Origin of the sequence: Micromonospora acroterricola (assembly GCF_003172955.1) — a bacterium.
GTDB lineage: Bacteria > Actinomycetota > Actinomycetes > Mycobacteriales > Micromonosporaceae > Micromonospora > Micromonospora acroterricola.
In genome coordinates this window covers 1-43,570 of the sequence record NZ_QGKR01000209.1, presented here as the reverse complement: position 1 = coordinate 43,570, position 43,570 = coordinate 1, and the positions used below count along the sequence as shown (strand labels likewise).

Sequence of the window (43,570 nt, the reverse complement as noted above, 5' to 3'; positions counted from 1 at the left end):
CTGCCGGCGTGGGCCTGGCCGCGAGACCGACCGCGGCGGCCGGTGCGACCCGGCCGCTGGGGATGGGACGCTCGGGCCGCTCGACGGCGTCCAGCCGCCGGTCGGCCCAGTCGTTGGCGGCCATGCCGGCCCAGTAGAGCAGCACCGAGGCGCCGGCCAGGCCGGGGGTACGCGGGCCCAGCGCGCCGGCCGCCGCGGCGCCGGCGACCACGTCACCGGGCACCGAGAGCGCCGCCGGAGCCCGGACCAGCTCAGCGAGGTCAGCCAACGTTGTCATCGGAACCGTCCACGCCCTCGTGCAGCCCACGGGTGAAGTCGGCCAGCCGGGCCCACTGCTCGGCCAGCGAGTGTGTCGGCGTGCCGAGCGGGTCCTTGAAGAAGAAGCCCAGCTCGGCCAGCGGCCCGACGTGACCGGCGGCGTGCGCGGCGGCGGTGAGCCGGGCCAGGTCGAGCACCAGCGGCGCGGCCAGCGCGGAGTCGCAGCCGTGCCAGGTGAACTCCATCCGCATCCCGGTGCCGAGGAAGCCGGCGAAGGTGATCAGATCCCAGGCGGTCTTGAAGTCGCCCAGCTCCTCGACGTACTCGATGCGGGTGCCGCCCTGGGGCACGTAGCCGAGCGTCTCGCCGAGCACGCGCTGCTTGCTCTGCACCTTGGCGGCGTTGGCGGCCGGGTCGGCGAGAGTGGCGCCGTCGCCGCCGCCGAGCAGGTTGACCCCGGACCAGGAGCGCACGGCCAGGTTCCGCATCGCGAACATCGGCGCGAGCACCGACTTGACCAGGGTCTCCCCGGTCTTGCCGTCGTGCCCGGCGTACGGCAGGCGGAGCTGCTCGGCCAGCGCGGCCAGCGCCGGCAGCCGCAGCCCGGTGGACGGGGTGAAGTCGACGTACGGGCAGCCGGCCAGCAGCGCCGCGTATCCGTACAGGGAGCTGGGCGGCAGCACCTCGTCCGGGCCGGTGAGGGCGGCGCGCAGCGCGTCCGGGTCGGCGTGCCCGGGGTGCGGCGCGGGGGCCGGTTCGGTGGCGGAGACGTTGACCACCACCACCCGGTCCAGCCCGTGCCGATCCCGGAAGGCGGTGAGGTCGCGGACCACCGCGGCGGCCCGGTCGGCCTGGGTGGACCCGACCGGCGCGGGGCGCAGCTCCTGCTCGACGGCGGCCAGCTCGTCGGGGAGCGCGGTGACCAGCCGACCGGGGATGACACCGCTGTCGGCCAGCGCCTCGGCCCGCTTGCACAGCGGGGTGGTGGCCACGTCGTGCCCACCGAAGACCAGGTCGGCGAAGGACGGCAGAGCGGGACCGCGCAGCTCCGGCAGCTCGGTGACGCAGCCGGTGGGCCCGGCCAGGCCGGCCCGCAGCGCGAGCCCTCCGACGATGCTGGTGGTCGCGACGGAACCCCGCGCTCCCACCAACCAGACACCCGTTCGCATGGTGCTCCTTCCCGTTCAGGAGGAACCCTCGGTACCACCAAATATAGGAATATCAGAATATTCTTCGAAAAGATACGGCCTAGGTGGATGGGCCCCGTCCGCCCGCTCCGCACCGGGATGGCACCGGGTTCCGACGTCGGCGTCGGCGGCGACGACGCCGGACCGGCTTCCGGTACGGGTACGGACAGACGGGGCTGGTAGGCAGGGTCGGTCGGCGTCTCGACCCTGCCTCCCCCGCATCCGGCCAGCCGGGGCGTTGGCGTGCCCCGACCGGGCGTCTCAGGCCGCCGCCGTGCCCACCGGATCGTCGACCGGTGTGCAACCCGCCGGACGTCGGCGAGTGGAAGCGGTACGGGTGGGGGCAGCGGCAGGCGGTGCCATCAGGTCCTCCGGATCGCCGGTGGTGGTGGCGGTCCTCCGGTGCGGCCGGGGAATCCCGGTCCGGTCGCACCGGACGACCGTCCTGCTCGTGCCGCACCGGGCCGTACGGCCCGGCGGCACGCCCTCCGGTGCCGACCTCGTCCCGGCCGCGGGGCGCAAACCGCGGTCGGTCCCTCGCCGGTCGGCTCCGGAAAGCCGGTCGGGCGATGGCGGCGCGAACACCGCCATCGCGGATGGTCAGGGGTCAGACGGCCACCGCGGCCAGCGCCGGCTCCACCTCGGTCCAGGAGGAGCCGATCTCCGCCGAGCGGGTCACCGCGTCCAGCACGAGCTGGACCTGCAACGCGTCGGCGAAGGAGGGAGCCGGGTCGGAGCCGGTGGCGACCGCCTCGATGAAGTCGCGCATCTGGTGGGTGAAGGAGTGCTCGTAGCCGATGATGTGGCCGGGCGGCCACCACGCCGACATGTACGGGTGCTCGCCCTCGGTCACCAGGATGCGGCTGAAACCCTGTTCCGCGCTGGGCCGGGTGGCGTCGTAGAACTCCAGCTCGTTGAGGCGTTCCAGGTCGAAGACCACGCTGCCCAGCGAACCGTTGATCTCGACTCGCAGGGCGTTCTTGCGGCCGGTGGCGAACCTGCTCGCCTCGTACGTGGCCAGCGCGCCACCGTCCAGCCGGGCCACGAAGACCGCGGCGTCGTCGACGGTGACCGGGCCGGTGGCCGGACCGTTGCCGTCGAGCGAGCCGCTGCCGTCCAGCGAGCCGCTGCCGTCGACCGTGGCCGCCAGCCCGCTCGACCCGGCCGGCAGCGGCCGCTCCTTGACGAACGTCTCGGTGACCGCGCTGACGCCGGTGATCCGCTGGCCGGTGACGAACTGGGTCAGATCGATGATGTGCGCGCCGATGTCGCCGAGCGCGCCGGAGCCCGCCCTGTCCTTCTGCAACCGCCACACCAGCGGGAACTGCGGGTCCACGATCCAGTCCTGCAGGTACGCCGCTCGGACGTGTCGGATCACCCCGAGTCGTCCGTCGGCGACCAGCTGGCGCATCATCGTGACCGCGGGGACCCGGCGGTAGTTGAACCCGCACATCGACCGCACCCCGGCCGCCTGGGCGGCCGCCGCGGCGGCGGTCATCGCCCGCGCCTCGGCCACCGTGTTGGCCAACGGCTTCTCGCACAGCACGTGCTTGCCGGCGGCCAACGCGGCGAGGGCGATCTCGGCGTGGCTGTCGCCCGGGGTGCAGACGTCGACCACGTCGATGTCGTCCCGGCTGATCAGGTCACGCCAGTCCGTGGTGTACGCGTCCCAGCCGAGCCGGTCGGCGGCGTCCGCCACCTTCCCGGTGTCCCGGCCGCAGATCAGCGCCATCCGGGCCCGTGCCGGCAGGTCGTACACGCGGTTCACGGTGCGCCACGCCTGTGAGTGCGCGGCGCCCATGAACGCGTAGCCGACCATGCCGACCCGCAGTTCTTTGTCTGTCGTGGACAAGGTGGGTCTCCCCCCGTGTGTCAGAACCCGAGCTTCTCGTAGCTGCTCGCGTTCTCCTTGGTGATCGTCTCGGAGGCGAGGGTCACTTCCTTGGGCACCTGCAGCTCCGTGAGGTCGCCCAGACCCCGGCCCTGCGCGATGAGCCGGGCGAGCGAGATCGCCGACGAGGCCATCGACGGGTTGTAGGTGACCGTCGCCTTGAGCACCGTGTTGTCGGCCTTGATCGCGTCGATCGCGACCTTCGCGCCCGCGCCGCCGACCATGAAGAACTCCTTGCGGCCAGCCTGGTTGATGGCCGCGAGCACCCCGATGCCCTGGTCGTCGTCGTGGTTCCAGATAGCGTCGATCTTCGGCAGCGCCTGGAGCAGCTGGGCCGCCTCGCGCTGGCCGCTGTCCGAGGTGAACTCGGCCGAGCGGCGGTTGCTCACCTTGAACCCGTAGGTCGCGAGAGCCGCCGCGAAGCCGGCGCTGCGCTCGACGGTCAGCGGGATCTCCAGACCGGCGATCTCACCGATGACCGGGTTGGCGACACCCTTGTCCTTGAGCTGCTTGCCGATGAAGTGCCCGGCCGAGACGCCCATGCCGTAGTTGTCACCCTTGATGACCAGCCGGGAGGCCAGCGCGTCGGGGAACGCCCGGTCGAGGTTCACGATCGGGATGCCCGCCTGCATCGCCTGGAGGGCAACGGCGTTGACCTCCTTGCCGTCGTGCGGCAGCACGACGATGATGTCCGGCTTCTGGGCGATCAGCGTGCCGAGGGTCGAGCGCTGGGCCTCGGAGTTCGACCCACCGTCGACCTCCTTCAGCTCCACGTCGGAGTAGGCGGCCGCCTGCGCCTTGGCGTTGGCGTGGATCGCGCCCATCCAGCCGTGGTCCGCGGCGGGAGCGGAGAAACCGATGACGACCTTCTTGCCGGGAGCGTTGTTGCCGGCGCCGTCTCCGGCAGCCTTGGTCTGGGTGCTGGCCGCCGGGGTCTCGTTGCTGGTGCAGGCGGTGAGCAGGGTGGCGGCGCCGACGGCGGCCCCACCGAAAAGCAACCGACGACGCGACAGGTCGCGACTGTGCTGGGTCATGACGACCTCCTGGGAACGGAATGGAGTTGTTGAGGGTGTGCGAGGTCCGGCCACTGTCGAATGTCTCGACGTCGCCAGGAACAACGTGCGGTGCGTCAGGTGTTGGTGGTGAGCCTGTTCCGCGCGAGGAGCCGAGTGAAGGACTTGAACTGGAACTGCTGGACCAGGACGGCGGCGACGATGATGCCGCCCTTGACCATGTTCTGCGCCTCGATGGAGAGGCCGTTGATGGCGAAGAGGTTGGTGATCGTGGCGAAGATGATCACGCCGAGCAGGGAGCCGATGATCGTGCCCCGGCCACCGCTGAGCAGCGTGCCGCCGATGATCGCGGCGGCGATCGCGTCCAGCTCGTAGAGGTTGGCCATGGCCGCCTGGGCCGAGGTGGCCTGGGAGGTCAGCATGATCGCGGCGATGCCGCAGCAGAGGCCGGACAGCGCGTAGAGCAGCATCGTGTGCCGGCGGACGTTGATGCCGGCGAGCCGCGCGGCCTCCGGGTTACCGCCGACGGCGATGGTCCGCCGACCGAAGGTCGTCCGGTTGAGCAGGACCCAGCCGGCCAGGACCACCGCGCCGAGGATGTAGACGAGGATCGGGATCCCGAGCACCTTGCGCGCCGCGATGTCGTTGATGAACGTGCTGGTCGAGACCTGGGTCTGCTTGTTGGAGATCGACGCCGCGAGCCCGCGGGCGGCCACCAGCATCGCGAGCGTCGCGATGAACGGCACCAGTCGCCCGTACGAGATGAGCACGCCGTTGACCAGGCCGACGCAGATGCCAACCGCGATCGCCGCGAAGATCATGCCGCCGGCGCCGTAACTCTGGGTGGCCACCGTGGTGCACCAGACCCCCGCCAGCGCGACGATCGCTCCGACCGACAGGTCGATCCCACCGCCGATGATCACGAAGGTCATGCCCACGGTGACCACGCCGACGACGGAGGCGAGCTGGAGGATGGCCAGGATGTTGTTCCAGACCCAGGTGGGGTCGCCGTAGAGGTCGGGCTTGGTGATCGCACCCACCGCGATGAGCGCGGCCAGCACCCCGATCAGACCGAGGTTGCGCTTGGCGCCCTCGCCGCCGTTACCCCGCCACCAGGAGAGCCGGTTGCCCGTCGAGGCCGCCTTGTCGCCGGCCACCGCCGTCTCGGCCGGATCCACCGGCGGCGACTGCGCCGGAAGCTGCGGGCGCTCCGGTGTCGCGGTGGGAGTGGGAGTCGCGTCGCTCATGCCGGTGCGCCTTCCATCAGGGACCCCGCCATGACGAGGTCGAGCACAGTGTTCTCGTCGAGTTCGCCGGCCGGGGCCTCACGGATGACGCGCCCCTCCCGCATGACCAGCACCCGGTCGGCCAGGCCGAGCACCTCGGGCACCTCGCTGGAGACCAGCAGCACACCGACGCCCTGGGCGGCCAACGCCCGGATGACCTGGTAGAGCTCAGCCCGGGCACCCACGTCCACGCCCCGGGTCGGCTCGTCGAGCAGCAGCAGCTTGGTGCCGCCGAGCAGCCAGCGCCCGACCACCACCTTCTGCTGGTTGCCGCCGGAGAGCGTCCGCACCGGACGGCTGACGTCCCGGGGCCGCAGCTCCAGACTCTCCGCGATCCGGTCCGCCTCGGCCCGCTCCCTGCCCGCGTCGGTGAAGCCGAGCCGCGCGTACCGGCCGAAGGTGGCGAGCGTGACGTTGCGGTAGATCGGTTCGCCGAGCAGCAGGGCCTGGCTCTTGCGTTCCTCGGGAGCCATTCCCATGCCGGCCCGTACCGCCGCGCCGACGCTGCCCGGACGCAGCACCCGCCCGGCCATCCGGACCGTGCCGGCCTCCGCCGCGCGGGCGCCGTAGATGGTCTCCAGCAACTCGGAACGACCGGAGCCGACCAGGCCGGCGATGCCGACGATCTCCCCGGCACGCACGTTCAACGAGACGTCGGCGAACTCGCCGGTGCGGGTCAAACCCTCCACCTGGAGCAGCTCGGCGCCGACCGTGTCGTCCGTCGGCCGGTCCGGGAAGACGTACTCGATGGTGCGGCCGGTCATCCGGCTGACCAGGTCGCGGGTCGGGGTGTCGCGGGCCGGCAGGTTGGCCGCCGTGGTCCGGCCGTCCTTGAGGACGGTGACGCGGTCGCCGATCTCGCGGATCTCCTCCAGCCGGTGGGAGATGTAGATGACGGCGATGCCCTGCGCGGTCAGCTCACGGATGATCCGGAACAGGTTCTCGACCTCGTCGTGGGCCAGCACCGCGCTCGGCTCGTCCATGATGATCAGCCGGGCCTCGTGCGAGAGCGCCCGCGCCATGCTGACGATCTGCTTGCCGGCGGCCGGCAGCGCCCGGACCATCCGCCCGGGCGGGATCTCGCCGTGCCCGAGCCGACCGAGGATCTGCCGGGTGTGCCGGGCCATCTTGCCGCGCCGGACGAATCCGAGGCTGCGGTGCTCGTGGCCGAGGAAGGCGTTCTCCGCCACCGAGAGGTCCTCGACCAGGTCGAGTTCCTGGTAGATGGTGGCGATGCCGGCGCGCATGGCGGCCTGCGGGTTGGCGAAGGTGACCGGCTCGCCGCGCCACTCCACCTCGCCGGAGTCCGGACGGTGCACACCGGCCAGCACCTTGATCAGGGTGGACTTGCCGGCGCCGTTCTGCCCGAGCAGGCAGTGCACCTCACCGGCCCGCACCTCCAGCTGCACGCCGTCCAGCGCGCGTACGCCCGGGAAGGTCTTGACCACGTCGGTGAGGCGCAGGACCACCTCACCGGCGACGGTGTCGGCGGGGGCTTCGATCAGCGGAACGTCGGCGCCGGTGTCCGCCGGCGCGGTGGCGGCGTTCTCCTCGGGCTGGGTCACGGTCTCCTCCTCACTCACGACGGTCTCCGGTTCGCGACTGCGGTCTCACGACGACTCCTCGGCTCGCGACTGCGGGCTCATGAGGCCTCCGCGAAGGCGACGTCGCTGGCGAGCACGGCCGCGCCGGCGACGCCGGCACGACCGCCGAGCTCGGACAGCACGACGGGCAGGTTGCCGGTGGCCAGCGGGAGCGACCGGCGGTAGACGACGCTGCGGATCTCGGCGAGCAGGATGTGCCCGAGCTGGGCCAGCCCGCCGCCGATGACGATCATCGACGGGTTGGTGAAGCTGACCAGGCCGGCGAGCACACCGCCGACCCGCCGTCCACCGTCGCGGATCAGCTGGATGCAGGTCACGTCCCCCTCGACGGCGCCCTCGGCGACGTCCAGGGCGGTCACCACACCACGCATGCCCACCCGCTCGGCGAGCGCCGGCGACACCCCGCTGCGGGCAGCGGCGGTGGCGTCCTTGGCCAGCGCGGCGCCGCTGAACAGCGCCTCCAGGCACCCGACGTTGCCGCAGGAGCACATCGGACCGTGCGAGTCGACCTGGATGTGGCCGATGTCGCCGGCACAGCCGTCGGTGCCCCGGTAGACCTCACCGCTGAGGTAGATCCCGCACCCTATTCCGGTGCCGATCTTCACGAAGAGGAAGTCGTCCACCGAGTGGGCGACCCCGGCGTGCCGCTCGCCGATCGCCATGATGTTGACGTCGTTGTCGACCACCGCGGGGCAGCCGTGCTCGCGGCTGAGCAGCTCGCGCACCGGGAAGCGGTCCCAGCCGGGCATGATGGGCGGCGAGACCGGGACGCCGTCGCGGAAGCTGACCGGGCCGGGCACCCCGATGCCCACCGCGTCCAGGCGCTCGTACGCGCCGTCGACCTTGGCCTTGTGCAGCAGCTCGTTGACCCGTTGCAGGGTCACCTTCGGTCCGTTGCGGATGTCCGCCGACTCGGCGTAGTGGGCGACCGGTTCGAGTCGGCCGTTGATGACCTCGACGTCCATCGAGCTGGCGCCCAGGTCGACGGCCGCGAACCGCAGCTTCGGGTTCAGCTCGACCAGCGTCGAGCGGCGCCCGCCCCGGGAGGCGGCGAGCCCGGCTTCGGCGACGTAGCCCAGCGCGACCAGTCGGTCCAGCTCGGCCAACAGTCGCGGGCGGGGCATCTGGAGCCGGTCGGCCAGCTCGGCCCGCGACACGGCCCCCTCGTCGCGGAGTAACCGCAACAGCCGGACGTGCAGGGGGTCGACGGTCCGCACCCGGACTCACCTCTTCATCGGACTCATTCACATCGACGCAATGTCGATGTGTTGTGTCCGACACAGTAGGAGCGTTCCGCATCGCCTGTCCAGAGCTTCAGCCGTTCTGATCCCAACTTTTGTCCGAAAGAACAAAAGCTACTAGTCGATCAAGAAAAGGATCACGGTCCGCCCGGGTGCCCTCGCGGGTTGTGCCGCCGTCGGACACGACACCGCCCCACCACCCGTTTCGCGGGTGGCGGGGCGGTTGGCGCGGTCGACGACGGGCGGTTGCCGCGTACGGTCAGCGCCGGCCGGCGGAGTTCCGCTTCTTCTTCAGCTTGCGGTCGTCGCGCAACTCGACGTACGGCTCCTCGTCCGGCGAGTGGCCGGCCGAGATCGCCCGGCTGCGCTCCAGCTCCGCGTCGAACTCGGCGCCCAGAAGGATCGCGATGTTGCTCAGCCAGAGCCACACCAAGAAGATGATCACACCGGCCAGCGCGCCGTAGGTCTTGTTGTACGAGCCGAAGTTGCTCACGTAGAACGCGAACAGGCCGGAGACCACCAGCCAGATCACCACGGCCAGCACACCGCCCGGGCTGACCCAGCGGAACCCGCCGTGCCGCGCGTTCGGCGAGGCCCAGTAGAGGATCGCGAACATCAGGCTGACCAGGATCAACAACACCGGCCACTTGGCGACGTTCCACACCGTGACCGCCGTCGAACCCACCCCGATCGCGTTTCCGACCAACTCGGCGAAACGGCCGGTGAAGACCACGATCACCGCGCAGGCCAGCAGCAGCACGCCGATCACCGCGGTCACGCCGACCCGGATCGGCAGCGTCTTCCAGATCGGCCGCCCCTCCGGCACGTCGTAGATGGTGTTCGAGGCGCGCATGAACGCGGCAATGTACCCGGACGCGGACCAGAACGCGGCCAGCAGACCGACGATCGCCGCGATGCTGGCCAGCCCACCGTTGTCGCTCGCCTGGTTGATCGCGTCGGTGATGATCTGCTGGATGTTGCCCTCCGGCACCGCCTGCTTGACGGTGTCCTCGACGCCCCTGGTGGCGCTCTCGCCGAGCAGGCCGAGGATGGAGATCAGCACCAGCAGCCCGGGGAAGATGGACAGCACCCCGTAGTAGGTGAGCGCCGCCGCCCAGTCGGTCAAGCTGTCGTCCTGGAACTCGGTGACCGTCCGGCGCAGCGCCGCCTTCCAGCCGCTGCCGGGTAGGTCGGTGGGGCTGTCCGGCCCCTCGTCGGGACCGACCGGCCCACGGGCCGAGTCACGGTCACGCCGGCTGGCGGCGGAAGACTGGTCGGAGGCCATCGCCCCTCCTCATCGTCGCGGTTCGTCGCTTCCGACATGCCCCGAGGAGGGCGGCGCATAACCCCTACCGGTAGAGCAACCTGCCCATCCGACGTGCGGCGACCAGCAGGCCCAGCGCCATCATCGCCAGCAGGTAGAGCACGTCGAGCAGCCAGGACCAGTCGCCCGCGCCGAGCGCGAGACCGCGGATCAGATGCACCGACCGGTAGAGCGGCGTGACCTCGATCAGCCAGTGCAGCAGCGTCGGGTAGGCCTGCGCGGGCACGAACGTGCCGGAGAAGAGGAAGAGGGTGGACTGGGCGGAGCCCATCAGGTCAAAATCCTGCCAGCTGCGCATGAAGGTGGACAGCGCCATGCCGAGCGCGCCGAACGCGAACCCGACGAGCACGGCGGCCGGAAGCGCGGTCAGCGCCCGGACGACGGTGGTCAGGTCCAGCGCGACCATGACCCCGAGGAACGCCGCCGAGTAGGCGCTGCCCCGCAGCATCGCCCAACCCAGCTCGCCGAGGGCGATCTCGAACGGCCGTACCGGGGTGGCGATCACCCCGTCGTACAGCTTCATGTACTTCATCTTGCCGAAGAAATTGAAAGTGGTCTCCGCGAGCGCCCCGGTCATCGCCGAGGAGGCGAGCATCGCCGGGGCCACGAACTCGGCGTACGACACCAGCCGGCCGTCGGGCAGCGGCAGGTCGCCGACCAACGTGCCGACGCCCACCCCGATCGAGAGCAGGTAGAGCAGCGGCTCCACGAAGCCGGAGAGCAGCAGCAGCCAGTAGACGGACTTCAGCGCCGCGACGTTGCGTTCCACCACCGACGCCGACCGCCGGGACGCGGCGGAGACGTCGACCAGCCGAGGCAGGATCAGCGTGACCACGAGAACTCCCTAGACGACGAGCTTGCGACGGAACGCGCGCAGCGCCAGCAGCCAGCCGGCGAGCGACCAGGCCACCAGGTAGAGCAGGTGCCCGGCGATCGACCACTGTGGGGCGACGCCGAGCGTGGCCGCGCGGCAGAGGTCGACGGCGTGCCACAGCGGCGTCGCGTACGCCAGCCAGCGCAGCGCCTCGGGCAGCGACTCGACCGGGAAGAACACCCCGGCGAACAGCGTCATCGGGATGACCGCGAACCGGAACAGCATCGCCAGCCAACTGTCGCTGGACACCGACGCCGCGTACGCGAAGGTCGGCGCCGCCACGGCCACCCCGAGCAGCGCCACCACCGGCAGGGTGGCCACCGCCCACGGTGAGCGCAACGCGCCGAACAGCCCGGTGACCAGCAGGAACGCCGCGATCGTGGTGAGCACCCGGAACACCACGAACGCCAGGTGCCCGGCCAGGATGTCGGCCACCCGCAGCGGGGCCGCGCTCTGCGCGAAGTAGGTCTTGATCCACTGGAAGTTGCTGAACACCGGCCACGTCGAGTCGCCGACGGTCACCTGGAGGGCGGTCGAGGCGATCAGCCCGGGGACCAGCCAGTCGAGGTAGCGCACCCCGCCGACGCCCTGGTCGATGTAGGCGCCGACGCCCAGCCCGAAGCCGAGCACGGTCAGCACCGGCAGCAGGAACGAGGAGAAGACCCCGGCCCGCCAGGTGCGACGGTAACCCACCAGGAAGTAGTCGAAGACGGCGAGCGCCGGCACCCGCGGCAACGCCGGTCGAGCCCGCTCCCGCGCCGAACCCGCCACGCTCACCACGACCACCCCCGCCACACCGCGCCCGCCAACCCGACCTTCCTACCCCCGGGGTACGACAGGTCGCCGGTCACCCTACGGCGACAGCCGCCGGCCTGTCCCCCCGTTTCCGTCGGCCCCGCCCCCCTTGACCAGGCTGGTTTCGCGCCTCGTCGGGCAGGTGCGGTCCAAGGCGCGGGCGGACGCGGATGCGGGTCCAGGCCGGTACGGCGCTGGCCGTGACACCTCCTGGACATATTCATGACTCAGCGGTATCAGGCTCACCCTCGCCGCGGACGTCCCGTTCCCCGGGCGCCGTCGGTCACCGGGGCGTGCGGCGACGGGATCAGCCGGGCCCGTGGGCGCGGACCAGCGCCTGCACGGCGTAGCCGAGCAGCAGCAGCCCGGCGCCGGTGCCGACCACCAGACCGGCGGACACCGCCGAGGCGAGCGCGACGACGAGCCCCGCCGCCGCCACCACGCACAGCGCGACGCCGAGCGGCCGGAGCAGGGGGTCCCGCAGCAGCGGGGCGAGGGGGAAGAAGTGCAGCCCGACCAGCGCGCAGACCAGCACCGGGATGTACTCCGACCAGCCGGCGGCGGCCAGCACGGCGGCGCCCAGCCCGGCGGCGGCGAATTCGGCGACGACGATGAGCAGGTACCGACGGTCCGTCGCCCGGTCGCGAGGGCCGCCCGCGTCTCGGGTGCGGGCCGACAGCACGCCGCCCACCAGGGCGGTGAGCAGTGCGGCGATGCTGCCCACCACCAGCAGGGCGCGCAACGGCTGCTCCGCCGCTGGCACGCTGAACCAGACCATCGCGAAGATGCCCAGGTAGAGGGCGGTCAGCCCGGCCTGATGCCGGCTGTTGGTCTGCGCGTCGGACATGAAACCCCCGTGGTCGCTCCCGATCGGGCGGACGTGCCGACCGGGCCGCCGATGCTACGGAAGATCACCCCGGCGGGCACCCCCGCCCACACGACGCGGGTCAGTCGACCAGGGTGCGGCCGGTCAGGTGCAGGAAGACGTCCTCCAGGCCGCTGCGCCGCACGAGCACGTTGGCCGGGGTGAGCCCGAGCGCGGAGACCTCGGCGACCGCCGCGTCACCGTCGGGCACATACAGCAGGACCCGGTCGGGGAGGACCTCGACCCGCTCCCCCAGCCCGTCGAGCTTGCCGGCGAACGGCTCCTGCGACTCGGCGGCGAAGCGGAGCTCGACCACCTCGCGGGTGGAGTGCTGCTCGATGAGCGCCCGGGGCGAGCCCTCGGCGACGATGCGGCCGCCGTCCATCACCACCAGCCGGTCGCAGAGCTGCTCGGCCTCGTCCATGTAGTGCGTGGTGAGCACCAGCGTCACGCCCTGCTGCTTGAGCCGGAACAGCCGCTCCCAGACCAGGTGCCGAGCCTGCGGGTCGAGCCCCGTGGTCGGCTCGTCGAGCAGCACGATCTCCGGTTCGTTGACCAGCGCGCGGGCGATGGTCAGCCGACGCTTCATCCCGCCGGAGAGCGGCTCGACCTTGCTGTCGGCCCGCTCGGTGAGCTGGACGAAGTCGAGCAGCTCGGCAGCCCGCTCCCGGGCCGCCCGACGGGAGATGCCGAAGTAGCGGGCGTAGACGGTGAGGTTTTCCCGGACTGTCAGCTCGGGGTCGAGATTGTCCAGCTGCGGGCAGACGCCGAGCCGGGCGCGGATCGCCGGCCCGTCGCGGACCGGGTCCATGTCGAGGATGCGCAGCTCGCCCCCGCTCGGCGGGGAGATGCAGCCGACCATCCGCATGGTGGAGGACTTGCCGGCGCCGTTGGGCCCGAGGAAGCCGAACGCCTCGCCCGAGCGCACCTCGACGTCGATGCCGTCCACGGCGGTGAAGTCACCGAACCGCTTCACCAGCCCCCGAGCCTGAATCAGTGGTCGCCCCGAAGTCACCGCCCGACCCTAGCGGCCGGGTCCGACAGCTCTCCAGGCAAATTCCACCAGGAGCGACGGGACGGCGCCGACCGTCGACCGTGGAGCGGCGACACACTCGTCGATGCCCCACCTGTCGCTTGATCGACGTGTATCGTCCCCTCGTGTCGCCCACCCGTTCGCCCGACGGTTCGCCGCCACCCGCACAACTAGCCAACTCCCCCGCCGACGAGCCCGCACCGGGCGACGGCGGCGCACCGCCCCGACCGAGAGCGGCCGAGGTCGGCACGCCCGGTTCGCCCGGAGGCACCGACCCGGTCGGGCGGGTCGACGACGACGCCCGTGCCGACGCCGGTCGGGCGACACGGGACCTGGCCGCCCAGTTCGAGGACGAGAAGCCGGGGCGGGTGTTGTCCGGGCCGGCCGGCCTGCTCCTCACCGCGGCGGCGCTGGCGGTCGGCGCGCTCGCCCTCTGGCAGGTGTTCCGCCCGCTGGCGCAGGGCAGCAAGTACTACTTGATCATCTTCCTGGCGGGCGTACTGCCGCTGGTCTTCCTGGTCTACCCGGCCGACCTGCGGCTGCGAGCCCGGCTGGGTGCCCGGCTGCGGGCCAGGCGACGCCCGGACGACGGCGACCTGCCGGTCGGGCCGGGCCTGCCACCTCCGGCGCCGGCGCGACCCACGGCGATGGACTGGGTCCTGGTCGCTCTGGCGGTGGCCGGTTGCCTCTATCCCGTCCTGCCGCTCTCGATCGGCACGGGCGGCGGCGGCTACAACGCCTTCCTCGACCGGCAGGGCCTGCTCGTGCCGTTGGACCTGGCGATGGGCACCCTGCTGCTGCTCCTGCTGCTCGAGGCGTGCCGGCGGACCACCGGGTGGATCCTGCCCACGGTCTGCCTGCTGTTCCTGGGCTACGGCTACTACGGCGGGCTGCTGCCGCAGTCCTGGCCGGTCGCCCACTCGGGGCTGGACTTCAGCCAGCTGATCGACGCGTTCTACAACTCGGACAGCGGCTTCTACGGCACCCCGCTGGACGTGGCGGCCTCGTACATCGTGCTGTTCACCATCTACGGCGCGGCGCTGGAGCTGTCCGGTGCCGGGCGGTTCTTCGTCGAGCTGTCGGCGGCGGCGTTCCGTCGTTCGCGTACCGCCGCCGGACGGACGGCGGTGGCCTCCGGTTTCCTGCTCGGCACCGTCTCCGGGTCCGGCGCCGCGACGACGGTGAGCATCGGGGCAGTCACCTGGCCGCTGCTGCGCCGCGCCGGTTACCCGCCGGAGCGGGCGGGCGGCATGCTGGCCGCGGCCGGTGTGGGCGCGATCCTGTCCCCACCCACCCTGGGCGCGGCGGCGTTCATCATCGCCGAGTACCTCGGGGTGTCGTACCTGCAGGTGCTGGGCTGGGCCACCGTGCCGACGGTGCTCTACTACCTCGGCATCCTGCTCGCCGTGGAGATCGACGCCCGGCGCTCCGGCGTACGCCCCGTGGTGATCGACGTCGGTTCACCGTGGCGCCTGCTCGCCCGGTTCGGCTACCACTTCGCCTCGCTGGTCGTCATCATCGTGCTTCTCGCCGCCGGCGTGTCCGCGACGAGGGCGGTCGTCTTCGCCACCGTCCTGGCGGTCGCGCTCTCCTTCCTGGACCGGGCGCACCGGCTCACCCCGGCCCGGCTGGTGACCGCGCTCGTCACCGGCGTACGCGGCGTGCTGGCGGTGACGGCCGTCTGCGCCGCCGCCGGCATCATCACGGCGACCACCACGAAGACCGGTCTCGGGCCGCAGGCGGCGGCACTGCTGATCGGCGGGGCCGAGGCGGTCACCTCCGACCCGACCCTCGTGCTGGTGCTCACCGCGCTGCTGGCGGCCGTCGCCCTCACCCTGCTGGGCCTGGCCGTGCCGGTCACCGCCTCCTTCGTGATCGGTTGGGTGATCGTCGGCCCGGCGCTGCTCGACCTGGGCGTGACGGCGCCGGCCGCCGCCATGTTCGTCTTCTACTTCGCGGTCCTGTCCGAGGTGTCCCCGCCGACCGCGCTCGCCGCGGTGGCGGCCGCCGCGGTCACCGGCGGCCGGCTGGTGCCGACGATGTGGCAGACCCTGCGGTACGCGCTGCCGGCGTACCTGACTCCGATCGCCTTCGTGATCACGCCGGCCGGGCTCGGTCTGCTCGGCATCGGCGGCGTGCCGCGGATCGCCTTCGCCGGCGTGGTCACCGCGCTCAGCGTGGCGGTGCTCGCCGTCGCCGCCGGTGGTTGGCTGCCCGGCGTGGGCCCTGTCGGCGCCCCGGAGCGCGTGCTCGGCGCGTTCGCCGGGGTCACCCTGCTCTGGCTGGAACCCGTGCCGGTCACGGTCGGCGTCGCACTGGCCGCCGTCGCCGTCGCGGGGGTGTTCGTACGACGCGGAGCCGCCGGCCGGACCGGCGGGCCGCGAGCCGGATCACCAGCGAACCTCCGGGAGGAGAAACTGTGAGACGAATCGACGTACGGCTCGTGGCGGGCCTGAGTGTGGTCGCCCTCGTGTCGGTCGGCGCCGCGGGTTGCGGAGGCCAGCAGGGCGGAGCGGCGAAGGACGACGCGGCCAGCGAGGTCACCTGTTCGGTGAGCCGGGAGACCCGCGTGGGCATCGCCACCGGAAACGCGACCGGCGTCTACTACGTGGTCGGCAACGCCCTGGCCGGGCAGTTGTCCGGGGCGACCGGTGGCAAGCTCACCGGCACCGCCGCGGAGACGGGCGCCTCGGTACAGAACGTGGAGCAGCTGGTGAGTGGCCAGTACGACGTGGCGTTCTCCCTCTTCGACACGGCGGTCAACGCGGTGCAGGGCAAGGGCAGCTTCACCGCACCGCAGCCGGTCGAGGCGCTCGCGCGCATCTACGACAACTACACCCAGGTCGTGGTCCGCAACGACTCCGGGATCAGTTCGGTGGCCGACATGCGGGGCAAGCGGATCTCCACCGGTTCGCCGAAGTCCGGCACCGAGGTGATCGCCAACCGGCTGCTGGAGGCCGCGGGCCTCGATCCGGCCAAGGACATCCGGGCGCAGCGCCTCGACCTGACCAAGACGGTCGAGGGGGTCAAGGACGGCAGCGTCGACGGCTTCTTCTGGTCCGGTGGCCTGCCCACGGGCGGCCTGACCGACCTGTTCACCACCGCCGGCAACACGGTGAAGTTCATCGACATCGCGCCCCTGCTGCCGAAGATGAACGAGTTGAGCCCCGCCTACCAGGCCGGCACGATCGGCCGGGACGCGTACCGGACGGCGGCGGACACCCCGACGATCGTCGTGCCGAACGTGCTGCTGGTCCGCAGGGACCTGGACGCCAACGTGGCCTGCGCGATCACCCGGACGGTGTTCGACAAGCGGGACGCCCTGGCCCAGGCCAACCCGGCGGCCAGGGGCATCTCCCTGGAGACCGCCCGCAAGACCGACCCGGTCGCGCTGCACCGGGGCGCCGCCAAGGCGTTGGAGGATCTCGGCGCCAAGTGACCTGCCGGCGGCCGGGCGGTCGAGGGGCCGCCCGGCCGGCTACCCGTCGACCGGCGCGGTGGCGGCGCGGGCCGCGGTGACCAGGCGGTCGGTCTCGGCGAGCAGGGCCTCCTCGTCCGGCGGGGTGCCGGGGTCGAGGCGGACGGTCCAGGTCAGCCCGTCCACGCCGGCCGCGCGCCGGGCCGCGACCCGCGCCGCGCCGCCGGGCACCGGGTGGTGTGCGGTGTACGCGACCGAGCGGGTCACCCGCGCCCGCACCTGGTGCGGCAGGTCACCCGGGTCGAGCAGCAGGTACGTCTCGGCCGGGCCGTCGGCGACCATCGTGTAGCCGTCGCGTTCGGCGAGGGTCTCGGCGGGCGTGACGGTCAGCTCCCGGCCGGACCAGACCGCCTTGAGGATGGCGTGCCAGCCGAGCCGGTGCCCCCGGCCGGGCAGCCACAAGCCGAGGTTGCTGGCCACCACCACCCCGTCGCCCTCGCCGTTGCCCACGGCCGCCCAGGCGAGCACCCGCTCGTCGGCGGCCAGCGGTGGCCGGTTGGCCGGTGGAAGCTTGGGCTTTCGGCTGAACAGTCCCATCACAGCCCTCCCGCCGCCTGTTCCCCCAGTGCGCGCCCATGCTGCTCAAGGGATAGCAACTCCCCGAACAAGGCGAAGTAAGTGTCCTTGTCACTAACCGGATTCACGCGTTGAAGCTTAGACTTGGCTTCCCGGATGCGGGCAGCAACAGAGCCGCGTTGCAGGCCTGCCAGCTGAATTGCGACATATCTGGGATCAGGCGGGCCGTCCAAGCGAAGTGGTTCGACCGATAGTTCGCCCACGAGGGCCTGTGCTGCCAGATCCTCGCAGGAATCGCGAACCTTCTGTATCCAAACTGCACCACCAGTCGCCGCTGATGCGCCTCCGGCTGCAGCAATGGCTGCACGCAAGGATGCATGGACAGGGTTGCGATATTCAACGGCTTCTACTGCGTCAAACATCGGCCCGGCTAGGGCGGGCTCCTGAAGAGCAAGCTTCAGCGCTTCGCGCTCCACCCTCGCCTGTGGGCTGTCAACGACAGGCAAGCCGGAATTATCTCGCGCAACCGGTGCTGCGTCTCTAGCCCGCGAGGTCGTGCTAGCGGCACGCACCGCGCGCTGCACCACGTCGATTTCCATGCCGAGAAGGTCCTCGGCGAGTCTGCGGCCGTACCCTTCACGCTTTTCCCGATCCTTCACCATAGCTACGAGCGGGGCAGCCCGATGCATGGCTTCGATGCGCCCATCTACGGTATCTAGGTCATATCGACTGACTACGTGGCGCAGGGCAAAGTCAACGAGCGGCTCGCGGCTCGCGACCAGGTCGCGGACCGCCAGGTCGCCCTTAGCTAGGCGCAACTCGCACGGATCCATGTTGTCAGGGCTAACCGCAATGAATGTGCGCCCAACGAAGCGCTGATCGTCTTCAAAGGCGCGCAGTGCGGCCTTTTGCCCGGCAGCATCACCGTCAAAGGTAAAGATGATCTCGCCTGTCACCTCGTCACTATCAAGCAGAAGCCGGCGCAAAACAGATATGTGGTCTGCGGCGAACGCGGTGCCGCAGGTCGCCACCGCCGTGGTCACGCCGGCCAGGTGACAGGCCATCACGTCGGTGTACCCCTCGACGATCACCGCCCGGCCCTGCTTGGCGATCTCCCGCTTGGCCTGGTCGATGCCGTAGAGCACGTGCGACTTCTTGTAGATCGGCGTCTCGGGGGTGTTCAGGTACTTCGGGCCGTCATCGTCGTCGAAGAGCTTGCGGGCGCCGAAGCCGATCACGTCGCCGGCGAGGTCGCGGATCGGCCAGAGCAGGCGGCGGCGGAACCGGTCGATGAGCGTGCCGGAGCGGGACTCCCGGGACAGCCCCGCGGTGACCAGCTCCTGGTGGCTGAAGCCCTGCTGGCGCAGGTGCTTGGTGAGCAGGTCCCAGCCCTCCGGCGCGAAGCCGCAGCCGTAGCGCTCGGCGGCGGCCCGGTCGAAGCCACGTTGGGCCAGGAACTCCCGCGCCGGCCGGGCCCCGGCGGTGCTGAGCTGCGCCCGGTAGAACTGCACGGCGGCGGCGTGCGCGGCCACCAGTCGCTGGCGCTGGCCCTGCTGGGGGCGGGGGCGCGGGGTGGCGCCCCGGTCGTCCTCGACGTAGCGCAGTTGGATGCCGGCGCGACCGGCCAGCCGCTCGACGGACTCGACGAAGCTGAGGTGCTCGGCGTCCATCAGGAACTTGATCGCGTCACCGCCGGCCCCGCAGCCGAAGCAGTACCAGACGTTGCGGGCCGGTGAGACGTTGAAGGACGGGCTCTTCTCGTCGTGGAACGGGCACAGGCCCTTGAGGTTGCCGCCGCCGGCGGACTTCAGGGTGACCGTCTCGGAGATCACGTCCCCGATCGAGGTGCGTTCCCGGACCAGTGCGATGTCCTCGTCCCGGATCCGCCCAGCCATGCGCCACCCCCTCGCCGTACATCCTGCCCTGCCGGACCGGCGGCACGCCGGCCGGGGCACGCCCGGTGTGGCGGCCGCCGCTGCCGGCTCGCCGGTTCCCACCCCGAGCCGGGGCCGCGCGGGGATCATGACCAGATGCGGAGGGGACGGACCGTCGGCGCCCGCTTCCCGGGATGGCTGGCCGGGCGGCTGGGTGTGCGCGGTCCCGCCCCGCTGACCGACGAGGCCGGGCATCGGCACGCCACCTGGCTGGAACTCTTCCTGGACGTCATCTTCGTGTACGCGCTGGCGGCGGTGGTGGCCCGGCTGGGCACCGACCCGACCCCGTCGCTCAACGCCATGCTGGCCGTGAGCGGGCTCTTCCTGGTGGTCCAGTGGGCCTGGATGGGGCAGGTCTACTACGACACCCGGTTCCACCCGGACGACCTGCCGCACCGGCTGCTGGTGCTGGTCGCGCTGGTCGGCGCGGGCGCGATGACGCTCGGCGTGGACGAGGTGCCGGAGAGCGCGCTGCTGCCGGTCGGGTACCTGATCGTCCGGGGCGTACTGCTCCTGCTGTACGTGCGGGCCCGGCCGACCAGCCCGACGGCCCGCACGGTGACGTCGGTCTACCTGATCGGCTTCGGGCTGGGCTGGCTGATCTGGCTGGTCTCGCTGGCCGTGCCGACCACGCTGCGCCCGGTGCTGTGGATCGTCGCGATGGTCGTCGAGCTGGCCACGCCGTGGGTCGGCCGACGCCGGCTCGAGCAGTGGCCGGTGGACAGCCGGCACCTGCCGGAACGAGTCGGGCAGTTCACCATCATCGTGCTGGGCAGCGCGCTGGCCAGCCTGCTCTTCGCGGTGCCGGACCACCCCCGACCCCACATGATCATCAACGCCGGGTTGGCCTTCGTGGTACCGGCCGCCGTCTGGTGGGTCTACACCACCTTCGTCACCACCGGCCTGGCGGTGACCCGGCTGCGCGCCGGACAGGCGTACACCTATCTGCACATCCCGTTGGGCGGTGGGCTGTTGCTGCTCGGTTGGTCGCTCGGGGAGACGGTCCGGCTGGTCGACGCCGGCGCGACCCGTCTGCCGCTGGAGCTGCGGCTGGTGCTGGCCGCCTCGGTGATGGTCTGGACGCTGTGCGGGCTCGGCCTGTTCGCGCTGTCGACCCGACCGACCAGGGCACGGCTGGCGGTCACCGGCTTCGGGGTCGCCTCGGTCGGCCTGGTCGCCGCGACGGTACGCGGGCCGCGGCTGCTGCTGGTCCTGCTCGCCGCGTCGGTCGTCGCGTACGCGGTGCTGCTCAACCGGCGACTCGCCGCGGTCCGCGAGGAGTGGGATCAGCAGTCCGACGGCTGACCGCTGCTCAGGCTGCCGTGGTCTCCTCGGCCGCCACCTGCCGGTTCCAGTCGGCCTTGGTCGAGCGCCAGCCCTCGTCGTCCATGCCGCGCCGCCAGTAGCCGGAGATGGAGAGCTGGCCGGCGGGCACGCCGCGCTCGACGCGCAGCAGCCGGCGCAGCTCCCGGACGAAGGTCGCCTCACCGTGGACGAAGGCGTGCACCTGGCCCGGCGGGAACTCCAGCTCCCGAACGGCCGCCACCAGGGCGGCGCCCACGGGACGCTCCCCCCGGTGCAGCCAGGTGAACTCGACCGCACCCGGGCTGAGCAGCTTCTGCTCCTCCGCCCGGTCGGCGATCTCCACGAAGACCCGGGCCGGGGCGCCCAGCGGCAGCCGTTCCAGGGCCGCGGCGATCGCCGGCAACGCGCTCTCGTCGCCGACCAGCAGGTGCCAGTCGGCGTCCGGGCTCGGGGCGTACGCCCCGCCGGGACCCACGAAGTGCACCGGGTCGCCGGGGCGCAGCGCGGCCGCCCAGGGCCCGGCCAGCCCCTCGTCGCCGTGGTGCACCACGTCGACGGTCAGCTCCTCGGCCAGCGGGTCCCACCGTCGCACCGTGTACGCGCGCAGCCGGGGCCACTGCTCCCGGGGCAGGTCCCGCCGGATCGCGGCGAGGTCCAGCGGCTGCGGGTACGCCACGCCGGGCTGCGGGAAGACCAGCTTGATGTAGTGGTCGGTGAACTCGCCCACCGGCAGGTCGGCCAACCCGTCCCCGCCGAGGACGAGCCGGATCAGGTGCGGGGTGGGCCGTTCGGTGCGCAGCACCCGGACCGAGGTGACGTTCCTGGGGCGTTCCGTCATGCCACTTAGGCTAGCCTAATCTCGGCCGTCGCCCACCGGCGGTGCGGTGCCGTTGACCAGACGGGTGTGCCAGGTCACCGCCGCCGGGTCGGTGAGCGAGGCGACCTGGTCGATCACCACCCGCAGCCGTGCGGCGTCGTCCGGCGCGGCCCGCCACAGCGGGGCGAAGACCGGATCGAGCCCGTCCGGCGCCCGCGCGACCAGCGCGGCCACCAGCTCGGCCAGCATCACCCGCTGCCGCTCGTAGCGGCCCCGGAAGCCCGGGCGACGCATCACGTAGCGCAGCGCGATGCCCTTGAGCAGCGCGCACTGAGCGCGGACCCGCCGTGGCACCACCAGGTCGGCGGCGTAGCGGCGGTGCGGGCCGGGGCCGAACCGCTCCTCGGTGGCGGCCACCGCCGCGGAGACGAACCGACCGGTCAACCCGCTGGTGGTGGCCTTCAGGGCGGCCTGCGCGCGGTGGCTGCCGTCGTACCCGGCGAGCGGGGCGAGCAGCGGGTCGGCCAGCAGATCCACCAGCACCTCGGCCAGGTCGACCGGGGACTCCCCGGAGTAGGTGGCGGCCACGTCCGCGCAGAGGGCCGCCCGCTCGTCGGCGTCGGCGAGCAGCGGGCGCAGCGTGACGTACCCGCCGTGGATGCCGTCCTCCACGTCGTGCACCGAGTACGCGACGTCGTCGGCCCAGTCCATCACCTGCGCCTCGAGGCAGCGCCGGTCGCCCGGCGCGCCGGCCCGGATCCAGCCGAAGACGGGCACGTCGTCGGCGTACACCCCGAACTTCCGCTGCCCGGGGCGACGCGGCCAGGGGTACTTGCCGATGGCGTCGAGCGAGGCCCGAGTGAGGTTCAGCCCGGCGGACGAGCCGGACGGGGCGAACACCTTCGCCTCCAGCCGGGTCAGCACCCGCAGCGTCTGGGCGTTGCCCTCGAAACCGCCGCAGGGTGTGGCGAGCAGATCCAGGGCCGCCTCGCCGTTGTGCCCGAACGGCGGGTGCCCGAGGTCGTGCGCGAGCCCGGCGACGTCCACCACGTCCGGGTCGCAGCCCAACCAGGCACCCATCTCCCGGGCGATCTGGGCGACCTCCAACGAGTGGGTCAGCCGCGTACGCAGGAAGTCGTCGGTGCCGGCGGTGTGCACCTGGGTCTTGGTGGCCAGCCGGCGAAACGCCGCCGAGTGCAGCACCCGGGCGCGGTCGCGCTCGTACGGCGACCGGCGGTGGCCGGTGTCCTTGGGAGCCTCCTCGACCAGCCGGGCGTCCGCCGGGGCGGACGGCGCTGCCGTCAACCGGTCACCGGCCTAGGCCTTCTGCCGCAAGACGCAGAACTCGTTGCCCTCCGGGTCGGCCAGCACCGTCCACTCCACGTCGCCCTGGCCGATGTCGACGTGCCGGGCGCCCATGTCGACCAGCCTCTCGACCTCAGCCTCTTGGTCGGCGGGGCGCAGGTCCAGGTGCAGCCGGTTCTTCCGCTCCTTGCCGTCGGTCACCGGCACGAACACCAGGCCGGGGAGCCGGTCGGCGGACTGGCGGATCTCCACCTCGTCCGGCTTCTCAATGACGATCTGATAGCCGAGCGCCTCGGCCCACCAGCGGGCCAGTCGGGCCGGATCGCGGGCGTCGACGGTCAGGCTCTCCCAGACGCTGGTCATGCAATCACCCTTCCCCCTCGACGGCGTGCGCAACCGGGGCTGCGCGGGCGAGCCAAGATTACGCCCGACGGAGCCACCCGGCCTGCCCGCGACGCCCCGCCCATGGGTGCGCAACCGCGGACCGACCTGGAGTTGCCAGCAGATTGCCGAGAGTTACGGACTCCCCACCTGGCGTCGGCCGCCGGTCTGAGCATGCGCCGGCGACGGCCCCGGAGCCCGGGGCCGTCGCCGGCTCCGCGTCAGCGGCTGTCCGAGCCGTCGGTCTCGATGACCGCGCGGCCGGCCTCCAGCCGGGCCACCGGCACCCGGAACGGTGAGCAGGAGACGTAGTCCAGGCCGACCTCGTGGAAGAAGTGCACCGAGTCCGGGTCGCCGCCGTGCTCACCGCAGATACCGAGCTTCAGCCCGGGCCGGGCGGCCCGGCCCTCCTCGGCGGCGATCCGCACCAGCCGGCCGACGCCGTCACGGTCGATCGACTCGAACGGCGAGATGCCGAAGATGCCCAGCTCCAGGTAGCGCCAGAAGAACGCGCCCTCGACGTCGTCGCGGGAGAAGCCCCAGCCCATCTGGGTCAGGTCGTTGGTGCCGAAGGAGAAGAACTCCGCCGCCTCGGCGATCTGCCCGGCGGTCAGCGCCGCCCGGGGCACCTCGATCATGGTGCCGATCAGCACCTCGACGCCGCTGTCCCCGACCACCTCGGCGATGATCTTTTCGGCCTCGGCGCGGACCGTCTCCAGCTCCTGCACGGCGCCGACCAGTGGCACCATGATCTCCGGCTTGGCTGTCCCGCCTGCACGGGCGCAGGTGACGGCCGCCTCGGCGATGGCCCGGACCTGCATCGCGAAGAGGCCGGGGATGACCAGGCCGAGGCGGACGCCCCGCAGCCCGAGCATCGGGTTCTCCTCGTGCATCCGCCGGACGGCGGCGAGCAGCGCCTCCTCCTTGGCCACGTCCTCGCCGCGCTCCTGGGCGACCGCCACGTTGACGGCGAGCTGCTCCAGCGGCGGCAGGAACTCGTGCAGCGGCGGGTCGATCAGCCGGACGGTGACGGGCAGGCCGTCCATCTCGCGGAAGATCTCCTCGAAGTCGGCCCGCTGCAACGGCAGCAGGGCCGCCAGCGCCGCCTCCCGCTCGCCCTCGGCCCGGGCCAGGATCAGCCGCTCGACCAGCTCGCGCCGGTCGCCGAGGAACATGTGCTCGGTGCGGCACAGCCCGATGCCCTCGGCGCCGAAGCGCCGGGCGCGGGCCGCGTCCGCGCCGGTGTCGGCGTTCGTGCGGACCGCCAGCCGCCGCTTGCCGTCGGCGTGCGTCATGATCCGGTGTACGGCACGGACGAGCGCGTTGTCGATGTGCGCCGGGTCGAGGCTGCCCTCGAAGTACTGCACCACCTCCGACGGCATGACCGGCACCCTGCCCAGGTAGACCTTGCCGGTGGTGCCGTCGATGGAGACGACGTCGCCCTCGACGACGGTCTGCCCGGCGACGGTGAACCGCTTCGCCGGCACGTTCACGTCGATCTCGTCGGCGCCGGAGACGCAGGTCTTGCCCATCCCCCGGGCCACCACGGCGGCGTGGCTGGTCTTACCGCCACGCGAGGTGAGGATGCCCTGGGCGGCGATCATGCCGTTCAGGTCGTCCGGGTTGGTCTCCCGGCGGACCAGGATCACCGACTTGCCCTCGGCGGCCAGCTCGACGGCGCGGGCGGAGGTGAAGACCACCGTGCCGGACGCGGCGCCGGGTGAGGCGCCGATGCCCTTGGCGACCGGCTGGAAGTCGTGGTCGAGCTGGAAGCGGGGGAACATCAGCTGGGCCAGCTGGGCGCCGTTGACCCGGTGCAGCGCCTCGTCCAGGTCGATGAGGCCCTCGTCGACGAGCTGCCCGGCGATGACGAACGCGGCGGCGGCGGTGCGCTTGCCGACCCGGGTCTGCAACATCCAGAGCTTGCCGCGCTCGATGGTGAACTCGATGTCGCAGAGGTCCTTGTAGTGCTCCTCCAGCCGGGCCATGATCGAGAGCAGCTCGTCGTAGGAGGCCTTGTCCAGCTGCTCCAGCTCCTGCAACGGCACCGTGTTGCGGATGCCGGCGACCACGTCCTCGCCCTGGGCGTTGGCCAGGTAGTCGCCGTAGATGCCCTGCGCGCCGCTGGCCGGGTCACGGGTGAACGCGACGCCGGTGCCGGAATCCGGGCCGAGGTTGCCGAAGACCATGGTCACCACGTTGACCGCGGTGCCGAGGTCGGCCGGGATCCGCTCCTGGCGGCGGTAGAGCACCGCGCGCTCCGCGTTCCACGACTCGAAGACCGCCCGGATCGCCAGGTCGAGCTGTTCGCGCGGCTGCTGCGGGAACTCGCGGCCGGTGTGCTTCAGGAAGATCTTCTTGTACCCGTCGACCAGCCTGCGCAGGTCGTCGGCGTCCAGGTCCAGGTCGTTGTGGGTGCCCTTGGCCCGTTTGATGTCGTCGAGGGCGTGCTCGAACTCCTCGCCCGGCACCTCGCAGACGGTCTTGCCGAACATCTGGATGAGTCGCCGGTAGGAGTCCCAGGCGAACCGGTCTGCGCCGCCGGAAGCGGCTTGGCCAGCCGAGCCGCCGGCCTGTCGTGCGAGGCCTTCCACGCTCTGGTCGTTGAGACCGACGTTGAGGACGGTCTCCATCATGCCGGGCATGGAGAACTTGGCGCCGGAACGCACGGAGACCAGCAGCGGGTCCTGCGGGTCGCCGAGGCGCTTGCCCATCGCGCGCTCCAGCGACTCCAGGTGCGCCTCGATCTGGCCGGCGAGCCCGTCCGGCTGGCGGCCGGTCGCCAGGTACGCCTGGCAGGCCTCGGTGGTGATGGTGAAGCCGGGCGGAACCGGCAGGCCGAGGTTGGTCATCTCGGCGAGGTTCGCGCCCTTGCCGCCGAGCAGGTCCTTGAGGTCCTTGTTGCCCTCGGTGAAGTCGTAGACGTACTTGTGATCGACGGTCTCTTGCGCTGCCACCAGAGCCTCCCACGCGCGCCGGATTGACACTTAACGAAGGTTCAGTTTCCTCATACCCCGGGACGGACCACCGGTAATCCCGGGGTCGACGCCGATCGGTGGGCGAAGGTTAAGCGAACATCGGGTGGCCTGGGACCGTTCGGTGACAATAGGCACAGCTATCACGACTATCCGCGTTCGTACCGGTTTTTGGGAACGCTTCCACGCGCACGATCACGCATACCGGCCTGCCGCCGTACCCTTGACGGCAACGCCAGCCGGTGGACCTCACTTTTGCCATAACCGACGCGAATACACCCCCGGAGCCGCCGCCGTGTCGACAATCCCTCTCCCCGGTCCCACCCCGTCGATCCCCCTGTCGGCGGTTGAGCCGGACGTGGCCACGCTGGCCCGGACGGCCGAGCAGACCGCCAGCGAGCTGCTCGCCCCGCCGGCGCCGGTCCGGCTGACCGGCGTCGTGCCCGCACCGGGGCAGGTCGAGCCGGCCCCGGCCGAGGACTTCCTGCTGCCGGCCGACGCGGTCGTCGTGGCGAGCGCCGACCCGGCCGCGCTGGCGGTCGCCAGCCAGCTCGCCGAGCTGCTGCGCCCCGCCACCGGGTACCCCCTGCCGGTGACCGACGCCGCCCGGCCGACGCCGTCCGGCGGCATCGCGCTGGCGCTCACCGACGACGACAACCTGGGCGCGGAGGGGTACCGGCTCGCCGTGACCCGGGCCGGCGTCACCATCACCGCGTCCACCGCCACCGGCCTCTTCCACGGCGTACAGACCCTGCGTCAACTGCTTCCGCCGGCGATCGAGAGCCCGGTCCCGGTCGGTGAGCGCTGGGTGGTGCCCGGCGGCACGATCGTCGACCAGCCGCGCTTCGCGTACCGGGGCGCGATGCTCGACGTGGCGCGGCACTTCTTCGCCGTCGAGGACGTGCTGCGCGTGGTCGACCATCTGGTCCGCTACAAGCTCAACCACCTGCACCTGCACCTCACCGACGACCAGGGCTGGCGGATCGCCGTCGACTCCTGGCCCCGGCTGGCCGGTGTCGGCGGCACCACCGAGGTCGGCGAGGGGCCCGGCGGGCACTACACCAAGGCCGACTACCGCCGCATCGTCGAGTACGCCGCCGCCCGGCACGTCACCGTGGTGCCGGAGATCGACCTGCCGGGTCACACCAACGCCGCGCTGGTCGCGTACCCCGAGCTGGCACCGGACAAGGTCGCGCCGCCGCCGTACACCGGCACCGAGGTCGGCTTCAGCTACGTCGACCCGGCCGACGACCGGACGTACGACTTCATCGCCGACGTACTGGGCGAGCTGGCCGCGCTCACTCCCGGGCCGTGGCTGCACATCGGCGGCGACGAGGCGTTCAAGGTCACGGGCGAGGTCTACACCGGTTTCGTCGAGCGGACGCAGCGGATCGTCGCGGACACCGGCAAAACGCTGGTCGGCTGGCACCAGATCGCGCCGGCCGCGCACGTCGACGGGCGGGTCCTCCAGTGGTGGGGCACGGACGGTGCGGACCCGGCCACGGCCGAAGCGGTACGCCGCGGCGCCCGAGTGATCCTCTCCCCCGGCAACCACGCCTACCTGGACATGAAGTACAGCCCGGACACCCCGCTCGGGCAGGACTGGGCGGGCCTGATCGACGTGCCCCGGGCCTACGAGTGGGATCCGGGGTCACACGTGGCGGGCGTGCCGGAGGCGGCGGTGCTCGGCGTGGAGGCCCCGCTCTGGACCGAGTCGGTCACCTCGCTGGCCGAGATCGAGTTCATGCTGCTGCCCCGGCTGCCCGCCATCGCCGAGCTGGGCTGGTCGCCCCGGACGACGCACGACTGGGCCGGGTTCCGCGACCGGCTGGCCGGTCAGGGCCCGCGCTGGCTCACCGCCGGGATCGCCTTCCACCGGGCACCGGAGATCCCGTGGCCGGCCGAGCAGCCCAGCGCCACCCTGCCGGCTCCCCGGGACAGGGCTGGCGCGGCCCCCGTACCCCTCGCCGACCTGACCTGACCCGGGCGGGGGCAGTGCCCTCGGGGAACCAACCGCACCGCGAAGCCCGATACTTCAGAGGCATATTTATGCCTCTGAGGTATCAGCCTCAACACTTACCGCCGGTCCCCAGGCGCCGAGTGCAAGGGCCGGGACTTCAGCAATGCGCGCAGCGCCGCGGAGGGAGTGCGCGGGCCGGCGGCGGCTGGGGCGTTGCGATGCGGCATCCCGTTTGGCACGGATCGTCCCGTGGGCGGGGCCACTGTGCGGGCGGAATCGGGGCCGGGTCGGGGTCGTTACACCTGGCGTACCGCCGCGACCCCCGGGCCGGCGGGGCCAGCCGACGGGAACACCCGGCAGGCCACCCCGGTTACACCCCCGGGACACCCGAGCAGGCCACCGGCCGCCGGGCAGATCCCTCGAACCATCCCCCTCAAGCTTCGCGGCACGCGGCCCCTGTGGCAGTGACCGCATCACACCCCCGACCAGAGGAGCACGCCATCATGCGTACCGATCTGATCCGCAAGACCGCTCTGACCGCTGCCGGCCTCGCCTTCACGGGCGGCGCCATCGCCGGCCCCGTGACCGTCGCGTACGCCATGTCGGACGTCAAGCCGGCCACGCAGACCCAGACCGACCGCAAGGGCCACGGCGATCGCGAGCTCAACGTCCGCTACGAGGCCCAGCCCAACTTCTACTACTGCGGCCCGGCCGCCACGCGTAACGCCCTGTCCGTGCAGGGCAAGAACATCGACGTGGACGCCATGGCCAAGGAGATGGGCACCACCGAGGCCGGCACCAACTCGATCAACGACATCACGCCGGTGCTGAACAAGGAGACCGGCAAGGACGCGTACCGCAGCGTCGAGATCCGCGACGCCCGGGCCGACGACAAGCAGACCGACAAGCTGCGCGGCGACATCGTGCACACCGTGGACGAGGGCCGGGCCGTGGTCGCCAACATCGCCGGCACCACCACCGACGTCGATGGCGCCGTCCACTCCTTCGAGGGTGGCCACTACATCAGCGTGGTGGGCTACCGCGACGGCGGCGAGACGGTGAAGATCGCCGACTCCGCCGATCCGAACATGGCCTCGTACTGGATCAGCGTCGACAACCTGGCCGACTGGATCGCCACCCGCGGCTACTCGGCCTCCTGACACACACCGAAACACGAAGGGCCGATCCCACCAGGGGTCGGCCCTTCGTCGTCGTTCGGGTCAGCCGCCGGAGTCGTCCAGCTCCGCGCCCTCGGGAACCGCGTCGTCGTCCCTGCTGGCCAGCCAGCCGTCCGGTAGGGAGACCTTGCCCGGGGAGTTCGTCCGGCCACGCGGCTGGCCCAGGGCGGTCAGCGGGAACGGCTCTGCCGGGTCGAGCTTGCCGAGCAGGTCGTCGAGCTGGGCCAGGCTCTCGATCATCGCGAGCGAACGGCGCAGCTCGCCGCCGACCGGGAAACCCTTCAGGTACCAGGCGACGTGCTTGCGGAAGTCGGTGCAGCCGTCCCGCTCACCCCGGGCCGGGTTGCGGGCGCCCGCCACGAACTGGTCGACCAGCAGCTCGGCGTGCCGGCGCATGGTCACCGCTACCTCGCCGAGAGTGGGCAGCCGCCGCTCCGGGCGACCGTGGAAGGCGGCCTCCAGGTCGGCGAAGAGCCACGGTCGGCCCAGGCAGCCGCGCCCGACCACCACGCCGTCGACGCCGGTGTGCGCGACCATCCGCAGGGCGTCGTCGGCCTCCCAGATGTCACCGTTGCCCAGCACCGGCACGTCGAGGGCCTGCTTGAGCGTGGCGATCGCGTCCCAGTCGGCCGTGCCCGAGTAGCGCTGCCCGGCCGTGCGCCCGTGCAGGGCCACCGCCGCGACACCGGCCTCCTGGGCGGCGAGCCCCGCCTCGACGTACGTCAGATGCTCGTCGTCGATGCCCTTGCGCATCTTGACCGTGACCGGCACCCCGGCCGGCGACGCGGCGTCCACGGCGGCCTTCACCAGCCGGGCGAAGAGCCGGCGCCGCCACGGCAGGGCCGCGCCGCCGCCACGCCGCGTCACCTTGGGCACCGGACAGCCGAAGTTGAGGTCGATGTGGTCGGCGAGGTCACGCTCCACCACGATCCGCACGGCGGCGGCGGTGATCTCCGGATCGGTGCCGTAGAGCTGGAGGCTGCGGGGCTGCTCGTCCTCGCCGAACGCGATCATGCGCAGCGTCTTCGGGTTCCGCTCGACCAGCGCCCGGGTGGTGATCATCTCGCAGACGTAGATGCCGCCGCCCTGCTCCCGGCAGAGCCGACGGAACCCGACATTGGTGATCCCGGCCATCGGCGCCAGCACCACCGGCGGCCACACCTGGTGCCGCCCGAGGGTCAACGGGCGCAGCGCAGGCAGGGTCGAGGCAGTCACCGCACAAGTGTACGGGGCCCCGACCGGCGCTTTCCGCGTCGGCCGAGGCCCCGTGCCCGCCGTCTCAGCAGCCGGGGAGGCGCTCGATCAGGTAACGCTCGACCTGGTCGAGGGCAACCCGCTCCTGGGCCATGGTGTCCCGGTTGCGGACCGTCACGGCGTTGTCGTCCAGGGTGTCGAAGTCCACCGTCACGCAGAACGGGGTGCCGATCTCGTCCTGCCGGCGGTAGCGGCGCCCGATCGCCTGCGAGTCGTCAAACTCCACCACCCAGCGCTTGCGCAGCAGCGTGGCGAGGTCCTTCGCCTTCGGCGACAGCGCCTCGTTGCGGGACAGCGGCAGCACCGCCACCTTGACCGGGGCCAGCCGCGGGTCGAACCGCATCACCGTGCGCTTGTCCACGCCGCCCTTGGTGTTCGGCGCCTCGTCCTCGTCGTACGCCTCCAGCAGGAAGGCGAGCACCGCGCGGGTCAGACCGGCGGCGGGCTCGATGACGTACGGCATCCAGCGCTCGCCCTTGGTCTGGTCGAAGTAGGACAGGTCGACGCCGGAGTGCTTGCTGTGCGTGGAGAGGTCGAAGTCGGTGCGGTTGGCGACGCCCTCCAGCTCGGCGAACTCGGTGCCACCGAACTGGAAGCGGTACTCGATGTCCACCGTCCGCTTCGAGTAGTGGGAGAGCTTCTCCTTGGGGTGCTCGTAGAGCCGCAGGTTGTCCGCGGAGAGGCCGAGGTCGAGGTACCAGTTCCAGCGCTCCTGGAGCCAGTACTCGTGCCACTGCTCGTCCGTGCCCGGCTCGACGAAGAACTCCATCTCCATCTGCTCGAACTCCCGGGTCCGGAAGATGAAGTTGCCCGGGGTGATCTCGTTGCGGAACGACTTGCCGGTCTGCGCGATGCCGAACGGCGGCTTCTTGCGGGCGACCGTCTCGACGTTCTTGTAGTTGACGAAGATGCCCTGGGCGGTCTCCGGGCGCAGGTAGTGCAGCCCCTCGTCGCTCTCCACCGGGCCCAGGTAGGTCTTCATGAGGCCGTTGAACATCTTCGGCTCGGTGAAGGTGCCCTTGTTGCCACAGTTGGGGCAGTTGAGCTCGGCGAGCGAGGCCGGCGGCTTGCCATGCTTGGCCTCGTACGCCTCCTCCAGGTGGTCCGCCCGGAACCGCTTGTGGCAGAACTGGCACTCGGTGAGCGGGTCGACGAACTCGGCGATGTGGCCGGACGCCTCCCAGACCTTCCGGGCCAGGATCACCGCGGAGTCGAGGCCGACGACGTCGTCGCGCTGCTGGACCATGGTCTTCCACCACTGCCGGCGGACGTTCTCCTTGAGCTCCACGCCGAGCGGGCCGTAGTCCCACGCCGATCGGGTGCCTCCGTAGATCTCGCTGGAGGGGAAGACGAAGCCTCGGCGCTTGGCGAGGCTGACGACGGCGTCGATACGGTCTGCGGGCATGTTTCCTCCTACGCCGGCTGGCGGTCGGCGGGGGCGAGATGTGGATGGATCGGTCGGTTCGGGACAACCGTACGACCACCGTCGCCCCGAGCCCAGCAGAATACCGGGGGCGGCTCAGCTCACCCCGCAGACCTCCATGCCGCCGGTCTGCCCGTCCTGGCCGAGGCTGACCTGCTGCTGCTCCCGGTCGCCGCCGTCGAGCGTCACGTCGACGGGCACGGTCAGGTTGGTCGTGTCGACCTCACCGACCCGGTAGGTGGCGACCTGCGGCTCGGCGGCCGCGCGCCGCTCGAACTCGGGCCGGGACTCGCGTCGCTGCGCGTCGTCGCAGAGCTGGTCGTAGGCCCGCCCGTAGTTCCGCTCGACCAGCGCCTGGTAGTAGTCGCTGGTCACCGTGCGGCCCTGCTCCCGGATCGCCTGCACGCCGGTGACGGCCAGGCCGACCACGGCCGCGCCACCCCCGCCACAGCAGAGCAGCACGGCGAGCGCGCCGACGCCGAGGCCGATCCAGAGCCGGGTGCGGCGGCCCTCGGTGGGCGGCGCGGCGAACGGCGGAGCCACACCGGGACCGGGCGGCGGGGCGGGTGCGGTCATAGGAGCAGGGTAGTGCCCGGCGGCTCAGCGGTAAGGACCCGCAGCACGATCACTCTCGGCGACCACCACGGCCCCGCCGGGCGCCGCGTTCGCCAGCGCCTCGTACGCGGACGGTTCGTCGACCGACTCGGCGAGCAGCGGCACGGCGCTCACCTTGACCTCGAAGGCGCCCAGCGCCCGCCGGTACGTGCCGACCGACTCCCACTCGGTGACCAGGGCCCAGTGCCGGGGGTCGTCCAGTGCCCGGACCAGTTGACCGCGCAGGTAGCCGGGGCGGGCGGCCAGCGCGGTGAGGGCGGCGTGCGCCCGTTCGGTGAAGTCGTCGGCGACATCGACGTCGACCACGAACCGGTTGGTCACCAGCACCGGGTTCCTCCTCGTAGAGTCTGTGGGATGCAGCGTACGCAGCGCCCTCTGCTGGCCCGGTTGGCCGGGGCGAACCCGACGTCGGTGTTCCTGCTCACCCTGGTGGTGGTGCTGGTCGCGTTCTTCACGCCCGGGGTGATCGGCGGGCTGCTGACGCTCGCCCTCGCCGCGGCCCTGATCGTCCTGTTGGCCACCACCTGGCCGGTTCAAGCGCCGCAGACCCGGCTGATCCGACTGCTGATGCTGACCCTGCTGGTGACCGTGGGCCTGGCGAAGCTGCTCTGACATGCAATCATGCGTTGTTGACAATCATTGTCGTTGCCACGGACAGTTGACCGCATGACCAACCGCACCACGACCCGTGTCCTGGCCGCCGCGACCGCCCTGCTCGCCCTGGGCGCCGGAGCCGGCTGTTCCACCGGCGGTGCCGCCGGCGCCGATCCCCAACGGGTCGACGTGGTGGCCGCGTTCTACCCGCTCCAGTTCCTCGCCGAGCGGATCGGCGGCGACGCGGTCCGGGTGACCAACCTCGCCAAGCCCGGCGCGGAGCCGCACGACCTGGAGCTCACCCCGGGCCAGGTCGGCCAGGTCAGCGAGGCGGAGTTGATCGTCTACCTGAAGGGCTTCCAGCCGGCGGTGGACGAGGCCATCGGGCAGAACGGTGGCGACCGGGCGTTCGACGTGACCAGCGTGCAGCCGCTGCTGGACGCGAGCGCCGGCGGGCACAACCACGAGGGCGAGGAGGAGCACGGCGAGGAGGAGCACGGCGGCGGCAAGGACCCGCACGTCTGGCTCGACCCGACCCGTTTCGCCGCCATCGGCGACCAGCTCGCCCAGCGCCTCGGCAAGGCCGACCCCGACCACGCCGCCGACTACACCGCCCGCTCCGCGGCGCTGCGCGCCGACCTGACGAACCTGGACGGCGAGTTCAACCAGGGCCTGCGAACCTGCCAGCGCCGCGAGATCGTGACCAGCCACGCCGCGTTCGGCTACCTGGCCGACCGCTACCGGCTCGAGCAGGTCGGCATCACCGGTCTGAGCCCGGACGTCGAGCCCTCGCCGCAGCGACTGGCGCAGGTGATCGAGGAGGCGAAGGACCACCAGGCCAGCACGATCTTCTTCGAGACGCTGGTCAGCCCCAAGGTCGCCGAGACCATCGCCGGCCAGGTCGGCGCGAGGACCGCGGTGCTGGACCCGATCGAAGGGCTCGCCGCCGGCAGCGGCGCGGACTACCTTTCGGTGATGCGCACCAACCTGCAGGCCCTGCGGACGGCGTTGAGCTGCTCGTGAGCACACCTGTCATCACCGTCGAGCACGGGGCGGTCGGCTACGACGGCCGCCCCGTGCTCCGGGACGTCTCGCTCACCGTGGCCACCGGGGAGGTCGTCGCGGTGCTCGGGGCCAACGGCTCCGGCAAGTCCACGCTGATTCGGGCCGTGCTCGGGCTGGTCCCGCTCAGCGGGGGCTCGATCACCCTCTTCGACCGGCCGCTGCGCCGGTTCCGGCAGTGGCAGCGCATCGGGTACGTCCCCCAGCGCCTCGGCGCGGGCGGCGGCGTACCGGCCACCGTCCGCGAGGTGGTGGCCTCCGGCCGGCTGGCCCGCCGAGGGTTGCTCCGCCCGCCAGGCACCGCCGACCGGGCCGCCGTCGACGCCGCGCTGCGCGCGGTCGACCTCGCCGACCGGGCCACCGACCCGGTGTCCACCCTCTCCGGCGGCCAGCAGCAGCGCACCCTGATCGCCCGCGCGCTGGCCGGCCAACCGGAGCTGCTGATCCTCGACGAGCCCACCGCCGGGGTGGACGCGGGCAGCCAGGAGGCGTTCGCCGACGCGTTGCGCGACTTCGTCGCCGGCGGCGGGACGGTGCTGCTGGTGGCCCACGAGCTGGGCCCGCTGCGACCGGTGATCAGCCGGGCGGTCGTCGTCCACGAGGGCGGCATCTGTCACGACGGTTCCGTGCCGGACCCGGCCGGCCACCACGCGGAGCCCGACCACGACCACGTGCACCCGCACGGTCCCGACGAGCCCGCCGGGCTGTGGAGCAACTGAGCATGGAACTCTTCCAGTACCCCTACATGCAGCGCGCCCTGATCGCCGCGCTGGTGATCGGCCTGGCCGCGCCGGCGCTCGGCATCTACCTGGTGCAGCGCCGGCTGACGCTGATCGGCGACGGCATCGGGCACGTGGCGTTGACCGGCGTCGGCGCGGGCCTGCTGCTCAACCGCTCGCCGGTGCTGGTGGCGGTGATCGTCGCCACCGCCGGTGCGATCGCCATCGAGCTGGTCCGCGCCCGCGGGCGCACCTCCGGCGACCTGGCGCTGGCCCTGCTCTTCTACGGCGGCATCGCCGGCGGTGTGCTGCTGGTCGGCCTCTCCGACGCCACCAGCGCCAACCTCAACGCCTACCTTTTCGGGTCGCTGACCACCATCTCGTCCGCCGACCTGACCACCATCGCGGTGCTCGGCGCGGCGATCCTCGTCACCATGATCGCGTTGCGGCCGGCGCTCTTCGCGGTCAGCCACGACGAGGAGTACGCCCGGGTCTCCGGCCTGCCGGTGCGCACCCTCAACCTGCTGATCGCGGTCACCACCGCGATCACCGTGACCATCGCGATGCGGGCGGTCGGGGTGCTGCTGATCAGCGCGCTGATGGTGGTGCCGGTGGCCACCGCCCAGCAGGTCACCCGGGGCTTCCGCAGCACGATGACCGCCGCGATGGCGCTCGGGCTCTTCGCCGCCGGCTCCGGCGTCTGGGTGGCGGCGACGGCGGACACCGCGCCGGGCGCCTCGGTGGTGCTCGTGGCGATCGCCTCCTTCCTGGTGGTGGCCGTGGCCGGCGGAGTGTGGCGGGCGCTGCGCCGCCGGTCCGCCCCGGCCGCCGCGCCGGCGCCGGAACCGCACGAGGTGGTGCTGGGCTGAAGCGGATCAGCGGGACGTCGTGCCGGGCTGAAGCCGATCAGCGGGATGTCGGCGGTATTGGTTACCGTTGCGGAGTGACCAGCGCAACGGGCTACGACGGGTTCGATGGGGCCAGCGAGCTGCTCCGTGCCCTGTCGGCGCCCATCCGGCTGGCCATCGTCAGCGAGCTCGCCGGTGGCGAGCGGTGCGTGCACGAGCTGGTGGAGAAGCTCGGCGCCCCGCAGCCGCTGGTTTCTCAGCACCTGCGGGTGCTGCGCGGCGCCGGCGTGGTGCGGGGTTCCCGCCGGGGCCGGGAGATCGCCTACAGCCTGGTCGACGAGCACGTAGCGCACATCGTGGCGGACGCGGTCAGCCACGCCGGGGAGGGATCATGAGCGAGAGCGGCGCCGCGCTGCGCAACACCCGGCAGCGCTCGGCGGTGAGCGCGCTGCTGGGCGAGATGGAGGGCTTCCACAGCGCCCAGGACCTGCACGCGATGCTGCGGCAGCGCGGCGAGCGGGTCGGCCTGACCACGGTCTACCGCACCCTCCAGGGGCTGGCCGACGCGGGCGAGATCGACGTGATGCGGCCCCCGGGTGGCGAGCACCTCTACCGCCGGTGCAGCGAGGGGCACCACCACCACCTGGTGTGCCGTGCCTGCGGGCGCACCGTCGAGGTGGCGGGCCCGGCGGTGGAGAGCTGGGCCGACCGGGTGGCCGCGCAGCACGGGTACGCCGACGTCAGCCACACCCTGGAGATCTTCGGCACCTGTCCGACCTGCGCCCGCTGACACCGGCGCGTCCCGCCGGCCGATCCGGCGGGTGCCGGGCCGCCTCCGTTCGTGGCACGCTGTCCGGCGTGAAGATCTACGCCGATCGCTTTCCGACCGCCGCCCGCCAGTTGCTCACCGACCTGCTCGTCGTCGCCTGGGTGTACGTCGCGATCCGCGGCGCGCTCTGGCTGCACGACCTCGTGCAGAAGCTCGCCGTCCCCGGTCAGAAGCTGGAGGGCGCCGGCAGCGGGCTGGCCGACAGCCTGGGCGACGCCGGCGGCAAGGTCGGCCGGGTGCCGCTGGTCGGCGACGAGTTGACCGCGCCCTTCCAGCGGGCCGCCGACGCCGCCCGGTCGCTCGCCGACGCAGGCCGCGACCAGCAGCACCTCGTCGACCAGCTCGCGCTCGCCCTCGCCGTCGCGGTGCTGATCTTCCCGCTCGGCCTGGTGCTGTTCGGATGGCTGCCGCTGCGGGTCCGCTGGATGCGCCGGGCCTCCTCGGCGGCGAAGCTGGCCGCCGGGCCGGCCGGCCGGGACCTGCTCGCCCTGCGTGCCCTCGCCACCCAGCCGCTGGGCCGGCTGACCCGGATCGCGCCGGACGTCGCCGAGGCGTGGCGACGCGGCGACGACGACACCGTCGACGCCCTGGCCGCGCTGGAGCTGCGCCAGCTCGGCCTGCGCGGCAGGGGTCGCTGACCGGGCCGCTAAGGTCGTCGGGTGTTCTACTTCCTGGTCGTCATCGCCGTCCTGCTGCTCGGCTACGCCGCGGTCCTGGTCTCCTTCGTCCGGCGGGGCAGGAAGATCCCGCCCGCGGCGTACCTGGGCCTGGCGGTGCTCAACGGCCTGATCCTGGCGGCGGTGCTGGCCTGGGCGGTCGCCCGCTGACCACCCCGCACGGCGACGCGCCAGACGGCGCCGGTCAGGGTTTCGGCGGGATGCGGCGGCGAACGTCGTCGGCGGTGGACGGACCGGGCGACCAGCCGGCCACCCAGGGCAGCTCGTCGGACGGGGTGATCACGCCCTCCTCCAGGCCCGCGTACCGGCCGGCGAGGATCTTTTTCGCGGCGGCGGTGTCGACCGAGTCGGTGTTGTCCCACAGGGCGGTGAAGAGCGCGTCCACGCGGACCCGGGCCTGCCGGCAGAACAGGTCGGCCAGCTCGACGTTCTCCGGCCGGCTGGACCGCTCGGCGGACGCCCGGACGCAGACCGCGGACATCGCGAACAGCTCCGCGCCGATGTCCACCACCCGGCCCAGGAACGCCTGCTTGCGCTCCATCTTTCCCTGCCAGCGGGACATCGCGTAGAACGTCGACCGTGCCAGCTTGCGCGACGAACGCTCCACCTGACGCAGATGCGTGGCCAGCGGCCCGAACTCGGCGTACGCCGACGGGCTCTGCCCCCGGCCGACGGCCAGGGTGGGCAGCCACCTCGCGTAGAAGGCCCCGGCTCGCGCGCCGGCCCGGGCCTTGCGGCCCAGCCCCGCCTCCGGGTCGATGATGTCGCCGGCCACCGACAGGTGGGCGTCGACCGCCTCCCGGGCGATCAGCAGATGCATGATCTCGGTGGAGCCCTCGAAGATCCGGTTGATCCGCAGGTCGCGCAGCATCTGCTCGACGGCGGCCGGGCGTTCGCCGCGGGCGGCCAGCGAGTCGGCCGTCTCGTAACCGCGCCCGCCCCGGATCTGGATCAGCTCGTCGGCGATCTTCCAGGCCATCTCGCTGGCGTACAGCTTGACCAGCGCCGCCTCGATCCGGATGTCGTTGCGGTCGTCGTCGGCGAGCAGGCAGCACAGGTCGAGCATGGTCTCCATGCCGTACGTGGTGGCGGCGATGAAGGAGAGCTTCTGGGCGACCGCCTCGTGCTCGCCGACCGGCCGGCCCCACTGGACCCGGTCGGCGGCCCACTCCCGGGCGACGGTCAGCGCCCACTTGCCGGCGCCCACGCACATCGCCGGCAACGAGAGCCGGCCGGTGTTCAGCGTGGTCAGGGCGATCTTCAACCCCTTGCCCTCGCCGCCGATGACGTTTTCCGCGGGGACGAACACGTCGTGGAACCGGGTGAGACTGTTTTCCAGGCCACGCAGCCCGATGAACTCGTTGCGCCGCTCCACGGTGATGCCGGCGCTGTCGCCGTCCACCACGAACGCCGTGATGCCGCCGCGCCGGCCCTCGCTGGCCGGCACCCGGGCCATCACGACCAGCAGGGTGGCGACGATGCCGTTGGTGGCCCAGAGCTTGACCCCGTTGAGCCGGTAGCCGGTGCCGTCCTCGGTTGGCTCGGCGGTGGCGGCGAGCCGGGCCGGGTCGGAGCCGACGTCCGGCTCGGTGAGCAGGAACGCGGACACCTCGCCCGCGGCGAGCCGGGGCAGGAAACGCTGCTTCTGCTCGGCGGTGCCGAACATCTTCAGCGGCTGCGGCACCCCGATCGACTGGTGCGCAGAGAGCAGCGCGCCGATCGCCGGGCTGACCGAGCCGGCCAGCATCAGCGCGCGGCAGTAGTGCAGGTTGCTCAGGCCGAGGCCGCCGTACTTCCGGTCGATCTTCATGCCGAACGCGCCGAGGTCGGCCAGCCCGTGGAACACGGCGTCCGGGATGGACGCGTCGCGCTCGATCGCCGCACCGTCCACCTCGGAGGCCAAAAAGGCGCGGAACCGGTCGAGGAAGGCCTCGGCGCGGGTCACGTCGTCGGGGTCGGACCGGGGCCACGGGTCGATCAGGTCGAGCCGGAACCGGCCGAGGAACAGCTCCTTGCCGAAGCTCGGGCGGTCCCAGGTGGACTCGCGAGCCGCCTCGGCGACCTGCCGGGCCTCCTTCTCGGAGACCTGCCCGGCCTCCGCCGGCAACGGCGCCGCGGCGCCGGCGGCGCGCGGGGCGGTGCCGGGGTCGGGGCCGTCCGGTGCCGGTCGGCCATTCTGCGTCGTGGTCACGGCTGCCCCCTCGAACCTCGGTGCGGCTGCGTCGACGTGCGCGACTACCGTCACGCTACCCCCGGTTGTTACCCAGGGGTAGCGGTCCGTGAAGATCGAGTTCGGTCGTTCCCGGTGGCGTCAGTTCGAGAGGGTCCGGGGGTCGTCGTCCTCGTCGTCGATGTCGTCCTCGCCCCAGCTGCGCCGGGCGAACGGCAGCATCACCCAAAAGGTGAGGAACCAGAGCCCGGTCAGCGCGCTGAGCACGAACGCGATCGGCCGGTCCAGCACGAAGTCGGTGATCAGCAGCACCGCGCTGACCATCGAGATCAGCATGAAGGCCAGCCCGCCGCTGGCCATCCGGTGCGCGAACCGGACCAGTTCCGGCTTGCGCCCCTGCCGGAACAGCGCCCGGTGGAACGCCACCGGCGAGATGATCAGCGCGGTGGCCGCGGCCGCGGAGAGCAGGGCGACGATGTAGACGTCCCGCTGGAACTCGGTGGTGTCGGTGAACCCGTTGCTGAACGGCAGGGTGAGCAGGAAGGCGAAGAGGATCTGCACGCCTGTCTGGGCGACCCGCAACTCCTGCAACAGGTCGGCGAAGTTGCGCTGCCAACGCTGCTTCTCGGTCTCCTTGGACACGCGCTACCTCCGGTGAGACGGTACTGCCGGCGGTCCTGGCCGCCGGCAGCAACGCCAATGCCCCACCCGGCCGAGCGCGAAACAGGTTCACGACACGTCCTGGACAGCTCCGGGTCACCTTTCGGACGCCGGCACCGCCCGGACGGGCGTCAGGAGCCTCGTCGAATGCGACCCGCGTACCGGGCCTCCAGCGCCGAGTTGTGCGCGTCGCCGTCCGGGATGTTCGCCGACAGGTAGACCGGGGGCCGCTCCCCCGCCGCCAGCAGCCGGGCCACGACCTCCACGGTGACCTGCTGGGCCAGCAGCGCCGCCGTGATCGAGGAGACCGCGCCCACGGCGCCACCGCCAGGCAGCGGCAGCGTCGCGTCGCCGTACGGCGCGCCGTTGTCGAGCACCACGTCGGCGAGGTCGGCCAGCTTGCGCCCGGACGGGTGGCGGGAGGTCATCCGGCCGGAGTGCTGTGCGGAGGTGATCGCCACCAGCCCGTGCCCGCGCTGCTTGACCAGCGTGGCGAACTCCACCATCGCGCCGTTGACCCCGGAGTTCGAGGCGAGCACGAAGACGTCGGTGGGCCGTACCGGGACCAGCTCGTAGAGCCGGTGCGCCACCGCCGGGTCCCGCTCCAGGAACGGGCCGAGCTGGTCGGCCGGTTCGCCGCCGAGCAGCACCAGGTCGCGCAGCGCGATCCGGTTGGTCGGCACCAGGCCGCCCGCCCGGCCGGCGATCTCCATGGCGAGGGCCTCCGAGTGCCCGGTGCCGAAGGCGTGCACCACCCCGTCGGCGCGTACCGCGTCGGCGATCAGGTCGGCGGCCCGCCCCACCGCCGCCCGCTGGCTGGCGGCCACCTGGCCGATCGTCTCCGTCACCACGGCCAGGTAGGCCTCGGCGCTCACCGTCATGCGTCCTCCGTCGTCCGGTTTCGGGTCAGCCACTGCACGGCGAAGTCGACCGCCGCCCGCTGGCGCATCAATCGCCCCGTCCCGGTGCCGACCGGTCCGGTACGGACCGCCCCGGTGGCCTCCAGGTCGCGGCCCAGCGCGCCGAATTCGGTCTCGTCGAGCCGTACGTCCTGCCACCACACCCACTCCCGGCCGCCGTCGGCGGTGCGGACCGACGCGCCCACCCGCTCGCGGGGCGGTGCCGGACGGCGGTACTCGGCCAGGTGCAGCGAGGTGTTCACGGCGTGGTCCACCCCGAGCAGCAGCACGTCGGCGTCCAGCTCGTAGAGCCGGGCCAGCGGGGAACCCTCGCCGAGCATGTCGGTCCGGGTGTGCCCGGCCACCACCCGGTCGGCGGCCGGCCCGAGCGCGGCGAACGACACCTGGGGATGCGAGCTGCGCTGCGCTCCGGGCCAGCAGCGGACCGTCTCCGCGAACACACCCATGAACCGGCTCGGGGTGACCGCCGGGTCGAAGCCCGGCATCTCGGCGCGGATCAGCGGCCACCAGCCCGCCGGCACCGGCGGGTTGCTCCACTGCGCGGGGTCGGTGTTGTCGGGCGTGTGGGTGGGCACCACGATCGTGCCGTCCGGGCCGAGCGCGTCACGCAGGGCGAGCACCAGCGCCTGCGGCCCGCCGCAGACGAAGCCCAGCTGGCGCAGCGCGGCGTGCACCAGCAGCGTCCCGCCGGGGCGTACCCCCAGCATGCGCAGTTGCGCGGCGATCGAGCGCCGGGTCCCCGGCCCGCCGGCGTCCATCATCATGGTGTTCCTCCCGCCGACACCGGCTCAGGCCGTCCCGCCGGCCCGGGCCAGGATCGCCTCGGCCAGCGGGCCGGGCGCGGCGTCCGGGATCCAGTGACTCACGCCGGGCAGCTGGACGAAGCGGTAATCCCCGGTGACGTTGGCGGCGCACGCCTCGGCGGCGGGCCGGCCGATGGCGATGTCCCGGTCGCTCCACACGTACGTGGTGGGCACCCCGACGGGGCCGACGCCGGCCAGGTCGGCGCGGGACATCGCCCGGTACCAGTTCAGCGCGGCCGTGAGCGCCCCCGGCTCGCGCATCGGGTCGGCGTAGCGATCCACCCGGGACGCGTCGCCCACCCCGGCGAGGAGCTTGCGCAGCGCGGTCGCGTTCCACGCCAGCAGCACCTTCTCCGCCTTGCCGGGCTTGCGGAACAGCGCGATGTACGACGATCGGGCCTTCTGCTGGCCGTCGGTGGCGAGCGCGTGCGCCATCGCCGCCGGATGCGGCACGGACACCGCGGTCAGCGTACGGACCCGCTCGGGGTGCCGGGCGGCGAGCGCCCAGGCCACGATCGCGCCCCAGTCGTGGCCCACGAGGTGGACGGCGTCCAGCCCGAGCGCGTCGAGCACCGCCACCGCGTCGGCGACCAGTTCGGGGATCCGGTAGTCGGCGACCGCCGCCGGCCGGGCGCCCGGGGAGTAGCCCCGCTGGTCGAGCGCGTACGTGCGGAGCCCGGCCGCGTGCAGCGCCGTGGCGACCTCGTCCCACTCGCCGGAGTGCTGGGGGAAGCCGTGCAGCAGCAGGACGGGCGAGCCGTCCGGCGGACCACCGGCGCGTACGTCGAACGTGAGACCCCGTGCGTCAACCCGCATGATCGTGAGCCTACCCAGCCGGCGTCGAGCGGGCAGGACGCTGAGGGCGCGGACGCCCTGCTGGGCCGTTACCCCTGGTCGGTGCTAGCGTCAGCGAGACAACTTCACATCCGACAGGGGAGCGCACAGCGCTGAGAGTGCGGGCACGCCCGCAGACCCTCGAACCTGATCTGGGTAATGCCAGCGCAGGGAGTTCGGTCGACCTCCAGCCGCGCCGCCGTCCGGTGCCACCGGGCGCGCGGCGTGCGTCTTCTCCTGGTTCGCAGTCAGGACTGGGAGCATCCACATGAATCACAGCGACACCAATCGCTGGCGCACCATCGACATCGTGGTCGCCTCGGTGATCGCGGTCGCCTTCGGCGTCATCTTCTGGGCCTGGGGCCTGGTCTGGAGCGCCACCGAGGGCGCGTTCGCCTTCTTCCCGCCGGCGCAGACCCTGATCTACGGCGTCTGGCTGATGCCGGCCGTGGTCGGCGGCCTGGTCATCCGCAAGCCCGGTGCCGCGCTCTACTGCGAGACGGTCGCCGCGATCCTGTCCGCGCTGCTGGGCAGCCAGTGGGCCGGCACGGTGATCCCGCAGGGCATCGTGCAGGGCATCGGCGCCGAGCTGGCCTTCGCCGCCTTCCGGTACCGGTCGTTCCGGCTGCCGACCGCCGTGCTGGCCGGCGCGCTGACCGGGCTCAGCGCCGCGCTGTTCGACTTCTTCGTCTGGAACGCGGACTACGAGCTGACCGACTACCGCATCCCGTACGCGCTGCTCACCGTCGTCAGCGCCACGGTGGTCGCCGGCGCCGGGGGCTGGGCGCTCACCCGCGCCCTGGCCAACACCGGCGTCCTCGACCGGTTCCCGGTAGCCCGCGACCGCGCCGCCATCTGACCCACACCCCCCACCCCCATCCCCCTCGTTGATCAAGAGGTTTGCGTCAACGAGAGGCAGTCGACTGACGCGAACCTCTTGAG

At 72.1% G+C, this 43,570-nt stretch carries 41 protein-coding genes and 1 riboswitch; of the genes, 14 read left to right on the top strand and 27 right to left on the bottom strand.

What is annotated here, in order from left to right:
• The 12 genes from DKT68_RS17500 to DKT68_RS17445 all read right to left on the bottom strand — a co-directional run.
• The coding region (locus tag DKT68_RS17500; RefSeq protein ID WP_201749079.1) for a UbiA family prenyltransferase at window positions 1-277 on the bottom strand (277 nt) is incomplete at its 3' end.
• On the bottom strand, window positions 261-1,427 hold the full coding sequence (locus DKT68_RS17495) for an inositol-3-phosphate synthase (RefSeq protein ID WP_109818488.1): 1,167 nt from the start codon (window positions 1,425-1,427) through the stop codon (window positions 261-263). The genes DKT68_RS17495 and DKT68_RS17500, both read right to left, overlap by 17 nt.
• A gap of 625 nt (window positions 1,428-2,052) precedes the next feature.
• A complete protein-coding gene (locus tag DKT68_RS17490; RefSeq protein ID WP_407940757.1) occupies window positions 2,053-3,264 on the bottom strand; it encodes a Gfo/Idh/MocA family protein in 1,212 nt (403 codons plus the stop codon).
• A gap of 53 nt (window positions 3,265-3,317) precedes the next feature.
• Window positions 3,318-4,370: a substrate-binding domain-containing protein gene (locus DKT68_RS17485; protein WP_109818486.1), complete on the bottom strand. Its 1,053-nt coding sequence runs from the start codon at window positions 4,368-4,370 to the stop codon at window positions 3,318-3,320.
• A 95-nt stretch (window positions 4,371-4,465) separates the two neighbouring features.
• Window positions 4,466-5,596 carry an ABC transporter permease gene (locus DKT68_RS17480; protein WP_109818485.1) on the bottom strand — a complete coding sequence of 377 codons (1,131 nt, stop codon included), beginning with the start codon at window positions 5,594-5,596 and terminating at the stop codon, window positions 4,466-4,468.
• Complete coding sequence (locus DKT68_RS17475; protein ID WP_236646942.1) at window positions 5,593-7,104, bottom strand: sugar ABC transporter ATP-binding protein; 1,512 nt, start codon at window positions 7,102-7,104, stop codon at window positions 5,593-5,595. Before DKT68_RS17475 ends, DKT68_RS17480 begins: the two co-directional genes overlap by 4 nt.
• A 173-nt stretch (window positions 7,105-7,277) precedes the next feature.
• A complete protein-coding gene (locus DKT68_RS17470) occupies window positions 7,278-8,456 on the bottom strand; it encodes an ROK family transcriptional regulator (RefSeq protein WP_109818484.1) in 1,179 nt (392 codons plus the stop codon).
• Window positions 8,457-8,739: 283 nt separating this feature from the next.
• Window positions 8,740-9,765 carry a YihY/virulence factor BrkB family protein gene (locus tag DKT68_RS17465; protein ID WP_109818483.1) on the bottom strand — a complete coding sequence of 342 codons (1,026 nt, stop codon included), beginning with the start codon at window positions 9,763-9,765 and terminating at the stop codon, window positions 8,740-8,742.
• 64 nt (window positions 9,766-9,829) lie between these two features.
• Window positions 9,830-10,639 carry an ABC transporter permease gene (locus tag DKT68_RS17460; RefSeq protein ID WP_109818482.1) on the bottom strand — a complete coding sequence of 270 codons (810 nt, stop codon included), beginning with the start codon at window positions 10,637-10,639 and terminating at the stop codon, window positions 9,830-9,832.
• A 9-nt stretch (window positions 10,640-10,648) separates the two neighbouring features.
• A complete protein-coding gene (locus DKT68_RS17455) occupies window positions 10,649-11,449 on the bottom strand; it encodes an ABC transporter permease (RefSeq protein ID WP_109818490.1) in 801 nt (266 codons plus the stop codon).
• A 331-nt stretch (window positions 11,450-11,780) separates the two neighbouring features.
• A complete protein-coding gene (locus DKT68_RS17450; protein ID WP_109818481.1) occupies window positions 11,781-12,320 on the bottom strand; it encodes a hypothetical protein in 540 nt (179 codons plus the stop codon).
• Window positions 12,321-12,420: 100 nt separating this feature from the next.
• Complete coding sequence (locus DKT68_RS17445; RefSeq protein ID WP_109818480.1) at window positions 12,421-13,353, bottom strand: ABC transporter ATP-binding protein; 933 nt, start codon at window positions 13,351-13,353, stop codon at window positions 12,421-12,423.
• A 143-nt stretch (window positions 13,354-13,496) separates the two neighbouring features.
• Between DKT68_RS17445 and DKT68_RS17440 the strand changes: the two genes are divergently transcribed.
• A complete protein-coding gene (locus tag DKT68_RS17440; RefSeq protein ID WP_109818479.1) occupies window positions 13,497-15,794 on the top strand; it encodes a TRAP transporter permease in 2,298 nt (765 codons plus the stop codon).
• A complete protein-coding gene (locus tag DKT68_RS17435; RefSeq protein WP_109818478.1) occupies window positions 15,791-16,810 on the top strand; it encodes a TAXI family TRAP transporter solute-binding subunit in 1,020 nt (339 codons plus the stop codon). Before DKT68_RS17440 ends, DKT68_RS17435 begins: the two co-directional genes overlap by 4 nt.
• A 39-nt stretch (window positions 16,811-16,849) precedes the next feature.
• Here DKT68_RS17435 and DKT68_RS17430 read toward each other — a convergent pair whose 3' ends face one another.
• On the bottom strand, window positions 16,850-17,386 hold the full coding sequence (locus DKT68_RS17430; protein WP_109818477.1) for a hypothetical protein: 537 nt from the start codon (window positions 17,384-17,386) through the stop codon (window positions 16,850-16,852).
• Window positions 17,386-19,260, bottom strand: coding sequence for a DNA primase (gene dnaG / locus DKT68_RS17425; protein ID WP_109818476.1), 1,875 nt, complete (start codon window positions 19,258-19,260; stop codon window positions 17,386-17,388). Before dnaG ends, DKT68_RS17430 begins: the two co-directional genes overlap by 1 nt.
• 135 nt (window positions 19,261-19,395) lie before the next feature.
• On the opposite strand from dnaG, the gene DKT68_RS17420 reads away from it, so the two are divergent.
• Window positions 19,396-20,604 (top strand): low temperature requirement protein A, encoded by a 1,209-nt coding sequence (locus tag DKT68_RS17420; RefSeq protein WP_109818475.1) that lies wholly within the window; start codon window positions 19,396-19,398, stop codon window positions 20,602-20,604.
• 7 nt (window positions 20,605-20,611) lie between these two features.
• On the opposite strand, the gene DKT68_RS17415 is transcribed toward DKT68_RS17420, so the two are convergent.
• From DKT68_RS17415 to ppdK, 4 genes are all read right to left on the bottom strand, one after another.
• Window positions 20,612-21,442, bottom strand: a complete 831-nt coding sequence (locus DKT68_RS17415) for a siderophore-interacting protein (protein ID WP_109818474.1) — start codon at window positions 21,440-21,442, stop codon at window positions 20,612-20,614.
• A gap of 15 nt (window positions 21,443-21,457) precedes the next feature.
• Window positions 21,458-22,726, bottom strand: a complete 1,269-nt coding sequence (locus DKT68_RS17410; RefSeq protein ID WP_109818473.1) for a deoxyguanosinetriphosphate triphosphohydrolase — start codon at window positions 22,724-22,726, stop codon at window positions 21,458-21,460.
• A 12-nt stretch (window positions 22,727-22,738) separates the two neighbouring features.
• Window positions 22,739-23,089, bottom strand: a complete 351-nt coding sequence (locus DKT68_RS17405) for a VOC family protein (protein ID WP_109818472.1) — start codon at window positions 23,087-23,089, stop codon at window positions 22,739-22,741.
• 239 nt (window positions 23,090-23,328) lie between these two features.
• Window positions 23,329-26,064: a pyruvate, phosphate dikinase gene (ppdK, locus tag DKT68_RS17400; protein WP_109818471.1), complete on the bottom strand. Its 2,736-nt coding sequence runs from the start codon at window positions 26,062-26,064 to the stop codon at window positions 23,329-23,331.
• 241 nt (window positions 26,065-26,305) lie between these two features.
• Between ppdK and DKT68_RS17395 the strand changes: the two genes are divergently transcribed.
• Both DKT68_RS17395 and DKT68_RS17390 read left to right on the top strand, forming a co-directional pair.
• Window positions 26,306-28,063 carry a beta-N-acetylhexosaminidase gene (locus tag DKT68_RS17395; protein WP_109818470.1) on the top strand — a complete coding sequence of 586 codons (1,758 nt, stop codon included), beginning with the start codon at window positions 26,306-26,308 and terminating at the stop codon, window positions 28,061-28,063.
• Between the two features lie 482 nt (window positions 28,064-28,545).
• Window positions 28,546-29,202 (top strand): C39 family peptidase, encoded by a 657-nt coding sequence (locus DKT68_RS17390; protein WP_109818469.1) that lies wholly within the window; start codon window positions 28,546-28,548, stop codon window positions 29,200-29,202.
• A gap of 60 nt (window positions 29,203-29,262) precedes the next feature.
• Here the strand turns inward: DKT68_RS17390 and dusB are convergent, their stop codons facing one another.
• The 4 genes from dusB to DKT68_RS17370 all read right to left on the bottom strand — a co-directional run bounded on the left by dusB (window position 29,263) and on the right by DKT68_RS17370 (window position 32,839).
• Window positions 29,263-30,435: a tRNA dihydrouridine synthase DusB gene (gene dusB, locus DKT68_RS17385; RefSeq protein ID WP_109818468.1), complete on the bottom strand. Its 1,173-nt coding sequence runs from the start codon at window positions 30,433-30,435 to the stop codon at window positions 29,263-29,265.
• 64 nt (window positions 30,436-30,499) lie between these two features.
• Window positions 30,500-31,879: a glycine--tRNA ligase gene (locus tag DKT68_RS17380; protein ID WP_109818467.1), complete on the bottom strand. Its 1,380-nt coding sequence runs from the start codon at window positions 31,877-31,879 to the stop codon at window positions 30,500-30,502.
• A gap of 114 nt (window positions 31,880-31,993) precedes the next feature.
• Entirely contained in the window at window positions 31,994-32,473 is a 480-nt protein-coding gene (locus DKT68_RS17375; RefSeq protein ID WP_109818466.1) for a hypothetical protein, read from the bottom strand.
• 24 nt (window positions 32,474-32,497) lie between these two features.
• Window positions 32,498-32,839 (bottom strand): antibiotic biosynthesis monooxygenase family protein, encoded by a 342-nt coding sequence (locus DKT68_RS17370; protein WP_109818465.1) that lies wholly within the window; start codon window positions 32,837-32,839, stop codon window positions 32,498-32,500.
• 27 nt (window positions 32,840-32,866) lie between these two features.
• On the opposite strand from DKT68_RS17370, the gene DKT68_RS17365 reads away from it, so the two are divergent.
• The 8 genes from DKT68_RS17365 to DKT68_RS31500 all read left to right on the top strand — a co-directional run bounded on the left by DKT68_RS17365 (window position 32,867) and on the right by DKT68_RS31500 (window position 37,391).
• On the top strand, window positions 32,867-33,124 hold the full coding sequence (locus DKT68_RS17365) for a hypothetical protein (protein WP_109818464.1): 258 nt from the start codon (window positions 32,867-32,869) through the stop codon (window positions 33,122-33,124).
• Window positions 33,125-33,178: 54 nt separating this feature from the next.
• Window positions 33,179-34,129: a metal ABC transporter substrate-binding protein gene (locus DKT68_RS17360; protein ID WP_109818463.1), complete on the top strand. Its 951-nt coding sequence runs from the start codon at window positions 33,179-33,181 to the stop codon at window positions 34,127-34,129.
• Entirely contained in the window at window positions 34,126-34,887 is a 762-nt protein-coding gene (locus DKT68_RS17355) for a metal ABC transporter ATP-binding protein (protein WP_109818462.1), read from the top strand. Before DKT68_RS17360 ends, DKT68_RS17355 begins: the two co-directional genes overlap by 4 nt.
• Window positions 34,888-34,889: 2 nt before the next feature.
• Window positions 34,890-35,756: a metal ABC transporter permease gene (locus tag DKT68_RS17350; protein ID WP_109818461.1), complete on the top strand. Its 867-nt coding sequence runs from the start codon at window positions 34,890-34,892 to the stop codon at window positions 35,754-35,756.
• A gap of 74 nt (window positions 35,757-35,830) precedes the next feature.
• Entirely contained in the window at window positions 35,831-36,130 is a 300-nt protein-coding gene (locus DKT68_RS17345; protein WP_109818460.1) for an ArsR/SmtB family transcription factor, read from the top strand.
• Entirely contained in the window at window positions 36,127-36,525 is a 399-nt protein-coding gene (locus DKT68_RS17340) for a Fur family transcriptional regulator (protein ID WP_109818459.1), read from the top strand. Before DKT68_RS17345 ends, DKT68_RS17340 begins: the two co-directional genes overlap by 4 nt.
• Window positions 36,526-36,593: 68 nt before the next feature.
• A complete protein-coding gene (locus tag DKT68_RS17335) occupies window positions 36,594-37,202 on the top strand; it encodes a hypothetical protein (RefSeq protein ID WP_109818458.1) in 609 nt (202 codons plus the stop codon).
• 21 nt (window positions 37,203-37,223) lie between these two features.
• Entirely contained in the window at window positions 37,224-37,391 is a 168-nt protein-coding gene (locus DKT68_RS31500) for a hypothetical protein (RefSeq protein WP_167517539.1), read from the top strand.
• A gap of 34 nt (window positions 37,392-37,425) precedes the next feature.
• Here DKT68_RS31500 and DKT68_RS17330 read toward each other — a convergent pair whose 3' ends face one another.
• The 5 genes from DKT68_RS17330 to DKT68_RS17310 form a co-directional block, all read right to left on the bottom strand.
• Complete coding sequence (locus tag DKT68_RS17330) at window positions 37,426-39,432, bottom strand: acyl-CoA dehydrogenase family protein (RefSeq protein WP_109818457.1); 2,007 nt, start codon at window positions 39,430-39,432, stop codon at window positions 37,426-37,428.
• A 120-nt stretch (window positions 39,433-39,552) separates the two neighbouring features.
• Window positions 39,553-40,053, bottom strand: coding sequence for a DUF6328 family protein (locus DKT68_RS17325; protein ID WP_109818456.1), 501 nt, complete (start codon window positions 40,051-40,053; stop codon window positions 39,553-39,555).
• Window positions 40,054-40,202: 149 nt separating this feature from the next.
• On the bottom strand, window positions 40,203-40,952 hold the full coding sequence (locus DKT68_RS17320) for a sugar isomerase domain-containing protein (protein ID WP_109818455.1): 750 nt from the start codon (window positions 40,950-40,952) through the stop codon (window positions 40,203-40,205).
• The gene (locus DKT68_RS17315) at window positions 40,949-41,755 is read right to left on the bottom strand and encodes an aminoglycoside N(3)-acetyltransferase (RefSeq protein WP_236646938.1); all 807 of its coding nucleotides are present in this window, start codon (window positions 41,753-41,755) and stop codon (window positions 40,949-40,951) included. The genes DKT68_RS17320 and DKT68_RS17315 overlap by 4 nt, the downstream gene beginning before the upstream one ends.
• Before the next feature lie 24 nt (window positions 41,756-41,779).
• Window positions 41,780-42,610, bottom strand: coding sequence for an alpha/beta fold hydrolase (locus DKT68_RS17310; RefSeq protein ID WP_109818454.1), 831 nt, complete (start codon window positions 42,608-42,610; stop codon window positions 41,780-41,782).
• A gap of 105 nt (window positions 42,611-42,715) precedes the next feature.
• Window positions 42,716-42,820: riboswitch (TPP riboswitch) on the top strand.
• Between the two features lie 76 nt (window positions 42,821-42,896).
• Here DKT68_RS17310 and DKT68_RS17305 point away from each other — a divergent pair.
• Window positions 42,897-43,487, top strand: coding sequence for an ECF transporter S component (locus DKT68_RS17305; RefSeq protein WP_109818453.1), 591 nt, complete (start codon window positions 42,897-42,899; stop codon window positions 43,485-43,487).
• Window positions 43,488-43,570: the final 83 nt, after the last annotated feature.

Coding starts and splice junctions, on each gene's coding strand:
- DKT68_RS17495 (WP_109818488.1), bottom strand. CDS start 1,427: ATGCGAACGGGTGTCTGGTTGGTGGGAGCGCGGGGTTCCGTCGCGACC.
- DKT68_RS17490 (WP_407940757.1), bottom strand. CDS start 3,264: ATGGTCGGCTACGCGTTCATGGGCGCCGCGCACTCACAGGCGTGGCGC.
- DKT68_RS17485 (WP_109818486.1), bottom strand. CDS start 4,370: ATGACCCAGCACAGTCGCGACCTGTCGCGTCGTCGGTTGCTTTTCGGT.
- DKT68_RS17480 (WP_109818485.1), bottom strand. CDS start 5,596: ATGAGCGACGCGACTCCCACTCCCACCGCGACACCGGAGCGCCCGCAG.
- DKT68_RS17465 (WP_109818483.1), bottom strand. CDS start 9,765: ATGGCCTCCGACCAGTCTTCCGCCGCCAGCCGGCGTGACCGTGACTCG.
- DKT68_RS17450 (WP_109818481.1), bottom strand. CDS start 12,320: ATGTCCGACGCGCAGACCAACAGCCGGCATCAGGCCGGGCTGACCGCC.
- DKT68_RS17430 (WP_109818477.1), bottom strand. CDS start 17,386: ATGGGACTGTTCAGCCGAAAGCCCAAGCTTCCACCGGCCAACCGGCCA.
- dnaG (WP_109818476.1), bottom strand. CDS start 19,260: ATGGCTGGGCGGATCCGGGACGAGGACATCGCACTGGTCCGGGAACGC.
- DKT68_RS17420 (WP_109818475.1), top strand. CDS start 19,396: ATGCGGAGGGGACGGACCGTCGGCGCCCGCTTCCCGGGATGGCTGGCC.
- DKT68_RS17415 (WP_109818474.1), bottom strand. CDS start 21,442: ATGACGGAACGCCCCAGGAACGTCACCTCGGTCCGGGTGCTGCGCACC.
- DKT68_RS17405 (WP_109818472.1), bottom strand. CDS start 23,089: ATGACCAGCGTCTGGGAGAGCCTGACCGTCGACGCCCGCGATCCGGCC.
- DKT68_RS17390 (WP_109818469.1), top strand. CDS start 28,546: ATGCGTACCGATCTGATCCGCAAGACCGCTCTGACCGCTGCCGGCCTC.
- DKT68_RS17380 (WP_109818467.1), bottom strand. CDS start 31,879: ATGCCCGCAGACCGTATCGACGCCGTCGTCAGCCTCGCCAAGCGCCGA.
- DKT68_RS17375 (WP_109818466.1), bottom strand. CDS start 32,473: ATGACCGCACCCGCCCCGCCGCCCGGTCCCGGTGTGGCTCCGCCGTTC.
- DKT68_RS17365 (WP_109818464.1), top strand. CDS start 32,867: ATGCAGCGTACGCAGCGCCCTCTGCTGGCCCGGTTGGCCGGGGCGAAC.
- DKT68_RS17360 (WP_109818463.1), top strand. CDS start 33,179: ATGACCAACCGCACCACGACCCGTGTCCTGGCCGCCGCGACCGCCCTG.
- DKT68_RS17350 (WP_109818461.1), top strand. CDS start 34,890: ATGGAACTCTTCCAGTACCCCTACATGCAGCGCGCCCTGATCGCCGCG.
- DKT68_RS17340 (WP_109818459.1), top strand. CDS start 36,127: ATGAGCGAGAGCGGCGCCGCGCTGCGCAACACCCGGCAGCGCTCGGCG.
- DKT68_RS17320 (WP_109818455.1), bottom strand. CDS start 40,952: ATGACGGTGAGCGCCGAGGCCTACCTGGCCGTGGTGACGGAGACGATC.
- DKT68_RS17315 (WP_236646938.1), bottom strand. CDS start 41,755: ATGATGATGGACGCCGGCGGGCCGGGGACCCGGCGCTCGATCGCCGCG.
- DKT68_RS17310 (WP_109818454.1), bottom strand. CDS start 42,610: ATGCGGGTTGACGCACGGGGTCTCACGTTCGACGTACGCGCCGGTGGT.
- DKT68_RS17305 (WP_109818453.1), top strand. CDS start 42,897: ATGAATCACAGCGACACCAATCGCTGGCGCACCATCGACATCGTGGTC.